This window comes from Actinomyces sp. oral taxon 849 str. F0330 (assembly GCF_000239715.1).
Classification (GTDB): Bacteria; Actinomycetota; Actinomycetes; order Actinomycetales; family Actinomycetaceae; genus Actinomyces; species Actinomyces johnsonii.
On sequence record NZ_JH470350.1, the window covers coordinates 2,448 to 60,118 of the forward strand.

47 protein-coding genes, 1 tRNA gene and 1 pseudogene (1 of these 49 only partly in view) are annotated in these 57,671 nt (G+C 66.2%); 36 read left to right on the top strand and 13 right to left on the bottom strand.

From position 1 onward, the window contains the following. Nucleotides 1–845: 845 nt before the first annotated feature. A complete protein-coding gene (locus HMPREF0975_RS17280; RefSeq protein ID WP_156808181.1) occupies nucleotides 846–1,232 on the bottom strand; it encodes a transposase in 387 nt (128 codons plus the stop codon). A gap of 386 nt (nucleotides 1,233–1,618) precedes the next feature. Next, a pseudogene (locus tag HMPREF0975_RS17285) lies at nucleotides 1,619–1,792 on the bottom strand (IS1634 family transposase); the annotation flags it as partial. 67 nt (nucleotides 1,793–1,859) lie between these two features. Here HMPREF0975_RS17285 and HMPREF0975_RS03965 point away from each other — a divergent pair. The 6 genes from HMPREF0975_RS03965 (at nucleotide 1,860) to HMPREF0975_RS03990 (ending at nucleotide 8,783) form a co-directional block, all read left to right on the top strand. Next, the gene (locus HMPREF0975_RS03965) at nucleotides 1,860–3,002 is read left to right on the top strand and encodes a bifunctional GNAT family N-acetyltransferase/nucleoside triphosphate pyrophosphohydrolase family protein (protein WP_049939426.1); all 1,143 of its coding nucleotides are present in this window, start codon (nucleotides 1,860–1,862) and stop codon (nucleotides 3,000–3,002) included. A 53-nt stretch (nucleotides 3,003–3,055) separates the two neighbouring features. Next, complete coding sequence (locus HMPREF0975_RS03970) at nucleotides 3,056–4,552, top strand: MFS transporter (RefSeq protein WP_156808182.1); 1,497 nt, start codon at nucleotides 3,056–3,058, stop codon at nucleotides 4,550–4,552. A 9-nt stretch (nucleotides 4,553–4,561) separates the two neighbouring features. Then, nucleotides 4,562–5,128, top strand: coding sequence for a TetR/AcrR family transcriptional regulator (locus tag HMPREF0975_RS03975; protein ID WP_009232851.1), 567 nt, complete (start codon nucleotides 4,562–4,564; stop codon nucleotides 5,126–5,128). A gap of 61 nt (nucleotides 5,129–5,189) precedes the next feature. Continuing rightward, nucleotides 5,190–7,241 (top strand): M3 family metallopeptidase, encoded by a 2,052-nt coding sequence (locus HMPREF0975_RS03980; protein ID WP_009232852.1) that lies wholly within the window; start codon nucleotides 5,190–5,192, stop codon nucleotides 7,239–7,241. Nucleotides 7,242–7,287: 46 nt separating this feature from the next. Further along, entirely contained in the window at nucleotides 7,288–8,388 is a 1,101-nt protein-coding gene (locus tag HMPREF0975_RS03985) for an NAD(P)/FAD-dependent oxidoreductase (protein WP_009232853.1), read from the top strand. 74 nt (nucleotides 8,389–8,462) lie between these two features. Continuing rightward, nucleotides 8,463–8,783: a hypothetical protein gene (locus HMPREF0975_RS03990; protein ID WP_009232854.1), complete on the top strand. Its 321-nt coding sequence runs from the start codon at nucleotides 8,463–8,465 to the stop codon at nucleotides 8,781–8,783. 156 nt (nucleotides 8,784–8,939) lie between these two features. Here HMPREF0975_RS03990 and HMPREF0975_RS03995 read toward each other — a convergent pair whose 3' ends face one another. The 5 genes from HMPREF0975_RS03995 to HMPREF0975_RS04010 form a co-directional block, all read right to left on the bottom strand. Beyond that, entirely contained in the window at nucleotides 8,940–9,920 is a 981-nt protein-coding gene (locus tag HMPREF0975_RS03995; RefSeq protein WP_009232855.1) for an aldo/keto reductase, read from the bottom strand. Between the two features lie 23 nt (nucleotides 9,921–9,943). Then, on the bottom strand, nucleotides 9,944–10,165 hold the full coding sequence (locus HMPREF0975_RS04000) for a sulfurtransferase TusA family protein (protein ID WP_009232856.1): 222 nt from the start codon (nucleotides 10,163–10,165) through the stop codon (nucleotides 9,944–9,946). A 59-nt stretch (nucleotides 10,166–10,224) separates the two neighbouring features. Further along, nucleotides 10,225–11,310, bottom strand: a complete 1,086-nt coding sequence (locus HMPREF0975_RS04005; RefSeq protein WP_009232857.1) for a YeeE/YedE family protein — start codon at nucleotides 11,308–11,310, stop codon at nucleotides 10,225–10,227. A 207-nt stretch (nucleotides 11,311–11,517) separates the two neighbouring features. Continuing rightward, complete coding sequence (locus HMPREF0975_RS17085) at nucleotides 11,518–11,640, bottom strand: hypothetical protein (RefSeq protein ID WP_021606165.1); 123 nt, start codon at nucleotides 11,638–11,640, stop codon at nucleotides 11,518–11,520. Nucleotides 11,641–11,698: 58 nt separating this feature from the next. Next, nucleotides 11,699–12,775 (bottom strand): RecB family exonuclease, encoded by a 1,077-nt coding sequence (locus HMPREF0975_RS04010; RefSeq protein WP_009232858.1) that lies wholly within the window; start codon nucleotides 12,773–12,775, stop codon nucleotides 11,699–11,701. Between HMPREF0975_RS04010 and HMPREF0975_RS04015 the strand changes: the two genes are divergently transcribed. The 17 genes from HMPREF0975_RS04015 (at nucleotide 12,774) to pyk (ending at nucleotide 30,091) form a co-directional block, all read left to right on the top strand. Then, on the top strand, nucleotides 12,774–13,904 hold the full coding sequence (locus HMPREF0975_RS04015; protein WP_049939479.1) for a peptidase M50: 1,131 nt from the start codon (nucleotides 12,774–12,776) through the stop codon (nucleotides 13,902–13,904). The two genes, HMPREF0975_RS04010 and HMPREF0975_RS04015, sit on opposite strands and share 2 nt — an antisense overlap. Nucleotides 13,905–14,052: 148 nt before the next feature. Beyond that, complete coding sequence (locus HMPREF0975_RS04020) at nucleotides 14,053–15,192, top strand: Dyp-type peroxidase (protein WP_009232860.1); 1,140 nt, start codon at nucleotides 14,053–14,055, stop codon at nucleotides 15,190–15,192. Further along, nucleotides 15,189–15,983, top strand: a complete 795-nt coding sequence (locus tag HMPREF0975_RS04025; RefSeq protein WP_009232861.1) for a family 1 encapsulin nanocompartment shell protein — start codon at nucleotides 15,189–15,191, stop codon at nucleotides 15,981–15,983. The genes HMPREF0975_RS04020 and HMPREF0975_RS04025 overlap by 4 nt, the downstream gene beginning before the upstream one ends. Before the next feature lie 30 nt (nucleotides 15,984–16,013). Then, nucleotides 16,014–17,111: a tRNA (adenine-N1)-methyltransferase gene (locus tag HMPREF0975_RS04030; protein ID WP_009232862.1), complete on the top strand. Its 1,098-nt coding sequence runs from the start codon at nucleotides 16,014–16,016 to the stop codon at nucleotides 17,109–17,111. Then, on the top strand, nucleotides 17,104–18,813 hold the full coding sequence (arc, locus tag HMPREF0975_RS04035) for a proteasome ATPase (protein WP_009232863.1): 1,710 nt from the start codon (nucleotides 17,104–17,106) through the stop codon (nucleotides 18,811–18,813). Before HMPREF0975_RS04030 ends, arc begins: the two co-directional genes overlap by 8 nt. Next, on the top strand, nucleotides 18,810–20,465 hold the full coding sequence (locus HMPREF0975_RS04040; protein ID WP_009232864.1) for a proteasome accessory factor PafA2 family protein: 1,656 nt from the start codon (nucleotides 18,810–18,812) through the stop codon (nucleotides 20,463–20,465). Before arc ends, HMPREF0975_RS04040 begins: the two co-directional genes overlap by 4 nt. A gap of 57 nt (nucleotides 20,466–20,522) precedes the next feature. After that, entirely contained in the window at nucleotides 20,523–20,756 is a 234-nt protein-coding gene (locus HMPREF0975_RS04045) for a ubiquitin-like protein Pup (RefSeq protein WP_009232865.1), read from the top strand. Between the two features lie 2 nt (nucleotides 20,757–20,758). After that, nucleotides 20,759–22,210, top strand: a complete 1,452-nt coding sequence (pafA, locus tag HMPREF0975_RS04050; protein ID WP_009232866.1) for a Pup--protein ligase — start codon at nucleotides 20,759–20,761, stop codon at nucleotides 22,208–22,210. A 47-nt stretch (nucleotides 22,211–22,257) separates the two neighbouring features. Then, nucleotides 22,258–23,676 (top strand): hypothetical protein, encoded by a 1,419-nt coding sequence (locus tag HMPREF0975_RS04055; protein WP_232212460.1) that lies wholly within the window; start codon nucleotides 22,258–22,260, stop codon nucleotides 23,674–23,676. A 66-nt stretch (nucleotides 23,677–23,742) separates the two neighbouring features. Next, nucleotides 23,743–24,513: an imidazole glycerol phosphate synthase subunit HisF gene (gene hisF / locus HMPREF0975_RS04060; protein ID WP_009232868.1), complete on the top strand. Its 771-nt coding sequence runs from the start codon at nucleotides 23,743–23,745 to the stop codon at nucleotides 24,511–24,513. 102 nt (nucleotides 24,514–24,615) lie between these two features. Beyond that, on the top strand, nucleotides 24,616–24,960 hold the full coding sequence (locus HMPREF0975_RS04065) for a DUF4190 domain-containing protein (RefSeq protein ID WP_009232869.1): 345 nt from the start codon (nucleotides 24,616–24,618) through the stop codon (nucleotides 24,958–24,960). A 177-nt stretch (nucleotides 24,961–25,137) separates the two neighbouring features. Further along, nucleotides 25,138–25,719 carry a DUF4190 domain-containing protein gene (locus HMPREF0975_RS16610; RefSeq protein WP_009232870.1) on the top strand — a complete coding sequence of 194 codons (582 nt, stop codon included), beginning with the start codon at nucleotides 25,138–25,140 and terminating at the stop codon, nucleotides 25,717–25,719. 92 nt (nucleotides 25,720–25,811) lie between these two features. Next, a complete protein-coding gene (locus HMPREF0975_RS04075) occupies nucleotides 25,812–26,201 on the top strand; it encodes a DUF2752 domain-containing protein (RefSeq protein WP_049939481.1) in 390 nt (129 codons plus the stop codon). A gap of 27 nt (nucleotides 26,202–26,228) precedes the next feature. After that, complete coding sequence (hisI, locus tag HMPREF0975_RS04080; protein ID WP_009232872.1) at nucleotides 26,229–26,591, top strand: phosphoribosyl-AMP cyclohydrolase; 363 nt, start codon at nucleotides 26,229–26,231, stop codon at nucleotides 26,589–26,591. Between the two features lie 115 nt (nucleotides 26,592–26,706). Beyond that, on the top strand, nucleotides 26,707–27,531 hold the full coding sequence (locus tag HMPREF0975_RS04085) for an indole-3-glycerol phosphate synthase TrpC (RefSeq protein WP_009232873.1): 825 nt from the start codon (nucleotides 26,707–26,709) through the stop codon (nucleotides 27,529–27,531). 36 nt (nucleotides 27,532–27,567) lie between these two features. Beyond that, nucleotides 27,568–28,536 (top strand): prolipoprotein diacylglyceryl transferase, encoded by a 969-nt coding sequence (gene lgt / locus HMPREF0975_RS04090; protein WP_232212461.1) that lies wholly within the window; start codon nucleotides 27,568–27,570, stop codon nucleotides 28,534–28,536. 124 nt (nucleotides 28,537–28,660) lie between these two features. Continuing rightward, nucleotides 28,661–30,091 (top strand): pyruvate kinase, encoded by a 1,431-nt coding sequence (gene pyk, locus HMPREF0975_RS04095; RefSeq protein WP_009232875.1) that lies wholly within the window; start codon nucleotides 28,661–28,663, stop codon nucleotides 30,089–30,091. A 148-nt stretch (nucleotides 30,092–30,239) separates the two neighbouring features. On the opposite strand, the gene HMPREF0975_RS04100 is transcribed toward pyk, so the two are convergent. Further along, nucleotides 30,240–30,641 (bottom strand): cytidine deaminase family protein, encoded by a 402-nt coding sequence (locus HMPREF0975_RS04100; protein ID WP_009232876.1) that lies wholly within the window; start codon nucleotides 30,639–30,641, stop codon nucleotides 30,240–30,242. 56 nt (nucleotides 30,642–30,697) lie between these two features. Continuing rightward, a tRNA-Leu gene (locus HMPREF0975_RS04105) sits at nucleotides 30,698–30,774 on the bottom strand. Between the two features lie 54 nt (nucleotides 30,775–30,828). Here HMPREF0975_RS04105 and HMPREF0975_RS04110 point away from each other — a divergent pair. Further along, nucleotides 30,829–31,437 carry an ANTAR domain-containing response regulator gene (locus HMPREF0975_RS04110; RefSeq protein ID WP_009232877.1) on the top strand — a complete coding sequence of 203 codons (609 nt, stop codon included), beginning with the start codon at nucleotides 30,829–30,831 and terminating at the stop codon, nucleotides 31,435–31,437. A 29-nt stretch (nucleotides 31,438–31,466) separates the two neighbouring features. Here the strand turns inward: HMPREF0975_RS04110 and HMPREF0975_RS04115 are convergent, their stop codons facing one another. Next, nucleotides 31,467–32,084 carry a PaaI family thioesterase gene (locus tag HMPREF0975_RS04115; RefSeq protein ID WP_442852327.1) on the bottom strand — a complete coding sequence of 206 codons (618 nt, stop codon included), beginning with the start codon at nucleotides 32,082–32,084 and terminating at the stop codon, nucleotides 31,467–31,469. Between the two features lie 143 nt (nucleotides 32,085–32,227). Here HMPREF0975_RS04115 and polA point away from each other — a divergent pair, with 143 nt between their 5' ends. The 10 genes from polA (at nucleotide 32,228) to HMPREF0975_RS04165 (ending at nucleotide 49,710) form a co-directional block, all read left to right on the top strand. Continuing rightward, the gene (polA, locus tag HMPREF0975_RS04120; protein WP_049939431.1) at nucleotides 32,228–35,059 is read left to right on the top strand and encodes a DNA polymerase I; all 2,832 of its coding nucleotides are present in this window, start codon (nucleotides 32,228–32,230) and stop codon (nucleotides 35,057–35,059) included. 308 nt (nucleotides 35,060–35,367) lie between these two features. After that, complete coding sequence (gene rpsA / locus HMPREF0975_RS04125; protein ID WP_009232880.1) at nucleotides 35,368–36,822, top strand: 30S ribosomal protein S1; 1,455 nt, start codon at nucleotides 35,368–35,370, stop codon at nucleotides 36,820–36,822. 192 nt (nucleotides 36,823–37,014) lie between these two features. Next, nucleotides 37,015–38,760, top strand: coding sequence for a hypothetical protein (locus tag HMPREF0975_RS04130; protein WP_009232881.1), 1,746 nt, complete (start codon nucleotides 37,015–37,017; stop codon nucleotides 38,758–38,760). A 78-nt stretch (nucleotides 38,761–38,838) separates the two neighbouring features. Continuing rightward, on the top strand, nucleotides 38,839–39,489 hold the full coding sequence (gene coaE, locus HMPREF0975_RS04135; RefSeq protein ID WP_009232882.1) for a dephospho-CoA kinase: 651 nt from the start codon (nucleotides 38,839–38,841) through the stop codon (nucleotides 39,487–39,489). A 118-nt stretch (nucleotides 39,490–39,607) separates the two neighbouring features. Continuing rightward, nucleotides 39,608–40,339 (top strand): hypothetical protein, encoded by a 732-nt coding sequence (locus tag HMPREF0975_RS04140; protein WP_009232883.1) that lies wholly within the window; start codon nucleotides 39,608–39,610, stop codon nucleotides 40,337–40,339. Between the two features lie 347 nt (nucleotides 40,340–40,686). Continuing rightward, the gene (uvrB, locus tag HMPREF0975_RS04145; RefSeq protein ID WP_009232884.1) at nucleotides 40,687–42,783 is read left to right on the top strand and encodes an excinuclease ABC subunit UvrB; all 2,097 of its coding nucleotides are present in this window, start codon (nucleotides 40,687–40,689) and stop codon (nucleotides 42,781–42,783) included. Nucleotides 42,784–43,045: 262 nt separating this feature from the next. Beyond that, entirely contained in the window at nucleotides 43,046–44,500 is a 1,455-nt protein-coding gene (arcD, locus tag HMPREF0975_RS04150; protein ID WP_009232885.1) for an arginine-ornithine antiporter, read from the top strand. Between the two features lie 88 nt (nucleotides 44,501–44,588). Continuing rightward, the gene (locus HMPREF0975_RS04155; protein ID WP_009232886.1) at nucleotides 44,589–45,830 is read left to right on the top strand and encodes an arginine deiminase; all 1,242 of its coding nucleotides are present in this window, start codon (nucleotides 44,589–44,591) and stop codon (nucleotides 45,828–45,830) included. Between the two features lie 327 nt (nucleotides 45,831–46,157). Further along, nucleotides 46,158–47,162, top strand: coding sequence for a TerC family protein (locus HMPREF0975_RS04160; RefSeq protein ID WP_009232887.1), 1,005 nt, complete (start codon nucleotides 46,158–46,160; stop codon nucleotides 47,160–47,162). A gap of 55 nt (nucleotides 47,163–47,217) precedes the next feature. Continuing rightward, a complete protein-coding gene (locus HMPREF0975_RS04165; protein ID WP_009232888.1) occupies nucleotides 47,218–49,710 on the top strand; it encodes an HAD-IC family P-type ATPase in 2,493 nt (830 codons plus the stop codon). A gap of 7 nt (nucleotides 49,711–49,717) precedes the next feature. Here the strand turns inward: HMPREF0975_RS04165 and HMPREF0975_RS04170 are convergent, their stop codons facing one another. Both HMPREF0975_RS04170 and HMPREF0975_RS04175 read right to left on the bottom strand, forming a co-directional pair. Next, nucleotides 49,718–50,353, bottom strand: a complete 636-nt coding sequence (locus HMPREF0975_RS04170; RefSeq protein WP_009232889.1) for a class I SAM-dependent methyltransferase — start codon at nucleotides 50,351–50,353, stop codon at nucleotides 49,718–49,720. Between the two features lie 106 nt (nucleotides 50,354–50,459). Further along, nucleotides 50,460–50,744 (bottom strand): YciI family protein, encoded by a 285-nt coding sequence (locus HMPREF0975_RS04175; RefSeq protein ID WP_049939487.1) that lies wholly within the window; start codon nucleotides 50,742–50,744, stop codon nucleotides 50,460–50,462. Between the two features lie 143 nt (nucleotides 50,745–50,887). Here HMPREF0975_RS04175 and uvrA point away from each other — a divergent pair, with 143 nt between their 5' ends. Next, nucleotides 50,888–53,734 (top strand): excinuclease ABC subunit UvrA, encoded by a 2,847-nt coding sequence (gene uvrA, locus HMPREF0975_RS04180; RefSeq protein ID WP_009232891.1) that lies wholly within the window; start codon nucleotides 50,888–50,890, stop codon nucleotides 53,732–53,734. 53 nt (nucleotides 53,735–53,787) lie between these two features. Here uvrA and HMPREF0975_RS04185 read toward each other — a convergent pair whose 3' ends face one another. Then, complete coding sequence (locus tag HMPREF0975_RS04185) at nucleotides 53,788–56,484, bottom strand: DUF2339 domain-containing protein (RefSeq protein ID WP_009232892.1); 2,697 nt, start codon at nucleotides 56,482–56,484, stop codon at nucleotides 53,788–53,790. Between the two features lie 213 nt (nucleotides 56,485–56,697). Between HMPREF0975_RS04185 and HMPREF0975_RS04190 the strand changes: the two genes are divergently transcribed. Next, nucleotides 56,698–57,671, top strand: the 5' portion of a protein-coding gene (locus HMPREF0975_RS04190; protein ID WP_009232893.1) for a UTP--glucose-1-phosphate uridylyltransferase. It continues 403 nt past the right edge of the window; 974 of the gene's 1,377 nt are visible here — the first part of the coding sequence; it begins with the start codon at nucleotides 56,698–56,700; its stop codon lies beyond the right edge, outside the window.

A 57,671-nucleotide genomic window follows, 5' to 3' on the forward strand; every position in this document is an offset into this window, starting at 1 on the left:
GAGGCCGTCCAGACGGCGCTGGCCCTTGGCGCTACCCGGGCGCGGGGTGAAGGTCCCGGCCCGGTCCCGGGGCACCCCGATCTCGAAGGGCCCCATCCTGACGAGTCCACCGTCTTGGACGTGGTTCCGTTTCTGGCGTTACCACGAGCCTGGGAGGTTGGCTCGCCCCTGTCGTAACCCAGGTGCTCGCTCAAGCCAAGCGGCCAGGCCCCTCTCCAAGGCCTCCCTTGGTGCAGTGCCGGCAGCAGACCATCAGTCCCGGTCATGCTCACCTGCCCGGCACCAGCTCTGCTCAAACAAGCCATCCAGAGCCCCAGCCGAGCGCAGCTGGCCGACCACATCCCGACCACCAGCAGAAGCCCTGTTGTCATCATCAGTAGCAGTCATCAGTGTCAGTCCTTCCACAAGGGCTTACACAAACCATTGAACAGGCTCCTCCTGTGCGGGAGGTGCCCCCTTCTACGATCAGTCACGTCCTTGACGCCCCTGTTGGCCAGCTCGGCGCAGACGAGCCGCCCTTCAAGGAGACTCCTTCCCCGGGCCCAGATACTTAAGCCACGTGCTTGACTCCCGTCCATGCCCCGCCCCGACCGCGATGTGGGCTGAGCGGGAGGCGACCCGGTGAACAGGCGCGGACCATCGGCCCGGATCGCGCCCGTGGTAGACCACCGGAAAGAGGACTCCTCCAGCGGACGCGTGCTGCCACACGCGCGACAGCCTCAGCAGGCCGCGTCGGCGGGTCCTCGAAATGATCCCCACGCCGAGCACCCGCGCTGAGCGTGGAGGCCAGGTGGTGCTGGATATCCCTTACGCCTCAATTCCACCGGCGCATCAGGCCTGGTGATTCACACGCATCCAGCCCGCCCCGGTCGGCACTGGCCCGTGGCGCTACCCGGGCGCGGGGTGAAGGTCCCGACCCGGTCCCGGGGCACCACAGGTCTCAAAGGGCCCCATCCTGACGAGTCCACCGTCTTGGACGTGGGCCCGTTCCTGGCGTTACCACGCGCCTGGGTGGTCGGCTCGCCCTTGTCGTAGCCCAGGTGCTCGCTCAAGCCAAGCAGCCAGCCCCCTCTCCAGGGCCTCCCTTGGTGCAGGGCCGGCAGCAGACCATCAACCCCAGTCATGTTCACCTGCCCGGCACCAGCTCTGCTCAAACAAGCCATCCACAGCCCCAGCCAAGCGCAACCGGTCGACCACATCCCAACCACCAGCAGAAGCCCTGTTGTCATCATCAGTAGCAGTAACCAATACCAGTCCTTCCACAAGAGCTCACACAAACCATTGAACAGGCTCGCCCTCCCCGGCTCAGGGCCGTGGCCCAGTGCTCTCTCCTTGCCGACGCCCGGTACTGATGAAGACCTCGATGTCCTCGATATCCATCTCTCCTGCCGCCTCTCGGTCAAGCCGATACGGGGCCAGCCGGTGGACGACCGGTCCCGCACCCACGCCTGCGAAAGACCTCACACACAGCGGGCCGTTCCCCTTATCAGCGGTCACCAGCGCCCGGCTGCCGCAGGTGACTTTCGCCCCCCGGATCATTAGAAGACAGGGGCAAGACATCATGCCCACAGCAGCTGGCCCAGCCCCGGACCACCCGGGACCACCAACAAGGTAACGGGGTGATAAACCGCGTGGCCTTGGGATGTCTCTGGCCGGCAATGACGGCCAGGGTCCGGTTGGCCTGAGCCGTGAGGGTCTGGTTGTCTCGGGTCGCGCGGCGCTTGGAGTAGGCCCACACGGCTCTCCATGAGCCCGGATGTTCGGCCGGTTCCCACACCGGCTCATGACGCTTGTGCACGTCCTGCTCCTTGGGGCTTGACAAATAGTCACTAACGACGCGAGACGCTAGCATTACCCCCATGGATCCCTTTGAGATGACCGTGGCCGCGGACGTTGGTCTGCCCGCACTCATCCTGTCGACTCCGACCGGGGAGGACATCGACCGCATCGCGGAGATCTGCCGGGAGACCGACATCCAGGAGTGGATCGTCATTCCCCGCGGCTACCAGCGCAGTGACGCGCAGTTCTTTGTCGAGCAGGTCGTTGCCGATGGCTGGAGCGAGGGCCGCGAGCTCACCTGGGCGGTGCGTGAAGTCGGCGACGACGACGCATCGTCGACCCTGGTGGGCATGCTCGGTGTGTCTCTGAGCGGTCCGGAAGACGCTCGGACGGGAGAGATCGGCTACTGGCTCACTGCGGCTGCGCAAGGGCGCGGCACTATGACCCGCGCCGTCGCCGCCTTCATCGATACTGCCTTCGCTCTGGACGGTCCTCTGAACCTGTCTGCACTGCGGTGGCGTTGCGCCATCCATGACTCAGACCGTGGCCTGGTGCCCAACTGGGCCTCCTGGAAGGTCGCCTGGTCGCTCGGCTTCCAACGGGAGGGGCGAGTGCGTCGTCTTCTGCTCAATGATGGAGCGCTCCGTGACGGCTGGATCGCCACCCTGCTGCCCGATGATCCACGTAGGCCGCAAGCCCCCTGGGATGGTCCTGTCGACGCCGATGGTGTTGTTCCCCTCGTGGCGCACGACGGCGTCGGAGAGCGTGAGGGGGACGATCCCGAGGCGCTTGTGCGCCGTTTCCACCACATCTACGGACTTCCCGTCCAGACCGACGGCGCCAGCCTCGAGCGCGAGAGCCTGAGCATGCGTATGAGCCTCATCGCCGAGGAGTTCGCCGAGCTCGTCGGCGCCGTCTACGGGCAAGCGGCCCGCACCGAGGTCGAATCGGGCTACCGCCGCGCTGTGGTCGCCGACGATGGCGCTCGTGACACCGTCGAGGCCGCCGACGCCCTGGCTGACCTCATCTACGTCATCTACGGCATGGCCCTGGAGACAGGAATTGATCTGGCAGCCGTGCTCGCCGAGGTGCAGCGCTCCAACATGTCCAAGCTGGGCGCCGACGGAAAGCCGATCTACCGCGAGGACGGCAAGGTCCTTAAAGGTCCGGGCTACTTCGCGCCGGACGTGGCTGAGGTGCTGCGTCGCCGGAGCCTGCGCTGAAGAAGGTGATCGTCGCAACCGTAACTGCACTATATGTATAGTAAGTTATGGTCATGGCTCGTGCTTCTGGACTTCGTGCCTGGGCGGCCCTGGCCGTCCTGACCCTTACTGTGACCCTGCTGGCTATCGACTCCACGGTGATGGCGATCCCCTCACTGAGCGTGGACCTGAGCCCAACAGCTAGCCGGTTGCTGTGGATCGGCGACATCTATTCCTTCACCCTGGCCGGTCTCCTGGTCACCATGGGCAATGTCGCCGACCGCATCGGTCGACGGCGTCTCCTGCTCCTCGGGACTCTCGGCTTCGGCGCGGCCAGCATCATGGCGGCTTTCGCGCCCAGCGCAGGAGCCCTCATCGCCGCACGAGCCCTGCTGGGCGTCGGCGGCGCCACGATCATGCCCTCCACCCTCTCCCTGATCCGCAACATCTTCCTCGACGCCCGCCACCGCACCACTGCGATCGCGATCTGGTCGGCTGGCAGCTCCGGCGGCATGGTGCTGGGCCCGCTGGTCGGTGGGATTCTGCTCGAGCACTTCTGGTGGGGCAGCGTCTTCCTCATCAATGTTCCCGTCATGACTATTGTCATCATCGCCGGTCTGTGGCTCCTGCCGGAGTCCAAGAACGACCATAGCGCCCCGGTGGACCTGGTCTCCGCAATCCTGTCGGTCCTGGCCATCGTGCCGATCACCTACGCCGTCAAGTCCTTCGCCCACGACGGCCTTACCGTCATCGCGGTAGCAGCACTGGTGGGCGGCCTCGTCGGCGGATGGCTGTTCCTCAGGCGTCAACGTACGCTGGCCACGCCGCTGATCGACGTCGAGCTCTTCAGACGACCCGCATTCACCTGGGCGATTGCGGCCACTGTCCTGGCGATCTTCGCGCTGTCCGGCCTCCTCTACTTCTTCTCCCAGTACCTCCAGCTCGTTCGGGGCTACTCCACGCTCCGAGCGGGACTGACCGAGCTGCCCGCATCGCTGGCCTCCATCGTCGTTGTCGCAGTCGTGGCTGCGGTGGTGCGCCGACTTGGCAACGGTCGGGCGCTCGGAAGTGGCCTGCTCATGGCCGCGGTGGGACTGATTGTGGTTGCTCTGGGGGAGTCCTACGGTGGAATCGTTGTGATCTGCGTCGGCCTGCTCATCATCGGCGCCGGTATCGGCATGGCCTTCACGGTCTCCACCGGGGCGGTCCTGGGATCGGTGCCGGCGGATCGGGCCGGAGCGGCCTCCGCCATCTCCGAAACCGGACTCGAACTCGGCGTCGCTCTGGGGATCGCGGTGCTCGGTACGATCCAGGACGTCGGCTACCGGTGTCTGCTTGGGCAGGCCCCTTCCGGTCTTCCAGTCCGGGTGGTCGATGCCGCCGAGCAGTCCCTGGCCACTCTGTCGGGCGTCATCGACCGGACCGATCCCGGGCAGGCTCGGCTGCTGGCCCAGACCCAGACGGCCTTCACCTACGCCATGCAGGCCACCGCCGTCATCGCCGCCGTGATCCTCCTGGTCGCGGGCGTCATGGCCGCGCGTCATGTTCCGGTCACCAGTGATGACGAGTGAGGAGACCCCATGAGAACCTCGAACCGGGACCGCATCATCACCGGGGCACTCGAGCTCGTACACTGTGACGGGTTCGACACGCTCACCTTCGACGCTCTGGCCGAGCACGTCGGATTGACTCGTGGCGGCATCATCTACCACTTCCATACCAAGGCCGAGCTCCTGGAGGGAATTGCGAGCGCCTTCCAGGAGCGATGGCGGGCCGAGGCACTGGAGGCACTGGGCAAGCCGCTGGACGAGGCGAGCCGCGCCGAACGCATCGATGCCCTGACGCGCTCCGTCGTCGACGGCGAGATCCTCCCCGGCGAGGTCAGCTTCGTGCTCTCGGCCACGCCGGAGGCGGAGATGCTCAAGGACGCCTGGAACGCGCTGCGCCGTGAGTGGGTGGGGGAGATTTCCGAGCTGACCTCGATGCAACGCGTGGCGCTGCTGGCGGTGGATGGATGGTGGGCCAACCGCGCCGTTGACAGTGACAGCCAGGACCCTGACGATCCCGAGATCGCCGAGCTCATTGTGTCCCTGGCGGCAGGAAACGTGCCTGACCAGGTACGTGATAGATCTTTCGGTAAGGACTAATGACCCACAAACCCCTGCTTGTTGTACTTGAGAAGCCTCCGGCTCATGGCACGATGGGCCCATGAGCGAGACCACCGACGGCACCGACCTCCCGGAGTCGAACGTCTTCGCCAAGCCATGGCCGCTCGACCTTGGCCTGCCCGGCTTCACGGCCGTGGACCACGCCGACATCGAACCGGCCATCCGTGCCGGGATGGCTGCGGAGCGCCAGGAGTGGGAGGCGATCGCCACCAACGAGGCCGAACCCACGATCGCCAACACCGTCGATGCCCTGGAGCGATCCGGGGAACTGCTGGAGCGAGCGCTGACGGTGTTGGACGCCTTGACCTCCGCCACCGACTGCCCGGACCTCGATGAGCTCGAGGAGGCGCTCGCTCCCGAGCTGGCGGAGCACTCCGACGCCTACCACCTCGACTCGCGTCTCTATCGGCGTTTCAAGACCCTTGACGACCTCGTCGCGGCCGCACCCGACGGCGAGGACGCACGTGACACCGACAACGCCGTCATCGACGCCGAGACCGCCCGTCTCATCCGTCTGACCGTCGAGGAGTTCGAGCGCAACGGCGTCGGCCTGGACGAGTCCGACACAGATGCCCTCAAGGCGATCAACGCCCGCGTCAACGCGCTCAAGATGCGTTTCTCCGTCCTGGCCACCGAGGCCATGCATGCCGCTGAGGTTGCCAACGTCACGGTCCCGCCCTCCCTGGCCACCACCCGCCCCCACAGCGCCAGACGCGCCTTTCTGGAAAGGTCCATGAGTCGAGGGTTGGGTAAGCAGGACGACGCCGGCGACACCCGGGGAATCGTCCTGGAGCTCGCGGCGCTGCGTGCCGAACGGGCCGCCCTCCTGGGCTACCCGCACCACGCCGCCCTTGTGGCCGCGGAGTCGGCCGCACGAACCACTGAGGCGGTGTCCGAGATGCTGGCCCGCCTCACCCCGCCCGCCATGGCCAATGCCCGACGCGACGCCCAGGTCTACGCCGCCCGCATGGACAGTGACCCCCAGACCCAGGCGGGGGAGACCTTCGGCCCCGCCGACTGGCCCCTCTACGAAACCGCAGAGCGCAAGGACCGCTTCGGTGTCGACGACGAAATTCTGGCCCCCTACCTGGAGCTGTGGAGTGTCGTCACCGAGGGCGTCTTCTACGCCGCCAACCGTCTCTACGGCATCACCTTCCACGAGCGCGAGGACCTGGCCGAGCACATGTACGCCCCAGGCGTACGAGTCTGGGAGGTGCGCGACGGTGAGGAATCGGAGGCGCCGGTTATAGGGCTCTTCGTCGGTGACTACTACGCCCGAGCCGGTAAGTCCGGGGGCGCCTGGATGGACAGCCTCGTCACCGGCTCGGCGCTCGCCGGCCGCAGGCCAGTGGTCATCAACTGCTGCAATATCGAGCAGCCCACCTCCGGCCCGGCCCTGCTGACCTGGGACGAGGTCATCACCTGTTTCCACGAGTTCGGACATGCCCTGCACGCCCTGCTCTCCGAGGCCCGCTACCCCTCGGCCTTCGGGACCGCCGTGCCTCGGGACGTCGTCGAGTTCCCCAGCCAGCTCAACGAGAAATGGGCCCTTCACCCCGAGGTGCTGTCCAGCTACGCACGCCACGTGGACACCGGCGAGCCCCTGCCGGCCGAGCTGGCCGAACAGCTGCGCGGCCAAGGCACCTTCGGGCAGGGTTACGCCACCACGGAGTACCTGGGAGCAGCCCTGCTCGACCAGGCCTGGCACACACTGGCCCCCGCCGAGGTGCCACACGATGTTGCCGAGGTGGAGGGGTTCGAGAACCACGCCCTGGCCGAGGCCGGGATCAACGACGCGCTCGTGCCCCCGCGTTACCGCACCACCTACTTCTCCCACATTTTCGCCGGCGGCTACAGCGCGGCCTACTACGCCTACATCTGGAGCGAGGTCATGGATGCCGACGCCATCGAGTGGTTCACCACCGATGGTGCGATCAACGGCGACCTCGGCCTGAACCGCCAGGCCGGGGAGTCCTTCCGCCGTGAGTTCCTCGCCCGTGGCGACTCCCGAGACCCGCTGGTCTCCTACCGCGCCTTCACCGGGCGCGAACCCAGCATCCTGCCCCTTCTCAAACGCCGCGGACTCACCTGACGGGCGCGGTCCGCCTCCTCACTCTCATCACCGGAAGGAACACAATATGGCTCGCGTCACCATCGTCGGCGGTGGATACGGCGGTATCACCGTCGCCAAGGCCCTCGACGACGTCGCCGAGGTCACCCTCGTGGAGCAGAAGGACACCTTCGTCAGCCATGCCGCAGCGCTGCGGGCGGCGGTCGACCGGGACTGGGCGGAGAAGATCTTCCTGCCCTACGACCGGCTCCTAACCAACGGGCGCGTCGTCCACGGAACGGCGCTGGCCGTGCGCGGAACCACCGTCGAGGTCTCCGGGCACGGGCCGATCGAGGCCGACTACCTTGTACTGGCCACCGGGACCGCCTACCCCTTCCCGGCCAAGCACATGGAGTCCTCATCCATCATCGCCAAGGCCCGCATCGAACGGGTTCACGCCAACCTCGAGCAGTCCTCGCGGGTGCTCATCGTGGGAGCCGGGGCAGTCGGCATCGAGCTGGCCGGGGAGATCACCTCGGCGTTCCCGGGCATCAAGGTGACGATGCTGGAGGCCGCCGAGAGGATCCTGCCCGCCGGCGACTACAAGCCTGAGATCCGCGAGGCCATCTCCGACCAACTGGTCCAGCGCGGGGTGGAGATCATCACCGGCGATTCCCTCAGCTTCCTGCCCCCGATCGACGTCGGTGTGCTCTCGCCCTTCCGAGTCACCACCCAGGGAGGACGCCTTCTGGAGGCGGACATGTGGTTCCGCGCCTACGGCTCGGCGGCCGCCACCGGATTCCTCAGTGAGGACTATGACGAGGTCCGCCACTACGACGGAACGATACGCGTCGACGAGTACCTGCGCGTGATGGACCACCCCGGGGTCTGGGCAATCGGCGACATCACCGACGTGCGCGAGTCCAAGCGAGCCGACGCCGCTCGGGCGCATGCCCGAGTCGTCGCCAGTAACATCGCCGACCTCATCGCGGGTCGGGAGCCCAGCACGACCTACACGCCCGGAACTGAGCGGATCATCCTGCCCCTCGGCCCCCACGGCGGCGCCTCCCAGATTCTGCGTGACGGCGTGCGCATCGTCGTCGGGCCCGAGGAGACCAGTAGGATCAAGGGGGAGGATCTCTTCCTGGGCTTCATTTGCCAGGAGCTGGGAGTCGACCAGGACTCATGACGGCGGTGCGACGCGAGCCGCCATAGTGGCTCGCTTGTGCACCGGGCGGAGAGAGAGCCGGTAGTGTGTCCCACATGACGAACGACCCGCGGTCCGCGCTCAACCGACTCATCGCCGCCTTCGAGGCGCACCTGGATGCTGCCGCGACCGGCGACGAGCTCTCCCCGGCCGTGGTCGCGGCCGAGAACGCTCTTCAGGACGCCTTCTTCACCTACGATGACTCGTTGTTCACCGCCTACGGCATCGAGCTTCCCTTCGAGGCCTTCGACTCCGACGGTGATGATGACGATGATGACGAGGACTATGACGACGACGGCGAGTACGACGACGATGATGATGACGATGATGATGAGGACTATGACGACGACGGCGAGTACGACGATGACGACGACTGACTGAGGTTTCTCGGCAGCCCATCGTTCAGTAGTGGGGCCCGCGCCAGGTGCGCGGGCCCCACTATTCTCTGTGAGGTCCTCGGCATGGACGCGCCCACGAGGTCGGCGAGCAATGGAGCTCACCCTCGTGAGGGGCTGAGTGCTGGCCGGGGTGGCTCAGAATCGCTCGGGGTAACCGAGCTGCAACGAGGTGACCTCGTCCAGGGCGTGGCGGATCTGAACCGGAAGCTCCAGGTCGTCGGCTGAGAGCACGCCCTGGAGCTGAGCCGGTGTACGCGCCCCCACGATGGTGGAGGCGATCCCGGTGGCGTCACGGGCCCAGGCCAGGGCCACTTCGGCCGGCTTGCGGTCCAGGCCCGAGGCAGCGGTGGCCACGGCCTCGACGACACCCCGGTGCGGATCTCCCAGATAGGGGGATACGTAGGAGCGCAGGTGCGGTGAGGCGGCCCGCGAGTCAGGAGGAATCGTCGCCCGGTACTTGCCCGTGAGGACCCCCCGCCCCAGGGGCGCATAGCCCAGGATGCCGAAACCCAGGGCCTGGGAGGCGGGCATGAGCTCGCGTTCGATACCCCGGGAGAGCAGCGAATGCTCCACCTCGACAGCGGCCAGTCCCGGCCCCCGACCGTTCTCGCTGAGCAGATCGTGCATGCGCACCGACGCCCAGGCCGGGTGGTTGGCGATCCCCACGTAGCGAGTGCGGCCGGAGGAGACGGCCAGGCTCAGGGCATGGGCCGTCTCCTCCAGGGAGGTGGTGGGGTCGGGCACCTGAACCAGCAGCAGGTCGAGGTGGTCGGTGCCCAGTCGGGCCAGACTGGTGTCCAGCGTGTCCAGCAGTGAGCCGCGGGACGCGTCGGCCACCGAGGACCGCTCCCCGGTGCGCCAGGTGCGCACTCCGGCCTTGGAGACCAGGACGAGGTCCTGACGATCCACGTGCTCGCGCAGGAGCGCTCCGATGACCTCCTCGCTGACGCCTTCGCCGTAGGAGGCGGCTGTGTCCACGAGGGTGCCTCCGGCGTCGAGGAAGATGTCGAGCTGCTCCTTGGCCTCGAGCTCATCGGTGTCCCGGCCCCAGGTCATTGTGCCCAGACCCACGGAGGACACTCTCAGGCCGGTCCGGCCCAGTCTCCTGTGCTCCATAGGTCCAACCGTAGCGTTTCGGTCTACTTGCGCACGGTGATGGTCCAGGCCGCGTCGCCGGTGCGCTCGAACTCGGTGACGGTATAACCGTTGTCGGCAGCCCAGGCGGGAAGAGACTGAGTACCCTGGGTGCAGTCGAAGCCGATGACGAGCTCGTCGCCGATATCGAGGTCCTCCATGGCCTCCTCCGCCTCGATGACTGGGAAGGGGCAGACTTGGCCGGTGGTCTCCAGAACAGTGCGCATGAGTATCTCCTTGGTTGTAGTGCGTTGCCGTGACGTCGTCGGTGGACTGCCGGTGAGTGTCAGACGGTGGCGGGGGTACGGACGGCGGTGCGTTCGGCGCGACGCCGCTGCCGGGGACGGATGAGAAGGAACCAGGCGGCAGCCCCGACCCCCAGGACTTGGAAGACGAGGGCGGCCCAGCCCTGCCATGACAGGAGCGAGGTCTGCACCAGGGCGTTACCGATCGAGCAGCCCCCGGCCCAGGCGGCGCCGATTCCCATGAGAATGCCGCCAATGATGGAGCGCTGGATAACCTGGGCACTGGGCACGCGGACGCGGAACTCTCCGGAGGCCTTGGCCGCGATGTAGGAACCGAACAGGATTCCTACGACCAGGAGCACGCCCCAGTCGAGTCGCTTGGGGTCACCGGTGATGATGAGGCTCGCCAGGTTCGATGACGGCGTCGTGATTCCGAGCCCATCCGGGCGTCCTGAGGCCCAGGACGTGGGCCAGGCGACGATGGCGACGATCCCGACGAGGAGTCCCGTCACCAGCGGGTTCCACTGCTTCTCCAGCAGTAGGTGAGCCAGGCCCGTGCGCTGTGCGGGCAGCTGGACCTGGGCGGGGCGGCTGCGTCCCAGGATGATGAAGCGGTGCACGACCACGCCGGTGACTCCGGCCAGGATGACGACGCCGACCCAATCTGGCACGCCGATGGAGGCGGGGATGGTGGTGAGGTTGGTGACCCATAGTCCCTTGATCCAGGTGGTCACTCCCGACAGGATTCCGGTCTTCGATGCGGCCGCAGCGGTGGCGTATGCCACGAGCGCGAACCAGGAGCCGACCAGGCCCTCGCCGGCGCGGTAGTAGGTACCGGTGGCGCAGCCTCCGGCCAGGACGATCCCGACTCCGAAGAGGAAGGAACCGACAACGGTGGCAACCACTGACAATTTGGGGATCTCAGGTGTGATGGAGCCTGCGCCGGTGAGTACTGCGACTCCGACCGCCTGAACGGCGATGGCCAGCAGGAAGGCTGTGAACCAGCGCCAGGAGCGGGAGACCCACAGGTCGCGGAAGGCCCCGGTGATGCAGAAACGGCCCCGTTGAAGGATGAAACCGAGGACGGCTCCAATGACGAGTCCAGTAAGGATGGTGGGTGATGGCACGGTGTGGTCCTTGTCCGGCTGCTACTTTTTGGCACAAGCAGCCTGCATGGGGACCGGTGACGCAGCATAGGCGAAGAAAGAACAAAGAACAGAGACAGGCCACGTCATCCGGTGGGGGAGTGAAGTGGAGGCCTGGCTGGACGCGGCTGATGAGGCGCTGTTTCAGAGGCGCCGGGAGCCGGAGAGAACGATCTGTCTGAGACCGCCTCAGAACGCCCGAACCAGGCAGCGCATACACATGCCGGCTCCGCGCAGGGCGGTGCGGGCGGTGCGAGCCTGGGCGACGTTCATGTGCTTCTCCGTTGGGAAGTGGTTGGCGACGGTTGTCAACCGCCACGGACTGTACCGATGGTTTCTCGCCGCCGCAATTGCTGAACGGTGGCTGAGATCAGGCGACAGTACGGCGGGCACTCAGGAGGCGGGTGACTCCGTCGTGGGGTATCTGCGGCGTGGTACCGCCGAAGAGCGGGCATTGTTCCTGGAACGCGCACCAGTCGCACAGCCGGGAACGGCGTGGACGGAACTCCCCGGAGCGGGCGCAGTCTTCGACCTCGTCCCACAGGTGGGCCAGGCGGGTCTCGGTTCGCTCCAGCTCCGCCAGGCGAGGATCGTGGGTCAGAACGCGTCCATCCTTGAGGTAGACCAGCTGGAGCCGGGCCGGCGCCCGCCCGCGCAGGCGCCACAGGACCAGGGCGTAGAAACGCATCTGGAACAGCGCCTCCTCCATGAAGCGCGTGCCCGGGCTGCGACCGGTCTTGTAGTCGACCACGCGCATGGCGCCATCGGGGGCCACGTCCAGGCGGTCGACGAAGCCCCTCAGGAGCAGGCCATCACCGGTCTCGGTCTGGACGAAGAGCTCTCGCTCGGCGGGCTCCAGGCGCTGAGGGTTCTCCAAGGTGAAGTAGGTGCGGATGAGCCCACGAGCCTCATCCAACCAGCTCTCCACCCCGGCGGAGTCCTCGAACAACTCCATGACCTCCGGGTTCTTCTCCCGATGGGACTCCCACTGGCTGGGCAGTAGATCAAGAGCCGTCTCGGGGCGGCGATCGGAGGCCGGCAGGTCGTAGAGACGCTCCAGCACGCCGTGGACAACCGTCCCCTTGTGCGTGGCCAGGGAACCGGGCTCGGGGAGACGGTCGACTGTGCGCAGTCGGAACATGAGCGGGCACTGCATGAAGTCTTTCGCCCGGGAAGGGGACAGCGCCGCGCGGCGCCGCTCTATGGAACCGCGCCCCAGGCTGCCGACGGAACCCGGGCCGGTGGGCCTGACATGGGCCTGGGCGGGCGAGGTGGTGACGGTGTGCGGCTCGCTGGACATGGGGGTGACGCTACCGCGAGGAGGTGACAGGACGCCGGAGATGAAGGCGGCTGCTCCACAGCGCGCGCCGCGGTCGGTACGGGAATCGGCTGTGGCCTCCGAGCCGATGCGGCGAGCCGTCCCCGACGGCGTTAGGCTCGCGCCCATGCCTGCCTCCTCATCGACCGGCGAATGGGTGATCGCCCGTATCGGTGGCGCTCCCGTCGTCATCGCGCCGACCTCCCTCCTGCTCGGACTGCTCATTGCCGGAAGCTGGTACCCGTTGGTCTCCTCCGCCCTCGGGGTATTCGGAACCACGACCGTGCTGGCCGTCGTGGTCGCCACGGTCCTGGGTGTCGCCGGCTCGGTCCTCCTGCACGAGCTGGCCCACGGGCTGACCGGCACCCTCATGGGACGGCGCCCCACCCGCTACGAGCTCTACCTGTGGGGAGGCCGTACCTCGTTCGGGCCGGCACGCGAGTGGACCGCGTGGAAGGATCTGGCCACCTCCCTGTCCGGCCCTGCCACCAACCTGCTCATCTGGCTCATCGGGACGCTGGTGCAGGACTCCGTGCGCCTCTCGGTTCCCGTGGCCTTCACCGTGTGGGCAGTGACGCTGGTCAACCTGGCCCTGGCCATTTTCAACGCTCTGCCGGGGCTTCCCCTCGATGGCGGCTACGCCCTGGCCGCGCTCGTCGTCCAGATGACCGGTAATCGCCGGCTCGGCCTCAAAGCGGCCGGCTGGGGAGGACTCGTCGTGGTCGGCGCCGTCGTGTGGTGGTGGATTCTGCGCCCGCTTCTGTTGCAGGGCCGCCAGCCCGACGCCTTCAATCTCATCCTGGTCGTCATGGTGGGATGGTCGATCGTGGCTTCCAGCTGGCAGGTCCTCGAGCTCGGAGGAGGTGCCCGGGCCGCTTCTAAGCTGGACCTTCGCGAGCTGGCCCGGCCCGTGCGCGTCGTCGGACCCGATACGCCCCTGTCTCAGGTACGCGAGGCGCTCGCAGGCGGGACCGCCCTCGTCTTGGTGATAGACGGGACCGAGCTCGTGGGTGCGATCGACGCGGCCTGTCTCGACGAGGTCGGGCTGGGCGGCGCGGCAGATACGACGGATTCCCCTTCCGTCGCCGGCGTGACCGCGGGCCAGGTCTGCACGGTGCTGCCAGCAGCGGCGGTGACGACTGAGCTGACCGGCCAGGCGGCCGCCGACGCCATGAAACGAGCCCGAGAGGTGTCGCGCTGGCTGGTGCTCGTGGACTCAGGGACCCTGAGCGGAGCCGTTCCCACCGGCGCGCGCTGAGGGGCAGCGGCGACTGAAGCGACCAGCCGCCCGACCATGCGACAAGATCGTTAAGCTCATCGGGACCGAACGTACTGTGAATGATAACCTTCAGTTCGGATCAAATGCTTCCGGGTATCCGTGTTAGCGTCATCTTCTAAGGTGAACCATGAGCGACATCCACTCTCAGGACCTCTCTCAGGCGATCCTGGCTTCGCCGGCCAAGGCATCGATCTTCCTCACCGTGACCGTACGGAGCGGGGGCGAGGCCCAAGTCATCGATCTGCTGACCGATGTGTCCGGGTTGACCCAGGCCGTTGGTTTTCGCTACCCCGAGACGATGCTCAGCTGTGTCGTCGGCATTGGGGCAGGCATGTGGGACCGTCTCTTTGATGTGCCGCGACCTGAGTATCTGCATGATTTCACGGCACTTCAGGGAGGAAAGCACAGTGCTCCGTCGACGCCAGGAGACCTGTTCTTCCACCTGCGCGCCTCAACGCTCGACATGTGCTTCGAGCTGGTTCGCCAGATCATGCGCCGACTGGGCTCCGTGGTTGACACCTCCGATGAGGTCCACGCCTTCCGCTACCTCGATGATCGAGACCCTCTGGGCTTCGTCGACGGTACCGAGAGTCCGCGGGGGCAGGCGGCCGTCGCAGCGGCGCTCATCGACGAAGGTGCTTGGGCGGGCGGCAGCTACATCATTGAGCAGAAGTACATCCACAACCTCACCGCCTGGGACTCGTTGAGCGTCGAGGAACAGGAACGCGTCATCGGTCGCACCAAGCTCGATGACATCCAGCTTCCCGATGATGAGCAGCCCACCAACAGCCACGTCACTATGAACACCATTGAGGACGCCGACGGCAATGAGCTCCAGATCGTGCGTGACAATCTCACCTTCGGTGAGGCCTCCGGGGACCAGGGCACGTTCTTCATGAGCTACGCCGCAGACCCACGCGTCACCGAGCTCATGCTCAGGCGTATGTTCCTGGGGGAGCCCGAGGGCAACTACGACCGCATTCTCGACTTCTCCACGCCCCTGACAGGATGTCTCTTCTTTGCTCCGCCAGCCGCTTTCCTCGACGACGCCGACCAGTACGCGCACGCTGCCGTCCGACCTGAGGCCGGGCCGGAGGACCCAACCCAGCCCGCCACTGAGCTGAGCGCCGCCAGGGGCCTTGGGTTCAATGCGTCTTCTGAAGCGTCGCGTGACCAGACACCAGATGATCACAGCAACAGTGCGGACTCCGCTGCCGCGCCGTCCGACGGATCCCTTGGGATCGGAAACCTGAAAGGCCGAGTATGAACAATCTGCATCGACAGCTCGCCCCCATCTCCGAGGCTGCCTGGGGTGAGATCGACCAAGAGGCGCGGCGCACCTTCATCCGCTGGATCGCCGGACGTCGTGTCGTCGACGTGGTTGGACCCGACGGAGAGGATTTGGCGGCAGTACGCACCGGTCACCAGGTATGCGTGGACACCCCTTTCGCAGGTGTCCAGGCACACCAGCGTCAGGTCCGGCAGATCGTCGAGCTGCGGGTTCCCTTCCGGGTTAGCCGCGAGGCCGTCGATGCCGTCGACCGGGGAGCTCAGGACTCCGACTGGCAACCCGTCAAGGACGCTGTTGCACAGATCGCCAGAGCTGAGGACGGCATTGTCTTCGCCGGGCTGGCGAGCGCGGGCATTGAGGGGTTGGTTCCCTCAAGTTCTAACCCTGTCATATCGCTCCCACAGCCGAAGGATCTTCCTGACGCCGTTGCTGCTGCCCTCAAGGAGCTCCGCCTCGCCGGAGTCGAAGGTCCATACGCCCTCCTGCTTTCCGCCGAACTGTGGACCGCCGTCGCCGAGACCACTGATGACGGATACCCGATCCGCAAGCACATCGATCGCCTCCTGGATGGAGAGGTCCTATGGGCTCCCGCCATTCATGGCGCCGTTCTGCTGAGTACGCGGGGTGGCGACTATGAGCTGCACCTTGGCCAGGACCTGTCCATCGGATATCTCTCACACGATGCCGAGACGATTAAGCTCTATCTCCAAGAAACGCTCACCTTCCTTCCTTACACCTCCGAGGCGAGTGTCGTGCTGACGCACTGAGGCCGCGCACCGGTCATACACTCGCTTCTGATGAGCGAGCAGACTGAGCACACCGAGCACACGGCGACCTCACTCGAGAAGCCGTACCAGCGTCCGGCTCCCCAAGAGATCCTGGGACAGGCTGGCCGTCGTGGGCCCTTCCGCTACGGCGAGCGCATCCAAGTCACCGACACCAAGGGCCGTAAGAACACCTTCCTGCTCGACCCCCACGGCTACTTCCAGTCCGTGCGCGGCTCTTTCCATCATCGAGACGTCGTCGGCATGGACGAGGGCAGTGTCATCGAGACCGATACGGGCCACGAGCTGCTCCTGCTGCGCCCGCTCCTGGCCGACTACGTGCTGTCCATGCCCCGTGGTGCACAGGTGGTCTACCCCAAGGACTCCGGACAGGTCATCGCTATGGGCGACATCTTCCCCGGCGCCCGTGTCCTGGAGGCCGGGGTTGGCTCGGGCGCGCTGACCATGAACCTGCTCTCTGCCATCGGGGAGAGCGGCCACCTGCTGTCCATCGAGCGCCGCGAGGATTTCGCCCAGATCGCCGCCTCCAACGTGGATGCCTGGTTCGGCCGCCACCACCCAGCCTGGGAGCTGCGCACCGGAGACTTTGCCGACGTCGTCGCCGCCCGGGTGGAATCGGGCAGCATCGACCGAGTGGTCCTAGACATGCTCGCCCCCTGGGAGAACGTCGAGGCCGCCTCCTCGGCCCTGGCCCCGGGCGGGCTCTTCCTGGCCTACGTCGCCACCGTCACCCAGCTCTCGCGCACCGTGGAGGCCTTGCGCCACAGCGGGCTGTTCACCGAGCCCGAGTCCTGGGAGTCCATGGTCCGCACCTGGAACGTCGATGGGCTGGCCGTGCGCCCAGACCACCGCATGGTGGCGCACACCGGCTTCCTCCTGACCGCCCGGCGCCTGGCCACCGGTTCCCAGCCCCTGACCCGCAAGCGCCCGCCCGCCCGCGGCGCCTACGACGAGGGCGGCTACTGGCTGCCCGACGACGTCAAGGAACGCACCAGCACCGACAAGAAGGTTCGTCGCGTCCTGCGCGACTGCCGGGCCAAGCAGCCCGCCGACGCCACCGTCGTCCGCCGCGGGACCGCCGACTACTCCCAGGACGGCGATCATGCCTGATCCGTCTGCAACCGGCGCCGACACGGTGCAGCCGCTGGGCATGCCCGCCAAGGACTTCACCAGCCATCAGCTGCGCGAGGCCCGTGCCCAGGCCGTCAGCCTGGCCTCCAAGAACGAGCGCCTCGTCGCCGCCCTGGGCACCGCCCGCGAGCGCATCACCGAGCTGGGCCAGCAGCTCGACGCCGTCACCCGGCCCCCGGTGACCTTGGGCCTGCTCACCGGCCTTCCCAGTACAAGGGATCCCGGGGACTCCGGACAGGCGGGGGACGGGACCTCCCAAGAGCGCGAGGTTGCCGTGAACCTCTCCGGCCGCCAGATGCTTCTACACGTCCATCCCGGCGTGGACGATGCCGACCTCCAGGTCGGACGGCTCGTGGCCGTCAACGACCAGATGCTCGTCGTCGCCACCCTCCCCGAGCCCCAGACCGGTGAAGCCGTCACCCTCGAGGAAACTCTCGACGACGCCCGTGTCCTGGTGACCACCGGTGGGGGAGGCACAAGGATCCTCACCCTGTCCTCCTCACTGCGCCGCGTCGCCGGGACCGGAGAGGGGCTCAAGCCCGGCGACACGCTTGCCGCCGACCTGCGCGCCGATATCGCCACGGCCCTCATCGAGCGCACCAGCGTCGAGCAGCTCGTCGTTGCCGAGACCCCCGACGTCTCCTGGGCGGATATCGGGGGACTGGGGCCGCAGATCGAGCAGATCCGCGACGCTCTCGAGCTTCCCTTCACCCACCCGGACCTCTTCCAGGCCTACGGGCTGCGCGCCCCCAAGGGACTGCTGCTCTACGGTCCACCGGGCTGCGGCAAGACCCTCATCGCCAAGGCCGTCGCCACTTCACTGGCCGGCTCCGGAAGTGGTTCCGCTACGAGGAGCCGCTCGGCCGCGTTCCTCAATATCAAGGGCCCTGAGCTGCTGAGCAAGTTCGTCGGCGAGACCGAGCGCCAGATCCGCGCCATCTTCGATCAGGCCCGCAAGGCCGCTGCCGAGGACCGACCGGTGGTCATCTTCTTCGATGAGATGGAGGCGCTCTTCCGCACCCGCGGCACCGGTGTGTCCTCCGACGTCGAGACCATGATCGTGCCGCAGGTCCTGGCGGAGATCGACGGTGTGGAGTCCCTGCGCAACGTCGTCATCATCGGCGCCTCCAACCGTGAGGACATGATCGACCCCGCCATCCTGCGTTCCGGGCGCCTGGATCTGAAGATCCGTATCAACCGGCCCGATGCGTCCGGGGCTGAGGAGATTCTCGCCCGGCATCTCACCGCCGACCTGCCTCTGGCTCCTGCTGAGCTCGCGGCTCATGGGGGAGACCGTGGGGCCACGGCCGCGTTTCTGCGCCGAGTCGTCGTCGAGGCGCTCTACGTCCGCAACGAGACCACCGCCGTTCTGGAGATCACCGAGGCGCGCGCGGCCGCGAACGCCACCGTCAGGCGCACTCTCCACCTGGCTGATCTGGTTAGCGGCGCCATGCTGGCCGCTATCGTCTCCCGCGCCAAGACCGCCTCCATCAAGGACGAGCTCGCCGGGGGAGAGGGGGGACTGAGCGCGGACAGGCTCAGCTCCGCCGTCGAGACCGAGGCCCGGCAGAACGAGGAGATCACCGGTGCCACGACACCCGAGGGATGGGCTCGGCTCATCGGCGCCCGTACCTCGGAGATCCGCAGCGTGCGCAGACTCGGGAAGGAGGAGAGCGCATGAACGACATCGGCTTTCAACCGGGGCCGGTAACGCGTCCCGTCGGCCTGGAGACCGAGTTCGGGGTGCTGCGTCCGGGCGACCCGTACGCCAATCCCGTCATCCTCTCCAGCCAGGTCGTGGAGGCCTACTGCGCTTGCGCCGACGTTCCCGGCGTGCGCTGGGACTATGAGGGCGAGGACCCCCTGGCCGACCTGCGCGGCGGTAGGCTCCAGCGCTCCGTCGCCCACCCCAGCCAGCTCACCGACGATCCCACGCGCCTGGCGCCGTCAGGGGGTGAAGCGGACCCGCCGCCCGCCCCTTGGGGCTCACGCGCCCGCCCCAGCGCCGCCGAGGCGGCGCTTCCCCGTGCGACGACGGCGGTTCTCGTCAACGGTGCCAGGCTCTATGTGGACCACGCCCACCCCGAGTACTCCTCACCGGAGGTCCTCACCCCGCGCGACGCCCTGGTCTGGGATCGGGCCGGGGAAGTGGTTGCCCGGCGCGCTATGACGGCTCTGAGTGACGGTGGTGGCAGCGCCGGCGCACCAGAGGGGATCGTCCTGTACAAGAACAATGTCGACGGCAAGGGGGCGTCCTACGGATCTCACGAGAACTACCTCGTGCGGCGCGATGTGCCCTTCGAGGAGCTGGCCGCGGTCCTTACCCCCTTCCTGGTTACCCGCCCCGTCCTGGCCGGGGCCGGGAGGGTCGGCATCGGACAGCACAGCCAGCGGCCCGGTTTCCAGATCAGTCAGCGAGCCGACTACGTCGAGTCTGAGATTGGCCTGCAGACCACCTTCAACCGCCCCATCATCAATACCCGCGACGAACCGCACGCCAACGGCGCGCGCTGGCGCCGCCTGCACGTCATCAACGGCGACGCCAACCGCTTCGACGTCCCCATCTACCTCAAGGTCGCTACCACCGACCTGCTCCTGTGGTTCCTGGAACAGGCGCACCACGATGGCACCGGCGCGCTCAGGGACGCCCTGACAGACCTCAACCGGTTGGCGATCACCGGCGACCCCGTCGAGGCTCACTGGGCCGTCTCGCACGATCCCACCCTCGCCTACGAGCTGCCCACACGGAGCGGGCCCATGAGCGCCCTGGCCGTTCAACGCACCTACCTCGACGCTGTCGCCCCGGCCGTGAGACGCAGTGCCGACCCCGAGGCGCAGCGCGCTCTGAGCCTGTGGCAACAGAGCCTCGGCGCCCTGGAGCAGTGGAGTCGCGATGGATCGGGGCCGGCGGCCCACCTGGTGGAGTGGGTCGCCAAGTACGAACTGTGCGAGGGGCTGCGTCGCCGGTCGGGCACCGGATGGGATGATCCTCGCCTGGCTGCTCTCGACATCCAGTGGGCCGATCTGCGCCCGGGGAGCTCCGTCGTCGACAAGCTCGACGCTGCCGGCCGGATCCACCGACTCGTCACTGAGTCCGAAGTCCAGCGCGCCGCCGATGCGCCTCCGGAGGGCACGCGCGCCGCCATCCGCGGAACTGCCATCAACCGTTTCCCGCAGATCGTGGGCGCCTCCTGGACCTGCCTCGTTCTCGATGTCCCCGGCCACCCCGAGCTGCTGCGCCTGCGTCTGCCCGACGATGTCGCCGTCGGCGCGGATGAGACAGTGACTATCCTGGAGGAAATTGGTCGTCGGGCGGCACCTGAGAGAGACTGAGCCCCACAGCGCCCACCGGCGACGCGTTGTCCGAGAGGACGAGTGAAGGAGCACCACATGACGCCGCAATACGCCGATCAGTCCCACGGGCAGGTTCGTCGCGCCGGCGTCGAGTCCGCCGCTGAGGACGCTGAGGAACAGACCGGTACCGGAGTCCCGATGGCGTCGGTCCGGAGCATCTCAGACGCCCAAACCGCAGACGTCGACAGCATCCTGGACGAGATCGACTCGGTTATCGAGACCAATGCCGCAGCCTTCGTCCAGGGCTTCGTCCAGAAGGGCGGCCAGTGAGCATGAGTGGCCTACGGCCCCCGGCACGCCGCATCATCGGGGTGGAGACCGAGTACGGCATCACCTGCGCCCCCGCCGGAGACGGCCCACCTCCCCTGGACGCCGACCACGCCGCCCGCAAGCTCTTCGAACCGGTGGTTCAGCGCTCACGCTCCTCGAACGTCTTCACCCGCGGCGGTGCTCGCCTCTACCTGGATGTGGGCTCCCATCCGGAGTTCGCCACCGCCGAGTGCGATCGTCTTGAGGACCTGCTCGCCCAGGACCGCGCCGGTGAGCTGGTCATGGCCGACCTGGCCCAGCAGGCCAACGTCCGGCTCGCCGCCGTAGGTGTTCCCGGGCGAATCCACCTGTTGAAGAACAACCGCGACGCCCAGGGCAATGGCTTCGGCTGCCACGAGAACTACCTCGTGCGCCGTCGCGGCGACTTCTGGAACGATGCACGCACCCTCGTACCACACCTGGTGACGCGGCAGATCCTCGTCGGCGCCGGTCACATCACGGGAGACGGCGGGCTCCAGCCCGCGGCCCGTTCCACGGGCCCCAGTCGCTCGGGGTATGTCTTCTCCCAACGGGCGGACCAGATGTGGGACGCCGTCTCCTCTGCGACGACCCGTGCCAGACCGCTGATCAATACTCGTGACGAACCGCATGCCGACGCCGAGCGCTACCGGCGCATGCACGTCATCGTCGGGGACTCCAACATCGCCCAGGGATCCACTCTGCTCAAGGTGGCGGCCATGGACCTTCTCCTGGACTATTTGGAAAGCGGGGGAGACCTGAGCGACCTGGCTCTGGCCGACCCCATGAGGGCCATCCGGGACACCTGCAGTGACCTGAGTGCCGGAGTGCTCCTGGATCGCGTCGACGGCCGTACCATCACGCCGCTGGAAATGCAGGGCGAACACCTCGAACGGCTGCGCAACCACATCACAGGCGGGATCGAGGTGACTGAGCTGCATGCCGCCGCACTGGACCTATGGGAGCGGGGACTGGAGGCCGTCCGTCTCCAGGAGCCCCAGCGCGTGGCGACCGAGCTTGACTGGGCGGCCAAGCTCCAGCTGGTGACCCGTTACTGCCACAAGCACGACACCGACCTGACCGACCCGAGAGTGGCCCGGCTGGCCCTGGCCTACCATGACGTCTCATCCGATCAGGGACTGCGCCAACGTCTGGAGAACACTGGCATGCTGCGTCGCTTCGTCGGCGACGAGGCCTGTCGATGCGCGATGAACACCCCGCCCGCCACAACGCGTGCGCACCTGCGTGGCGCGGTCGTCGCCAGGGCTGAGGACCTGCGCCGCGACCTGACTGTTGACTGGGTGGGCATTCGACTCGACGATGGCGCCTCGTCCACTGTTACCCTGAGTGATCCCTTCTGCGCTGCAGATGAGCACATAGACGCGCTGCTGGAGAGCATGGAGCACTCGGCAACCGAACTCCCCGCCGGGGTGTGAGCGGCAACGTTCACGGTATCGGTGAGGCGACCGACGGAAGACGCAATATGAGTACTACCTCCACACCAGATTCCGGCGCGGACGCGCCTCTGACCCGGCGTCAGCGCCGGGCACTCGAGCGCGCTCAGGAGATGGCTCAGCAGGAGCGGCAGGACGCGTACACCGAGGATTTGCCGGCGATCTCCCAACCACCGGAAGAGCCCCGATCCTCCAGCGCACCATCCGCCGGCGCACCGGCGCTGTCGACCGTCGAGTCAGAGGCTCGGCCCGAGACCCGGGGGCGTTCCGCCGTCCCCTCACAGGACAGCTCTCGGCCCTGGCGACCTGTTGAAGACGGATCGGCATCCATGAGGCCGACCGCCGATGGCCAAGGTGATGATCACCGCGCCGCCCTCCCGGGAGAGCTTCGAGACGACCAGGATGACGATCTGGAGCATCCGGGTGGAGGCCTGCTCGACGAGAGGAACGCTCCGGAGACGACGCCGCCGCGGCGTACCCTGCGCGGTCCGCTGGGCAGCATGCCCAGGGGGCCCCTGGCCGTCGCTCTGATCGGTATTGTCATCCTCGCGATGATTCTGGTACCTCTGGCCGTCGACAAGTTCGTCACCGGCAGGTACGGCCCGGATGCCAGCCCCGTTGCCCAACAGACCGTGCTGGACGGGAACGCCCCCTTGAATCAGCTACTGACGATCAGCGGACGACTCGGCTCGGGCTCGGCCCCCTCCATCGCACTGGCCAACGAGGCCTCCCTGTCTGCTCCCAGCTCTGTCCTGACCGACGTCGTCGAGACTGGTCATGGGCGTGTGGTCTCGGAGGGCTCGCCGGTGATTCTTCAGGTCTCCCAGTTCTCCGGCCTCGATGGGCGCAATACGACCGGCAACGCCGACGGCTACAAGCTGTGGCGGAACATGCTGAGCCCCGCTGCGGGGGACTACATCAACGCAGCGGTTTCAGGCCAGCGCGAGGGGACTCGCGTCGTTCTTCGCGCTCCCGCCGAGGACTCGAGTACGGCTGAGATCACCATTGTCGACATCCTGCCCACCACAGCGACCGGGGAGACGAAGGAGCCCGCCCCCGGCACGCCCGCCGTTACAGAGGGGGAGGACGGCTCCATCACCGTCAGCAGTGCCGGCCTACCGGTGCCCACCCGCGCCGCCACAGCGATCCTCATCAAGGGCACCGGGCCTCAGATAGGTTCCCAGGACAAGGTTATCGTCCGCCGCACAATGGTCAGCTGGGCCACTGGCCAGGCCTTGGGGGAATCGACCTTCGGCTACCAGAATCTGCCCAAGCGCATCGATATGAGTGATGCATTGGTGGGCGTCTCCCAGAACCTGGTCGACATCACGGTCGGCTCGCGAGTGGTGCTCTCCCTGCCGGCGGAGCAGGCGAAGGGGACTGAACCCGTCGTCGTGGTCATTGACGTCCTAGCCATTGACAATGACTCCGAATCATCTGCGGGATAATCGAGTGGTGCGCAAACCGTCGCCCCAGTCCTCAGCATCTCCTCGCCCCACCACCCAGGATCATTCATGAGCGTTGCCATCCGTATTATTCCCTGTTTGGACGTCAAGGACGGTCGCGTCGTCAAAGGCGTGAACTTCCAAGGCCTCAAGGATGCCGGAGATCCGGTGGAGCTGGCCGCGCGCTACGACGCCCAGGGAGCCGACGAAATCACCTTCCTGGACGTGTCGGCATCGCATGAAGGACGCTCCACCATGCTGGACGTGGTGTCCCGCACCGCGGAGCAGGTGTTCGTCCCGCTGACCGTCGGTGGGGGAGTGCGTTCTGTCGGAGACGTGGACCAGCTTCTGCGGGCGGGCGCGGACAAGGTCGGCATCAACACCGCCGCCATCACTCGTCCCGAGCTGCTGGCGGAGGTGGCGCAGCGCTTCGGCAACCAGGTGGTCGTCCTATCGGTGGATGCGCGGCGGTGCCCGCCCGGTGTCACGACCGCCTCAGGTTATGAGGTCACCACCCACGGAGGACGCACCTCAACCGGTATCGACGCCGTGGACTGGGCGGTCCGGGGAGCGCAGCTCGGGGCCGGAGAGATCCTTCTGAACTCCATGGACGCCGACGGCGTCACGGGGGGTTTCGACACCGAGATGATCGACGCCGTCCGCGAGCAGGTCCGAGTCCCGCTCATCGCCTCCGGTGGCGCCGGGCGCCCCGAGGACTTCGCGATCGCGGCCGGTCACGGCGCCGACGCCGTTCTGGCCGCCTCGGTCTTCCATTACGGAACGATGACCATCGCTGAGGCGAAAGAAGCCCTACGAAACGCAGGCCACCCGGTGCGTTGAATACATGGAGGACGAGAAGAAGAGCCTTCCTAGCAGAACGATGAACCTGGATATACGTTCAACACCTATGTTCATCAATCACTACCAGTATGGAGAATAATCATGAGCTACATGGGCGCCTACCCCAGCGACCCGTACAACCAGCAACCCGGTGGTTACGGCCCCGGAGGCGGGTTCGGCCACCGGCCCAACGAGAAGAATGCGTTTGGCGGCTGGGCTCTTGGCCTGGGTATGGTCAGCGTCTTCTGCGGTATTGGCCCTCTCGCTGCCATCCCTGCGATCATTGTGGGGTTCCTCGGGGTGCTGGCGGCGAACGAGGGGCGTGCTACCAACAAGGGAATGTCCATCATCGGCATCGTCATGGGTGTGCTCGCGATCATGCTGACGATCATCGTCTTCTCCTCCGGTTTGTACCAGAACATTGAGGATATATTCGAGTCCTACTGAACATAGTGAGCTGTTCCATGCGCCTTGCCGTATGAGCCTCGGGCTGGTTATGCAGTGGGATGCTGCTCGGATGAGGTCGATGGGGCGTGGTCCCCATGGGGATGGGACGCCCTCCTTGCGACTTGATGCGCTCGGTCATGTAGTCTGCCTGGTGTACTTCGCTCTTTGGGAGGAATAATGAGCGACATGATCCCTTATCAAGCGGATCCTTATCGGCAGGGAAGTGCTGGCGGCCAGGATTATCTGTCTGCTCAAGGGTATCCTCTCCCTGATGGAACAGGCTTGCCCGGTGGTCAGGCCGGATATTACAGCGCCGATTACTCAAGTGGTTGGTCCGACCCGTACCTGGCATCGCCCGGGAGCCAGGGTATTCCCTACCCGGGAGCGGCTCCGCAGATGTACGGTCAGCCCTACAGCCAGCAGCACCCTTACCCGCAGGCTCCTTATGGGCCTTACACGCCCTATGGTCCGGGCTCGTACTGGTGCGGGGCCTACGATCCGCGCCGCTATGAGGCCAATGCGCTGGGCGGGTGGGCGCTCGGGCTCGGTATCGCCAGTATATTTCTGTTCTGCTATTTTGGCGCGCTACTTGGAATCCCTGCGATCATCGTAGGTTTCAAGGGAATGCGTGCCGCCGATGAAGGGCGTTCCACTAATAGAGGAATGTCAATAGCTGGGATGATTCTGGGAAGCATAGGAACGGCGATCAGCGTCATCTACATAATAAGTTTCCTCATTTTGTACCTCAGTACAGTGTAGATCTGGAGACTGGTCGACAGAACATGGCTAAGAGCATCTATCGGGGCGGTGCACGTACCGCTCTGGGCAGTCGGGTCGGGCTGGGACTTCTCATGGCCCTCTCCTCGGTGCCGGGCGGCCTCATCTTCCTGCGGGCGCTGACGCTGCCTCGCGGTTCCCCGGGGTTTCCAGACCTCTGCCCCCTCCATCGGCTCACCGGGTTGTGGTGTCCCTTGTGCGGTGGCACGAGGGCGACTCGGGAGCTCATCCGGGGCGACTTGTGGGGAGCGCTGGGCTACAACCCCTTCGCTCTCGTCGTGGAGACGGTGGCGGTCTTCCTGGTGGTGCGCTGGCTGCTCGCCTCGTCTCGAGGCCGGCGCCGGCAGTTCATCACGGGCAGAGAAGGCATCCTTCTTGGCGCGGGCTGTGCTGCCTTCGCCGTAGTGCGCAATCTGCCCGGAATGTGGGTCTACCTCGGGCCGCTGCTCGGACCTCCGGGGTGATGGGGGCCTGATGTGCATAATGCAGTCGTGACTCTCGATTCAGGCATCTCCGCACGTCTCAAGCGCAACGCCGATGGTCTGGTGTGCGCCGTCGTCCAGCAGTACGACTCGCGTGAGGTTCTCATGGTGGGCTGGATGGACGACGAGGCGCTCCGACGTACCTTGACCGAGGGGCGCGTGACCTTCTGGTCGCGATCTCGGCGTGAGTATTGGCGCAAGGGAGACACCTCCGGGCACGCGCAGTACGTCAGGGCTGTCCACTTGGACTGCGACGGAGACGCCCTTCTGGTGGAGGTTGATCAGGTCGGAGCCGCCTGCCACACCGGCGAGCGCAGCTGCTTCCTGGCCGGGGGCGACCTGGGGGCGCGGCCAGGCGAGCGGCCCGACTGAACTCTCCGCGGTGAACGCCGCTCAACGATTTGCAACAGACGGCCTCAGGCCGTCACGATGGATACGGACAGGCGCCCTCCAGGAGCGCCCGCGGGTGAGATCGAGGAGGTGCGTGATGACCTCGTTCGAGGCGATGGCGGCCGACGCCAGGGCGGCTGCTGACCGCCGGGCTTCGCGCGTCCCATTGGCTCGCCTGCGAGAGTCCTCGCGCCTGGTCCCCGGAGCCATCAGCGCCCTGCCAAGCCTGCGTACCGACGACCGGGCGGTTACGGTCATCGCGGAGGTCAAGCGATCCACCGCCACTTTCGCGGACCTCAGCGGCGTCGGCGATCCCGGAATGCTGGCCTGCTTCTACGCCGCAGGTGGCGCCGCCAGCGTCTCGGTGGTGACCGGTCCGAGCAGCACCCGCGGTTCCCTGAAGGATCTGGATGCCGTCAGGGCCGCCGTGGATCTTCCCGTCCTCGCCAATGATCTCGTGGTCACCCCCTACCAGGTGCACGAGGCCCGGGCTCACGGCGCCGACCTGCTCATGCTCGATGCCCGCCTTGAGGCCCTGGTGCTCGAAGGTCTCATTGAACGAGTCCACTCCCTGGGGATGAGCGCCGTTGTGAGGGCCCGCACTCGACGCGACGCCCTGATCGCAGTCGAGGCCGGCGCCCGCATCATCGCCATCGACACGCGGGACCCCGATACCCTGGCCGTCGACTGCGGTCTGTTCGATCAAGTCACCGACGTCCTGCCGGCTCAGGTCGTCCGTATCGCCGCCGGGGGAGTGCGGGGTCCCCATGACGTCATGAGTTTCGCCCGATGCGGAGCCGATGTCGTCCTCGTCGGCGAGGCCATCATCCGTTCCACCGATCCTCAGCAGTTCGTTGCTGAGCTGGTTGCCGCCGGTGCCCACCCGGCACTGATTCCCTCCGCCCACCGAGAGGTCCTCTGAGTGCCCGTCACTACGCTTTCCACCATGGTGTCCGCGATGTCAGAGACGTTTGCCGGTCTGCCGAGCCCTTCGTCAGGTGTCTGGCACATCGGTCCCATCCCGATCCGGGCCTACGCGCTGTGCATTCTTACCGGCGTTTTCGTGGCCGTGTGGTGGTCCGACCGGCGATACCGGGCCAGAGGGGGCCGGCCGGAGATCGTCCTCGATATCGCTATCGTGGCGGTTCCGTCCGGAATCGTGGGTGCCCGGCTCTACCACGTCCTGTCCTCGCCCGACGACTACTTCGGTCCGAACGGAGACCTGTCCCGCATCCCGCAGACCTGGTTGGGGGGACTGGGTATCTGGGGCGGCGTCGCGGGCGGTGTTCTGGCCAGCGTGCTTGTCATGCGCCATCGCGGTCTGCGCGTCGCTCCACTGGCCGACGCCGTGGCCCCGGCGCTGCTGGTGGCCCAGGCGATCGGCCGGCTGGGCAACTGGTTCAACCAGGAGCTCTACGGCGCCCCGACGACCCTGCCCTGGGGACTGCGGATCGACGACGCTCACCTGCCGCCCGGATCCAGCTATCCGCCCGGAACCCTGTTCCACCCGACCTTCCTCTATGAGGCCCTGTGGAACCTTGCCGGGGCGGCCCTTCTGGTGTGGATCGGAAGAAGGATGCTGGCCCGCCACGATGCCACCGGAGGCAGGCTCATGTGGCTCTACCTCATGATCTACACGGCCGGTCGAGGATGGATCGAGATGCTGCGCATCGATGAAGCCGAGACGATTCTCGGCCTGCGGCTGAATGTGTGGACCTCTATCGTCGTCTTCCTCGTCGGTGCTGTCGGACTGGCCATCACCTCGCGGCGTCCTCTCAGCGATGCCATCGAGAGATCGGGGGAGGGGCCGGAGGAGGGCTCCTCGGAAGAGGACTCATCCGAAGAGGCCTCGGCTGATCAGCCCTCCGAGGATGCTTCACCGCCCGAGACCGACGCCGAAATGAGGGCCTCCCACACAGGTGCCTGAGCCTGCCGTTCAGGTGCTCGGCGCCCGCTGAACTCGAGGTCAATGCGGGTGAGGATCGTCGCAACCTGACAAGCGCCGGGATTCGTCCTCGTGCGCGAGGCCCAGTGTCCCGTATCCTAAGCCCATGCGTAGAGCCAAGATCGTATGTACCCTCGGACCCGCCACCGATTCCCCCGAGCAGGTGCAAGCGCTGGTGGACGCCGGCATGAACGTCGCGCGCATCAACCGCTCCCACGGCCGCGCCGAGGATCAGGAGGAGGTCATCGCCCGAATCCGTGAGGCCGCAGCCGCCTCCGGTCGAGCCGTCGCCATCCTGGTCGACCTTCAGGGCCCCAAGATCCGCCTGGGCCGTTTCGTCGACGACCAGAAGGTTATGCTCAACAAGGGCGACGAGTTCACGATCACTATCGACGACGTACTCGGTACCGTCAAGCGCGCCTCCACCACCTTTAAGGGACTGCCCGGCGACTGCCGCCCCGGCGACCGGCTCCTCATCGACGACGGGAACGTCGCCGTGCGCGTCGTGGCCGTTACGGACACCGACGTCGTCACCAAGGTCGAGGTTCCCGGATACGTGTCCAATAACAAGGGCATCAACCTGCCCGGTGTCGCCGTCTCCGTTCCGGCCCTCAGCGAGAAGGACCGTGAGGACCTGCGCTGGGCGCTCAAGATCGGGGCGGATCTCATCGCCCTATCCTTCGTGCGCGACGCCGACGACATCAAGGACGTCCACGAGATCATGGACGAGGTGGGCGTGCGCATCCCGGTTATCGCCAAGATCGAGAAGCCCCAGGCGGTGGAGAACCTCTTCGACATCGTCTCCACCTTCGACGGCATCATGGTGGCCCGCGGTGACCTCGGTGTGGAGATGCCGCTCGAGGCCGTCCCCCTGGTGCAGAAGCGCGCCATCGAGCTGGCCCGGCGTCAAGCCAAGCCGGTCATCGTGGCCACCCAGGTGCTGGAGTCCATGATCCAGAACCCGCGCCCCACCCGCGCTGAGGCGTCGGACTGCGCCAACGCGATTCTCGACGGCGCCGATGCCGTCATGCTCTCCGGAGAGACCTCCGTGGGCGCCTACCCCATCGAGGCCGTGCGTACCATGGCCAGCATCATCGAGAACGTCGAGGAGCACGGTGGCGAGCGTATTCCCGGCCTGGGTTCCTACCCGCAGACGCGCGGCGGGGCCCTGACCCGTGCCGCTGCCGAGATGGGGGAGCATCTGGACGTTACCTACCTGGTGACTTTCACCCAGTCCGGTGACACGGCCAGGCGACTGTCGCGCCTGCGCTCGCCCTTGCCCCTGCTGGCCTTCACGCCGCTGCATGAGACGCGCAATCAGCTCGCAGTCTCCTGGGGCGTGCAATGCTACGAGGTCCCCGAGGTTCAGCACACCGATGAGATGGTGGCGCAAGTCGACGAGATCCTCCAGGACAAACATCTGGCGCAGCCGGGCGACACCGTCGTCATCGTGGCCGGTATGCCTCCGGGCACCCCGGGCTCCACCAACTCGATCCGTGTTCACACGGTCGGCGAGACGGTCGACTACAAGGCCTGAGCACCGGCTCCGATCCGTCGAGGGGTCTCCCGCTTATCACCGGGAGACCCCTCGCCCCGGTTCAGGACGACCCTGTTCCGGCACCTGCTTCCCATTGAGAAATCGGTGGGGCAAGGGATCCGCCAGGCGGAGTTTCCCGGTCACAGCTTCATCGCCGTAGCCACCACTGGGGAGTCAGGTCGGCAAGCGTCATCGTCTTCCCCGCGGCGTAGTCGATCATCACCTCGATAGCGCCGAACTTGCTTGGCATCAGCTGCGTCATCATTTCCCGACACGCTCCACAAGGCGGACCGGTACAGCCATCACGCATGATGGTCAGAACACGCCGAATCGTGTCCTCGCCGTTGGTGATCATGTTGAGTATCGCGTTGCGCTCGGCACAGATTCCCAGTGTGCAGGCCGTGTCCACGCAGACGCCCGTATAGATTCTTCCGGAGGACGACTCCACTGCAGCGGCGACACCGCCCGCCTCGATATATGAGGACACGTTACGAGGATGCTGAACAGCCTTGGCCGCTTCGTACAGTGAGACCCACGTCGTCGTGCTCAAAGGTGTTCTCCATCTGACCCGGTCTGTCCTGGGGCGGGATCGGGATAGGGGCTTGCTGGTACCTCCGGTGGGATTCGAACCCACAACACTCCGATTTTGAGTCGGATGCCTCTGCCAATTGGGCTACGGAGGCACGCCGCCCGCTCTGCGGGGGCGCCATCAGCGAGATCATACTAGGATCACAGCCGTGAGCAATGAGTCCAGCACCACCAGGTCCCGCCGGGTGCTCGTCGCTGAGGACGAGACCCTCATCCGACTCGACATCGTCGAGACCCTCACCGACGCAGGATATGAGATCGTCGCCGAGGCTGCAGATGGGGAGGAGGCCGTCCGCCTGGCGGATGAGCACGCCCCTGACCTGTGCGTTCTCGACGTTAAGATGCCGGTCACCGACGGCATCACGGCGGCGGAGAGGATTCTTGAGAAGCACAACTGCGCCGTCGTCATGCTGACGGCCTTCTCACAGACCGAGCTCGTGGAACGGGCCAGCGCCGCCGGCGCCATGGCCTACGTGGTCAAACCCTTCACTCCGGCGGACCTCATTCCAGCACTCGAGGTCGCCATGTCTCGACATGAGGAGATCCTCTCGCTGGAGAGTGAGATTTCCGACCTCACCGACCGCTTCGAGACCCGCAAACGCGTTGACCGGGCCAAGGGCCTGCTCATGGAGCGTATGGGATTGAGTGAGCCGGAGGCTTTCCGATGGTTGCAGAAGACCTCCATGAACCGGCGCCTGACCATGCGTGAGGTGGCTGACGCCGTTATCGAGCAGGTCGGTGCCGCCAAGAAGGACTGAATGCGTCCGTATGCGTCCGTCCCGGTGTGTCAGGTGAGCAGGCTGCGAAGCGTCCCCACAGCGATTGTCCGCTCGTCTTCGTCAGTCACCGTTACCTGGTAGACCACGGTACGACGTCCGCGGTGCAGGGGGGTGGCCGTGGCCTTCACCCAGCCTCGGGTCACGGATCGCAGATGGCTGACCGTTAGCTCCGCCCCGACCGGGATCGCGCCGTCGGCCGCCGCACGTGCTGCTACGGAGGCGGCCGTCTCGATGAGCGCAGCAGTGGCACCGCCGTGAAGTATCCCTACGACCTGGCGAGCTCCCTCGACGGGCATCCGAACCTCGGCCCTGCCCGCGTCACGGGTGACGACCTCCATCCCGAGCGTCTCCATGAGTGTCCCCTCCTCGCTGTCCTCCAGCACCGCGTGCAGTGCGGAGGAGGCGGAGACGGCCGAGCCGGCGGGACGAGGATCCGGGTACGGGCGCCGGGCCGGGTCCGGAAAGGCCACGGCCGCCGCACTCGCCCCGGAGTAGGAGGCCGCAGTGACACGGCCCACGGGCCCCAGCGGGCCCACGATCGCAGGCGAGTTGGAGGAGTCGGCGGACCCGACCGTTTCCGCCGGGGACTCGGCGGAAACGGAATCATCAGGCCTGCTGGACTTCAACGAACCGGAGGGGGCAAGAGGCGTGGAGGACGCGGGAGGGGCCGGGGAGCCGGGAAAAGCCTGGGAGTCGAAGGTCTCTCCTCCGGATGCGGCAGAGCGGGACGAGTCGGACTGTTGAGGGCTCATGGGCCTAGGCTGGCACGGTGAGCACCACCGCGACCAGCCCTGCGACGAGCCCAACACCTCAGAACCCCTCGGACCCAGTTCCCGGACGCCTCCTTCTTGTCGACGGTCACTCCATGGCCTTCCGCGCGTTCTACGCGCTACCGGTGGACAAGTTCACGACGTCCACCGGTCAGTCCACCAACGCCGTCCACGGCTTCGTCTCCATGTTCCTCTCGCTGATGGAGAACGAGCGACCCACGCACGTCGCGGTCGCCTTCGATCTGCCGGGCGGCACCTTCCGCTCCGAGGAGTACCCCGAATACAAAGGAACCCGTGACGAGGCTCCCCAGCCCTTCATCGGACAGGTCGAGCTCATCCAGGAGGTCCTGGACGCCATGGGGGTGAAGGTCTTGACGGCCCCGGGCTACGAGGCGGACGACATTCTGGCCACTGTGGCCGCCTCGGCGCAGGGCGAGGGAATGGAGGTCCTCATCTGCTCCGGAGACCGGGACTCCTTCCAGACCGTCACCGATCAGTGCACCGTGCTCTACCCTGTCAAGGGAGTCTCGAAGCTGCGTCGCACGACGCCAGAGAAGATCGAGGAACACTACGGGGTGACGCCCGAGCGCTATCCCGAGCTCGCCGCCCTGGTCGGCGAGAGCAGCGACAACCTTCCCGGGGTTCCGGGCGTGGGCCCCAAGACCGCGGCCAAGTGGCTGAACCTCTATGACGGCCTCGACGGAGTCATCGCCCACGTAGACCAGATCAAGGGCAAGGTCGGACAGTCCCTGCGAGACCATCTCGGCGACGTGCTGCGCAACCGCCGTCTCAATCGCCTACTCACCGACCTGGACCTGGGGGTCGCTCCCGGGATCGATCTACGCGTCTTGGGGGCCGACCGCGCCTGCCTGGCGCGCGTCTTCGAGGCTTTGGAGTTCCGCACTCTGCATCAGCGGGCACTGCGCATCCTGACCTTCACCGATACCTCCGATCACGCGGAAGCCGCTGCAGGGCAGGAGTCCGGGTCTCTGGGGGCGCTGGACGACTTGGAGATCGTCTCACTCGGTCACGATCTTTCAGCGGGGAATCTGTCCCAGTGGTTGGATGCCCGCCTGTCGACGTCCGGCGGGCACTGCCTGCTGGGAGTCGACGTCGTTGGAGTCCTCAAGCCTGTGGAGGGCGATGCCATGCTCGTCTCGCTGTCCGACGGCGCCCATGCGGTTGCGATCGATCTCGCCGAGATCCTGCCCGAAGACGAGGCGGCCCTGGCCAGGGTCCTGGCTGATGTCGACCGGCCCAAGCTGGTCGCCGACGCCAAGGGCAGCTGGCACGCTCTGACCGCCCGGGGACTGAGGCTGGACGGCGTTGTCGCAGACCCGTCACTGGCAGGATATCTGTGCCGGCCCGAGCAGCGCAGCTACGACGTCGACACTCTCGCCCAGCGCTGGCTCGGAATCGACCTTGCAGCCATCGGCGAGGAGAAGACGGACACGCGCGAGGGCCGGAGCGAGTCCCAGAGCGCCTTCGACCTGGAGGCCCTCGCCTCTGACGCCGTGCCCGTCGCCCACCTGGCCAGTGCTCGCCGGGCCGCCGTCCTGCTCCCTCTGCAGTCCGTGCTCGACGAGCAGATGGCGGCCCGCGACGCCGTGGGGCTGTTCACCGATCTGGAGATGCCCGTGGCCGCGAGCCTCACCGTCATGGAGAACGCGGGTATCGCCGTCGACGACGCCGTACTCGCGGCTCGCGAGACCGAGCTCGATGCCCGCGTGACTCACGCCGCCGAGGGCGCCTACGCAGCCGCCGGGCGAGAGCTCAACCTCTCCAGCCCCAAGCAGCTCCAGGCCGTCCTGTTCGACGAGCTGAAGATGCCCAAGACCCGCAGGACCAAGACCGGCTACACCACGGACGCCGATGCCCTGGCTGGGCTCTACGCCAAGACCTCCCACCCCTTCCTGGAGCACCTTCTCGAGCACCGCGACGCCATCAAGCTGCGGCAGACGGTTGAGGGACTGCGCAAGGCGACCCAGGCCGACGGGCGCATCCACACCACCTTCCAGCAGACCATCGCCGCCACGGGGCGCCTGTCGTCCACCGATCCCAACCTGCAGAACATCCCGGCCCGCAACGAGGAGGGAATGCGCATCCGCGAGGCATTCACCGTCGGCGATGGCTACGAGTGCCTTATGACGGCGGACTACTCGCAGATCGAGATGCGCATCATGGCGCATCTGTCCGGCGATCGCGCGCTGATCGAGGCCTTCCGCAGCGGAGAAGACCTGCACCGCTACGTCGCCGCCCTCGTCCATGGCATCGAGGTCGACGAAGTCACCGCCCAGCAGCGCAGCCACGTCAAGGCCATGAGCTACGGACTGGCCTACGGCCTGTCCACCTTCGGACTCGCCCGTCAGCTCGGCATCGACAATGCCGAGGCCGCCGACCTGAGAAACGCCTACTTCGCCAGGTTCGGGCGGGTTCACGACTATCTGGAGTCCGTGGTGGAGCAGGCGCGTCGCGATGGCTACACCCAGACGATGTTCGGCCGTCGCCGCTACCTGCCCGACCTCACCAGCGACAACCGTCAGCGTCGTGAGATGGCCGAGCGGGCGGCCCTCAACGCCCCCATCCAGGGCAGCGCGGCCGACATCGTCAAAAAGGCCATGATCGACGTCGACCGTGTGCTCAATGAGCAGGGGCTCGCCAGCCGCATCCTCCTTCAGATCCACGACGAACTCCTGGTTGAGGTCGCGCCCGGGGAAACCGGATCCGTCGAAGCCCTCCTCGAGGATCAGATGGGCGGGGCGGCCGAGCTCTCGGTCCCCCTGGACGTCGCCGTCGGGCGGGGGCGCACCTGGCGCGAGGCCGCCCACTAGAACCTCCTCGGAGTCGTCGATCCGCCCTGAATAACTCGTTGATATGCGAACGAGATCGTCGCGTCACCCTTTCGATACGCAGTTGTCAGACGACGTGATCGATTGCACGTACTTACGGGATAATGCTTGAGGATCGTCTAGTTACGGATTCGTCACGTGCTGCTAAGGTTCACTCGTGCGCTCCTGGGCGTCTCCTATGAGAGTAATCCAACCAGGGTGATGAATTGGTCCGGGCCGGTTCGCCATCATGGGGAGCGCGCGGTTTCTATCAACCCGATCCAACTATCCGCATTCGGAGCATCCACTCAATGACAACCACTACGCCCAGCCCCGCCCCGGTCGCCGTCAACGACATCGGCTCGACCGAGGAGATCCTCGCCGCCGTTGACGAGACCATCAAGTACTTCGATGACGGCGACATCGTCGAGGGCACTGTTGTCAAGGTCGACCGCGATGAGGTCCTCCTCGACATCGGCTACAAGACCGAAGGCGTCATCCTCGCTCGCGAGCTGTCCATCAAGCATGACGTCGACCCCGACGAGATCGTCTCCGTGGGAGACGAGATCGAGGCTCTTGTCCTGCAGAAGGAGGACAAGGAGGGCCGTCTGCTCCTGAGCAAGAAGCGCGCGCAGTACGAGCGCGCCTGGGGCACCATCGAGCGCATCAAGGAGGAGGACGGCGTCGTCACCGGCTCCGTCATCGAGGTTGTCAAGGGTGGTCTCATCCTGGATATCGGCCTGCGTGGCTTCCTCCCGGCCTCCCTGGTGGAGATGCGTCGTGTACGCGATCTCCAGCCCTACGTCGGCCGCGAGCTCGAGGCGAAGATCATCGAGCTGGACAAGAACCGCAACAACGTAGTCCTCTCCCGCCGCGCTTGGCTCGAGCAGACCCAGTCCGAGGTCCGTACCAACTTCCTCCAGACCCTCCAGAAGGGTCAGGTCCGCTCCGGTGTCGTTTCCTCCATCGTCAACTTCGGTGCCTTCGTGGATCTGGGCGGCGTCGACGGCCTGGTCCACGTCTCCGAGCTGTCCTGGAAGCACATCGACCACCCCTCCGAGGTCGTCGAGGTTGGCAACGAGGTGACTGTCGAGGTCCTGGACGTCGACTTCGATCGCGAGCGTGTCTCCCTGTCGCTCAAGGCGACCCAGGAGGACCCGTGGCAGGCCTTCGCCCGCACCCACGCCATCGGTCAGGTCGTTCCCGGCAAGGTCACCAAGCTGGTTCCCTTCGGAGCCTTCGTTCGTGTCGAGGACGGCATCGAGGGCCTGGTCCACATCTCCGAGCTGGCTCAGCGTCACGTCGAGGTGCCCGAGCAGGTGGCCAAGGTCGGTGACGAGGTCTTCGTCAAGGTCATCGATATCGATCTGGAGCGTCGCCGTATCTCCCTGTCGCTGAAGCAGGCCAACGAGGGCGTCGACCCGGCCTCCGAGGACTTCGACCCCAGCCTCTACGGCATGGCGGCCGAGTACGACGAGCAGGGTAACTACAAGTACCCCGAGGGCTTCGACCCTGAGACCAACGAGTGGCTCGAGGGCTACGACGCTCAGCGCGAGGCCTGGGAGGCCGAGTACGCGGCGGCTCACGCCCGTTGGGAGGCCCACAAGGCTCAGGTCGCCAAGGCTCTGGAGGAGGAGCAGGAGTCCGGCGCGCCGGCGGCCCCCGCGGGCAACGCCTCCTACTCCTCGGCTCCGTCGGAGGCCTCCGGCACGTTGGCCTCCGATGAGGCCCTGGCCGCCCTGCGCGAGAAGCTCACCGGCAACTGAGCAACTGTATTGCGTCACTGATCAGTGGCATCCTTTGAGGGTCTCCGCCTGCACCGCAGGCGGAGACCCTCAGGTGCTGGTGCCTTCTCCCCATCGCCCGGATAATGCCGCCGTGCGAGGCTGGGAACGGGGCTGATGCTCCCTGCTCCCCGGAGCAGGACGATTCGTACGCGACGACCGATGGAGACGGATATGAGCTGTTGGGACGACATTGCCCGTGCTCTGGAGGATGTCGACCCCGTCTGCCCCAGTCGTGCTGGCACTGCGGCCCTGTGGAAGACGATCACGGCTGACGCCCCCGGGGGGCCAGATCCGAAAGGGGCGCCCGATCAGGTGGTGCGGGCACTGTCCGCTGTCGATCGGGCGTGGCTGGTCCAGCTGGGCCAGGACCCGGATACGAGCAAGGAACAGCTGGAACAGGCGATCTCCTTGTGCCAGAACCTCAGGGCGGCCCACGGCTACTCGACGCTCCCGCTGCGCTACGCGAGGGTGGAGCTCTCCGCTGTCCTCGGCCAAAGAGACGAGGCTCTCGAACAGCTCCGCGAGGCGAGACTGTTCTCCTTCGGTAAGACTGATACCGGTGCGGTGCTGGCAACCGCTCGTATGCACGACGACTACTCCGGCGTCATCAACACCACAACCGCAGCGCCGAACCGTGTCGACGTCGACCCGGTGGAGACCGCGCAGGGGCTGGGTGCGGTCCTGGTTCCCTATCTGGCTCACAAACGACTAGTGGAGGCCGAGGACGCATTCGCCTCCTTGAGCCAGCTTCACCTGCCCGATGCAGCCTTGCTTCTGTCCTTCGGCGACAGGCTCGAGTACCTCGGCCTGTCATCCCAGTGGCAGCGAGCCATCGCGCTCATGCGCCACACCAACTTGAAGGGCGCGTCCGAGGCGTCTGCCTGGCGACTGATGAACACCGCCGTCGGCCTGGCCCTCGTCATGAGGGAGGCGAACAGGGCCGACTACGGCAATCGTGCTCTAGGCACCTCGTTGACCTGGAAGACCCCTTGGGGGGATCTGGAGCTGACAGCTTGGGACACGGTCGCCCACGCCTACGACGTCATCACCAGCTTCGCTCGCGGCATTGCCGTTCGATTCGATACCCGTAACGGCAACAACGGTGTCTCGTACCGGATCGAGATGAGGATGGCTGCGGAGGCAGCGGGTCTGGCCAGCAGATCCTATGGGACGGTGACGAGTGCCGTCCCGGCCGACCGTTCCCGGCTGCGCAACCAGGGAGCTCTGCTCAAGGAGGTCCGCGAGCTGCTCACCCTGTCGCGCGGCTACGGCATGGAGTCGGTACGCCAACGAGCCATGTCGACGGCGGAGACCGTGAGCGCCTCGCTGTCCGATGTCGTGGACGACTCCGCCCTGGAGCTGGTCGTCGATCTCCGCCTCGCCTTCGGCCGGCTCCTGGCAGCACTGGGCGCCAACGAGCGGGCGGAGAAGGAGCACCTCGACACGGCGGAGCTGAGCCTGAGCCAGGGGTGGACGGAGACCTCCTGCGCTGCACTGGCCCTGGCGTCGCACGCCGCTCAGGCGCGCGGCGACAACGCCGCCAGCCGCCGCGCGTGGCAGCAGTGCCTGGAGGCGATGACCACCTGGCCGATGAACCGTCCAGGGGAGCGCTGCGGGATACTTGTCGACGCCGTCGGCGATCCTCTCATTGCGGTGCAGGTTCTCTCCGCACTGGCGGAGGTCCTGGTTGAGGGGGTCGAGGAGGACAACTCGCGAGCGCCGATCGTCCGAGAGATCATCTCGCGGGCATCGACCCAGGTCTCCCGTTGCGTGCGTCCCCCGCGCCGGGCGGCAGAGGCGCTGGCGCGGGTCGAGGAGCGCATCGCGCCCTACGGGCGGGGCCGAGGAGGGAGAAGGCGCCCGGGCTCTTCCACGACGATCAAGGCCGGTGACCAGGACATCTCGGCGCCCGTCTGAACGTCCCGGCCGCATTCGCCGCCACGGGCGCCGGGAATGAGCTGGCCCTCGTCAGGCGGGGCACGGCATGATGGGGTCATGCGCCACACACCTGCCGCCCAGACCACTCGCCATCCTGCGGACCGCGCTCTGCGTGTGGGGCTGACGGGGGGCATCGGGGCCGGTAAGTCCACTGTTGCCGCGCTATTGGAGGCACGCGGTGCAGTCGTGACCAGTGCTGACGAGGTCTCTCGCGATGTGGTCAGCCCCGGAAGCGATGGTCTTGCGGCGGTCGTGGCTGAATTCGGGGACGGCGTCCTCGCCTCCGATGGCTCGCTCGACCGCAGCGCCCTGGGGCGTCTGGTCTTCTCCGACGACCTGAGCCGCGCGCGCCTGGAGGAGATTCTTCTGCCCCTCATCGCGGCCGAGGCATGGGCCCGGATGGAGACGATTCCGGCTGGGCGGGTGGCGGTGTACGACGTCCCTCTGCTTGTCGAGGGGCAGATGCAGGACATGTTCGACCTCGTTGTCGTCGTCGAGGCGGACCTTGAGCTGCGTCTGAAGCGACTCGCGCAGCGCGGCATGGACCGGGAGCACGCCCTTGCCCGCGTCGCTTCGCAGGCGACGGATGAGGAACGACGGGCTGTGGCCGACGTCGTGCTGTCCAACTCCGGGTCGATTGATGAGCTGGAGGCGGATGTCGACAGGCTCTGGACCACCCGGATCATGGCGCCGGAAACCATTGCCTGACAACGGGGGAGGCCTTCCCATCGGCTGATATCGCGCAGACCCCTACAGTGGGTTGAGGAGCCGCGGCGTCCCGACCGCCGTCGGGTCGGACGCATTAGTCGTACGAAAAGGAACCGTCATGCCTCGATCACCGATGGCCGCCCCCACTCGTCGAAGCCTCCTGCTGCTCGGGAGCCTCACAGGGGTCGGGATGCTCGCGGGCTGTGTCGTCATCCAGCGGCCGAACCGGGAACCGAGCGAGAAATCGAGCCCAGAGCCGAGCAGGCCGTTGTCCAAGAAACCGGTCCTGTACCTCTACCCCTCAACGACGACGGATCTCTCGGTGAGTCTGGATTACAAAGGGACGCTGACATACACCTATCCGACGCCGCAGACTCAGGCGGATGGTCGCGTCACGTGGCAGGTGACGGCATCTCCCAACGGGGACATCACTGACGCCACGGGGCGGCACTACCCGTCACTGTTCTGGGAGGGGGAGGAGCCCACCGCCTTCGCTCAGGATGAGGGCTTTATTGTCGATGCGGATGCGGCCACCGGTTTCCTGGAGGAGAAGCTCTCCGTCCTGGGCCTCGACCAGCGTGAGGCGGCCGAGTTCATCACCTTCTGGGGGCCGCGGATAGCCGAGCGGGGCAGAGCCCTGGTCACCTTCGCCACTGACGAGTACGCTCGCCGCGCCGTCTACCGCTTCACAGACACCTCCTCCGGCGCCGAAATCGTCCCGGAGACGTTCATCCGGGTCTACGTCGTTATCGGAGAGGTGCCTCAGACGCCGGTTCCGGAACAGGAATTGGCGCCCGCGCCTGCTCGAACCGGATTCACCGCCGTCGAGTGGGGCGGAACCGAACGGTAGAGCCGGCGGGCGCACTCAGCCCAGTCGGCTGCTACGCCGGGAGGCTGCGCGAGCAGGGCCGAAGGCGCCGACGATGGACGCGGAAACAGCAACGATGAAGGCCATGAAAGCTCCTTGAATCGGGGCGGGCGGACAGGGAACGAACGGGGATTGAGACCCACGAAAGTGAGGCCAGGACACATTGGCGTCCTGCCCGCACCACCGTAATAGGTGGATCCGATTTAATGGTTCCTAAGCGGACACAAGGACGTATCAGCGTGATGACGGCATGATTCCAGGGAGGTGAAGGGGGCGGTCGAACCGTCGGAGCCCTCGGAGGCGCAGGCAGGGCCGCGTAGTCTGGAGGCATGCGTCCCGTCACCGAGCTCCAGCGCGCTGCCAAACCCTTCGAGGTCGTCAGTCCCTATTCGCCCAGTGGTGACCAGCCCACGGCGATCGCCGAGCTGACCGAGCGCCTCCAGGCGGGGGAGAAGGACATCGTCCTACTGGGCGCCACCGGAACCGGGAAGTCCGCGACGACCGCTTGGCTCGTCGAGCAGGTCCAGCGTCCCACCCTCATCCTGGAGCCGAACAAGACGCTGGCCGCTCAGATGGCCGCGGAGTTCCGCGAGCTGCTGCCGAACAACGCGGTGGAGTACTTCGTCTCCTACTACGACTACTACCAGCCCGAGGCCTACGTCCCTCAGACGGACACCTTCATCGAAAAGGACTCCTCCATCAACGACGAGGTCGAGCGTCTGCGGCACAGCGCCACCAATTCCCTGCTCACCCGCCGTGACGTCGTCGTCGTATCCTCCGTGTCCTGCATCTACGGACTGGGTACCCCTCAGGAGTACGTGGACCGGATGACTCCCCTGGAGGTGGGGCAGCAGATCGACCGGGACGAGCTTCTGCGACGCTTCGTGACGATGCAGTACACCCGCAATGACATCGACTTCACCCGCGGTACCTTCCGGGTACGGGGGGACACGGTGGAGATCATCCCGATGTATGAGGAGCTCGCCATCCGCATCGAGTTCTTCGGCGACGAGATCGAGGCCCTGGCCACGCTCCACCCCGTGACCGGAGACGTCATCGACACCGCCGAGCAGGTCTTCGTCTTCCCCGCCTCCCACTATGTGGCAGGCCCCGAGCGCATGCAGAGGGCCATCGAGGGCATCGAGTCCGAGCTCGCCGAGCGCCTGGCCCAGCTCGAGCGCGACGGCAAACTCCTGGAGGCCCAGCGCCTGCGCATGCGCACCACCTACGACCTGGAGATGCTCCAGCAGATCGGCATGTGCTCAGGGATCGAGAACTACTCCCTGCACATCGACGGCCGGGAGACCGGCACCCCGCCCAACACCCTCCTGGACTACTTCCCCGAGGACTTCCTCCTGGTCATCGACGAGTCGCACGTGACCGTCCCCCAGATCGGCGCCATGCACGAGGGGGACGCCTCCCGCAAGCGCACCCTGGTCGACCACGGGTTCCGCCTGCCCTCTGCCCTGGACAACCGGCCCCTGACCTTCGCCGAGTTCGAGGACCGCATCGGACAGACCGTCTACCTGTCGGCCACCCCCGGGGACTACGAGACCCAGAGATCCGACGGCGTCGTCGAGCAGATCATCCGGCCTACCGGGCTGGTGGACCCCAAGGTGGTCGTCAAGCCCACCGAGGGGCAGATCGACGACCTGCTCGAGGAGGTGCGCACCCGTGTCGAGCGCCAGGAGCGCATCCTCGTGACCACCCTGACCAAGCGCATGGCAGAGGACCTGACCACATATCTCGCCGAACGGGGTGTGCGCGTGGAGTACCTCCACTCCGACGTCGACACCCTGCGGCGCGTCGAGCTCCTGCGCGAGCTGCGGTTGGGGCGCTTCGACGTGCTGGTCGGTATCAACCTGCTGCGCGAGGGCCTGGACCTTCCGGAGGTCTCGCTGGTGTCCATCCTGGACGCGGACAAGGAGGGCTTCCTGCGCTCGACCCGCTCCCTCATCCAGACCATCGGGCGCGCCGCCCGCAATGTCTCCGGCGAGGTCCACATGTACGCCGACACCATCACCCCGGCCATGGCCGAGGCCATCGAGGAGACCGAGCGGCGACGCATCAAGCAGCTGGCCTACAACACCGAGCACGGCATCGACCCCCAACCGCTGCGCAAGAAGATCGCCGACGTCACCGATATGCTCGCCCGTGAGGACGTCGACACCGCCGACCTCCTGGCCGGCGGCTACCGGGGCCATGAGGACCCCTCGGTGCGGGCCCGGCGCAAGCAGACGGCCGAGGCCACGGTGCGCGAGAAGCTCGCCGGGGCAGCGCAGGGCGACCTCGTCGAGCTCATCAACGAGCTCACCCAGCAGATGCACGCCGCGGCCGAGGAGCTCCACTTCGAGCTCGCCGCCCGGCTGCGTGACGAGATCCAGGACCTCAAGAAGGAGCTGCGCGCTATGCGCGCCGCCCAGTGAAAAAACACTGCAGCTTACCTCACGCCGTCTTTTAGGACTTTGGTCTTGGAGTGGGGAAGGAAGGCTCGCGACTCTCTTGAGGGAATATCCAATATTCACTCCATCTTGTTGTGTGTTGACGCGAGACTCTTGTAGATATGCAGCGTGTTATGCGTGTTGCAGATTATCTATTAATAGGTTGCCAAGTCTTGTCCTCTCCTTAACGTGACCATATAGTGATTGTGTGCCGCACCACTGTTGTTGCGAGGGAGTGTGAGTGGACATGGCTGAGCTCGACACCGATGTCGCTGACGGAGAGGGCGGGCGGGTTGCCTCCGGCAAGGTGTCGTTGGCCGCGCTGACCGCACTTGGCATCGGATCGATGATCGGGGGCGGGATCTTCGGTTTGCCACAGCAGATGGCCGACGCCGCAGCGCCCGGGCCGCTTATCATAGGATGGCTCATTACGGGTGCCGGCATGCTCATGCTTGCCTTCGTCTACCAGCGGCTGGCCATCAACCTGCCCGAGATCAATGCCGGTGTCTACGGTTATGCTCGTGCCGGCTTCGGCAATCTCGTCGGATTTTCATCCGCGTGGGGGTACTGGTTATCAGCCTGGATCGGCAATGTTGGCTATCTTGTGCTGCTCATGGCCTCATTGGGCGTCTTCCTGCCCGGATTCGGCAATGGTAATACTGCACTTGCCATCGGGATCGCCTCAGTCGTCATGTGGATGTACCACGCCCTGATCCTGCGCGGCATCCGAGAGGCCGCCATCATCAACGCCATTGTGACCGTCGGCAAGGTTCTACCGCTGATCGTCTTTGTCCTCATCGGTCTGTTTGCTTTCAAGCTCGATATTTTCACTCACGATTTCTGGGGAGCCGGTGTCGGCACGGGGTTTGGTGCGGTGGTTGCCCAGGTCAAGAACATGATGCTGGTGACGGTGTGGGTGTTCATTGGCGTTGAAGGGGCATCGGTGTTCTCCGAGCGGGCCAGAACGCGTGCCGATATCGGCAGGGCAACAATCCTGGGCTTCCTCTCTGTCCTGGCCCTTCTGCTCGCCGTCAACATTCTGTCCTACGGCATAGTTCCTCGTTCCGAGCTCGCCAAGCTGGGAGACCCCTCCCTGGCGGGGGTGCTTGAGGCGGCAGTCGGTCCATGGGGGGCGAAGTTCATCGCCCTGGGACTCATCGTCTCCCTGGTGGGGGCCCTGCTGTCCTGGTTCCTCATGCTGGCCGAGATCATGCGTGTTCCCGCTCAGGAGGGGCTCATGCCCTCGTTCCTGGGCCGCGAGAACGCTAAAGCCGTGCCCGTCAACGCCCTGTGGCTGACCATGGGGCTGGTCCAGCTCTTCCTCATCTGGACCTACTTCAACGCCTCGACCTACACGCGCCTCATCCACCTGGCCTCCGCTCTCATCCTGCTGCCCTATCTCCTGTCCGCCCTATTCCAGGTCCTCGTCGCCGTCAGAGACAGGTCTCGGGGCGGGCACTTCGATCTCGTCGTCGGCGTTCTGGGGTCGGCGTACGGTCTATGGCTGCTCTATGCCGCCGGTCTGGTGTACCTCCTGTACACGGCCATCTTCTACCTGCTGGGCCTGCCTTTCTACATCTGGGCGCGGCGTGAGCAGGAGGCCAAGGTCTTCAATACCGCCGAGTGGGGGCTCGTCGTGCTCTTCGCCGTCATGTCCGTCTACGCCGTCTACGGACTGGCAACCGGTGCGCTGAGCCTGTGACCGCCATTCTCAACCATCTCCCTGTCATCTATGACCCACCGTTTTCGGCAGCATTTAATCGCGTTGCCACGACTTGGAAAGAGGAACAATGACCGAACAGAAGCACGGAGTCTATTCCGAAGTCGGCACACTGCGACGTGTCATGGTGTGCCGGCCCGGTCGCGCACACGATCGTCTCACTCCGTCCAACTGCCACGATCTGCTCTTCGACGATGTCTTGGACGTCCCCAAGGCTCAGCGTGACCACGATTTCTTCGTCGAACTCATGCGCGAGCGTGACATCGATGTCCTCGAACTGCGTGATCTGCTCGCCGATGTCTTGGACATCCCCGAGGCGCGCTCGTTCATCCTGGGCCGACGCGTCAACCACGCCACCATGGGCGTGGGCGTCGCCGAGGACCTGCTGGCTTGGTTGGAGGAGATGCCCTCGGCCGAGCTCGGCGAGCTCCTTATCGGCGGACTCGTGTCCGACGAGGTGCCCACGGACGTGTTCGGCAGCTGCATCTCTCCTTTCCACGTTAACAGCGACGACCCCGAGATGCTCATCGCCCCCCTACCCAACACCCTGTTCACCCGTGACAACTCTGCCTGGATCTACGACGGTGTCGAGCTGTCCCGGATGTTCTGGGGCGCCCGTCGACGCGAGGTTCTCCTGCTGACCGCTATCTACCGCTACCACCCGATGTTTAAGTACGACTACAACGTCTGGCTGGACACGGTCGACAAGGACATGGGGCACACCTTCATCGAGGGCGGAGACATCATGCCGATCGGCAAGGGCATCGTCCTGGTCGGCATGGGTGAGCGCTCGACCTTCCAGGCCGTCAGCCAGATCGCCAAGTCGCTGTTCGACGCTGGCTCGGCTGAGCGGGTCATCGCCGCCCGCATGCCCAAGGAGCGCGCCGCGATGCACCTGGACACTGTGTTCACGGTGTGCTCCGAGGATGTCGTGAACGTCTATGAGCCGGTCGTCCGGGCCATGGATACCTTCTCCCTGCGTCCCGACGAGACCGAGCGCGGCGGCATCAAGGTCACCTACGACGAGGGCTACTTCGTCGACGTCGTCTCCGAGGCCCTGGGCGTCAAGCTCACCCCGGTCATGTCCACCGCAGGACGCTACGGGGCCGAGTGCGAGCAGTGGAACGACGGCAACAACGTCGTGGCCCTGTCCCCGGGAGTGGTCGTGGCCTACGACCGCAACTACTCGATCAACGCCAACCTGCGCGCTGCGGGCATCGAGGTTCTGGAGATCCCCTCCAGCGAGCTCGGCCGCGGTCGCGGCGGCGGACATTGCATGACCTGCCCGATCGATCGGGACCCGGTCTACTGACCGAGCCGGCTTCGGAGTACAGACGTTACGGTCATGATGGTGATGGCGTTGCCGCCTCCGGGGAACCCCAGTCGGGTGGCGACGTCATGCACCCCACACCTGCGCGACGGGCCACTCCATGTGCCCGTACCGGTTAGCACGTTAGACTCTCGGACGTTATACACGGAGGGGAGTACTCCCAACCAACGGCGACGTCGTCATCACGGTGGTGCGGGCACACGCGGTCCTGCGTTCCCGGCGTCGCGGCCAGAGCGGCACGAGCCTTGAGCGCCGGCGCCCGTGGCGGGAGGAGACCTCCGGTACCAGTTCCGTACCGGAGGAGAATACGTGGACGTCCACATTCTGGGGTGGATCGGCCTGGCGGCCATCATCCTGACCCTCATCGCGATCGACATCGTCGGTCACGTGCGCACGCCGCACGAGCCCACCATGAAGGAGGCCGCCATCTGGTCGGTGGCCTATATCGCCATGGCCCTCGTCTTCTCCGGCATCGTCTGGTTCGTGTGGGGCGGCGGATTCGCCCAGCAGTACCTGAGCGGCTACATCACCGAGAAGGCGCTGAGCATCGACAACCTCTTCGTCTTCGTCATCATGATGTCCTCTTTCAAGGTGCCCCGGAAGTACCAGCAGGAGGTGCTGCTCGCCGGCATCATCATCGCCCTCGTCCTCAGGCTCATCTTCATCCTCGCAGGCGCTGCGCTCATCAATAACTTCTCCTGGGTCTTCTACTTCTTCGGAGCCTGGCTCCTGTGGACCGCCTTCTCCCAGGCCCGAGAGGGCGTTGAGGAGCCCGACGACGAGGACGAGGAGTACAGGCCCAGCGGCTTCGTCAAGCTCGTCGCCCGCGTCATCCCCATGACCGACGGCTTCGTGGGCGGCAAGGTCATCCACCGCCACGCCGGCCGCACCATGATCACCCCCATGATGCTGTGCATCATCGCCATCGGCACCGCCGACGTCATGTTCGCCGTCGACTCCATCCCCGCGATCTACTCGCTGACTATAGAACCCTTCCTGGTCTTCTCCGCCAACGCCTTCTCCCTGCTGGGCCTGCGCCAGCTCTACTTCCTCATCGACGGACTGCTCGACCGGCTCGTCTACCTCCATTACGGCCTGGCGGTCATCCTCGGCTTCATCGGCTTCAAACTCATCGTCCATGCCCTGCACACCAATGAGCTCTGGTTCATCAACGGGGGTAAGAAATGGGAGACCATCCCGGAGGCCTCGGTCAAGGTCTCCCTGGCCGTCATCGTCACCACGATCACTGTCACCGTCATCGCTTCGGTCCTCAAGTCGCGAGCCGATGTCCGGCGGGCCGAGGTCGCCTCCTGATCTTTCAGCCGTTGGGAGGAGGACCGGTCTTCCATCACTCATTACCCTCTGAGCCGTGAGCGCCACGAACATCCCTCAGGCCCCGGTGACCGGGCTCAGCGCCGCACAGGTCGCCGAACGCGTCAGCGCCGGGCGGACCAACGAGTACCGCGAGCGGACCTCCCGCAGCGTCTCCCAGATCCTGCGGGCCAACGTCTTCACGGTTTTCAACGCCATTCTGGGCGCGGCACTGGCTGTCATCCTGGTGCTGGGGCGCTGGGGGGACGGGCTGTTCGGCGTGGTCCTCCTGCTCAACACCGCCACCGGTACAGTGGCGGAGATCCGAGCCAAGCGCGCCCTCGACCGCCTCGCGGTGCTGGAGACGCCCCGAGCCGTTGTCCTGAGGGACGGGGTCGAGCGGGAGGTCGCTGTTGGTGACGTTGTCCTTGACGACATCGTGCGCCTCAGCGCCGGTCAGCAGGTCCCGGCGGACGGAGAGGTCATCACCAGCGACGGCCTCGAGATCGACGAGTCGATCCTCACCGGAGAGTCCCGGCCCGTGCGCCCGGAACGCGGCGCCCGAGTCATGTCCGGGACCACGGTGACAGCCGGGACCGGCCTATTCCGCGCCTCAGCTGTCGGTGGAGATGCCTACGCCCACCGGTTGGCCCGGGAGGCTCGCAGGTACTCCCTCGTTGTCAGCGAGTTGCAGGCCGGAACCAACCGGGTGCTGCACTGGATCAGCTGGGTCATCATCCCCGTCGCCGTGGTCCTGGTGTGGTCCCAGCTGCGTCTGAGCGGGAGCATCGGCCAGGCCTGGAGCACCGGCGAGTGGAGGCAGGCGGTCGTCGTGGGCATCGCAGGCGTCGTCAGCATGGTGCCTCAGGGGCTGGTGCTCCTGACCTCCGTCAACTTCGCGACGGCGTCCCTGGCGCTGGCCAGACGCAACGTCCTGGTCCAGGAGCTGCCCGCCGTCGAGGTCCTGGCCCGGGTCGACACCCTGTGCCTGGACAAGACCGGCACTATCACGACCGGCCGTATTCGCCTGGGGGAGATCCAGGGACCCGACGGCGGCCAGGCGCCGCCCGAGGTACTTGCGGCCCTGGCCGTACTCACCGGAATGGGCGAATCCAACGCCACCGCGGATGCGATTGTGGAGGGGCTCAAGGAGCCCGAGCGACTCGGTGAGCAGGGTCTGAGGGAGGCTCTGGTCTCAGCCGGTGAGTGCGGGGTGGGCGGCGTGGAGTCGATCCCTTTCTCCTCGCGCCGGAAGTGGTCGGCGATCCGAGACGAGGCCTGCGGCATCACATGGGTTCTCGGAGCCCCCGAGATCGTCCTGGCCGCTCACGGTGGGCCCGTCCTGGAGCGTGCCCGCCAGATTGCCGCGCAGGGGGTGCGCGTCGTCGCCCTGGCCCGATCACACTCGCCTTGGACACAGCCCCAGGAGCAGGACGAGCCGCGGCTGCCCGGCGACCTTGAGGCCGCCGGGATCGTCGTCCTCACCGAGGAGATTCGTCCCGACGCCGCCGAGACCCTCGCCTACTTCCGCCAGCAGGGCGTTGATGCCAAGGTCATCTCCGGCGACAGCCCCGAGACAGTGGCCGCCGTCGCCCGCCAGGCAGGAGTCACCGCTGCCGACGGCGGCGAGCTCGTGGCCCTGGACGCGCGCACCCTGCCGGCCGGCGCGGGCAGTGGGAAGGAGACGGAGGAGGACCTGAACCGTCTGGCTGACGCGGTCGAGGGTGCCAGTGTCCTAGGGCGCGTCACCCCCGAGCAGAAGCGGGCGCTGGTTCGGGCACTGAAGTCGCGCGGTCACGTCGTCGCGATGACCGGGGACGGTGTCAACGACGCCCTGGCCCTCAAGGACGCCGATCTGGGGATCGCCATGGGCAATGGGGCGCCGGCCACGAAGGCGGTTGCGCGCCTGGTGCTCCTCAAGGGTGAGTTCTCTGCCCTGCCGGGGGTTGTGGCTCAGGGGCGCCGCGTCATGGCCAACACTGAACGCATCGCCTCCCTGTTCCTGGCCAAGACCATCTACGCCTCACTGATCGCCGTCGTCGTGGCCGTTACAGCGATCACCTATCCCTTCCTGCCCCGCCAGTTCACGGTCGTCTCCTCACTGACGATCGGGATCCCGGCCTTCGTCCTGGCCCTGGCTCGCAGTTCACAGCGCTACCGGGAAGGATTCTTGAGGAGGGTTCTCAGCCTGTGCGTGCCTGCGGGGCTCATGGCGGGAACCGTCACCCTGGCCACCTACCTCTGGCTGACGCTCACTCATGCCCCTCGCGCCCAAGTGACGACAGCAACGACCTTGGTTCTCATCACCTGCGGGTTGTGGCTGCTCACGTTGACCGCCAGACCTCTGACGAGCTGGCGATTGGGGCTCGTCGTACTCATGGGATCAATCGCGGTCCTGGGAGTCGTCTCCTCCCCGGTGCGCGCCTTCTTCGAACTGGCCTGGCCCAGCCCAGGGGTGTGGTGGGTCATCGCGCTCATGGCCGGACTGGCGATTGGCGGCATCGAGCTGGTTCACATAGTGCGGCGCAGAATCGTACGCAATCGGGGCTAAGAGCCTTCTACCTTGTGGCGACCAGGCGAAGCCACCTGTGTCGGGGGTGGATGCTGATATCGACCGTGAGGAACCCGGCCTCGCGGGTCAGGGCGGCAAGGCTCTGACCATCAGGCACATTCATATTCAGACGCTCCGCCCAGTGCCCCGCCGCTTCCCGATCGGTGACCTCGTTGGTGATCACGAGCCGACCCCCGGAACTCAGGACGCGGCGGATCTCGATGAGACCGGCCTGCAGGTCCGGCCAGAAGTACGTGGTCTCGAAGGCCGTCGCAACGTCGAAGAAGCCGTCGCGGAAGGGCAGATGGTCCACCGAACCCTCCAGGACCCGCAGGCGCCCGGAGGCAACGGCGGCGCGGTTGACGCGCCTGCTGGTCTCAACCGCATCGGGGGAGTGGTCGACGCCGGCCACCTCGCGACGAGTCTGCGCAAGAATCCGGGCAATGGCCTTGCCGCCCCCGCAGCCGACGTCGAGCACCCTGTCTCGGGGGCGGATCCCCGCCGCCTTCAGTCCCCACCGGTGCAGGCGGGCGTGACCGATGTTCATGCCGCGCAGAAGCACGCGCCCGGTCAGGCAGGAGGGGCGGGCGAACTGGGACTCGTCCGGGATGGCGGAGGACTTGGAGGACTGAGAGGAAACCACGAATCCATGTTCCCCGGCCTGGCCGGACGGGGGCAAGGGCCGTTGCGGAACGAGCCGGCTCTGTTCCAGCTTCAGTACTGGTTCAGTAGCAGCCTCCTGCTGCGGTTCAGGCCAGGACCCCGATGACCGGGTTCCACTCGCGTGCGATGCGCTCGTTGATGTAGCCGGCTCGGTGGAAGGGATCCTCCTCGAGCAGGGCCAGTGCACCGGCTTCGTCATCGGCCCGCACGACGATGAGGGCGTCATGTGTACCCACGTAGGGGCCCGCGGCCAGCAGCTTGCCCTCATCGGCCAGGCGGCCGTTGAAAGCGCGGTGCGAGGGACGCACGGTGGCCATCTCCTCGTCCTTGTCGGTGACGTAGCGGTACTCGACGGCGTAGATCTTGCTCATGGGCTCCAGCATAGAGCTGAGGGACTCCGGCCATGGCCTGAACACAGGGGGCCTGAGCATTCTTCCGGCATCCTCACGATGAGACGTGTCGAACACGTGTGCGATCGCACGACAGGTGCGGCGAACCCCTAGACTCGAATCCCGTGAACGACTCTCTCATCATCCGCGGGGCCTGCGAGCACAATCTCAAGGGCGTCGACCTGGACCTGCCCCGCGACACGATGATCGTCTTCACCGGACTGTCCGGCTCGGGCAAGTCCTCCCTCGCCTTCGACACGATCTTCGCCGAGGGGCAACGCCGTTACGTGGAGTCCCTGTCCTCCTACGCCCGCCAGTTCCTGGGTCAGATGGACAAGCCCGACGTCGAGCTCATCGAGGGCCTGAGCCCCGCGGTGTCCATCGACCAGAAGTCCACCTCGCGCAACCCCCGCTCCACGGTGGGCACAGTGACCGAGGTCTACGACTACCTGCGTCTGCTGTACTCGCGGGCAGGCGTCCAGCACTGCCCGGTCTGCGACGCGGTCATCTCCTCCCAGACCCCCCAGCAGATCGTCGACCAGGTCCGCTCCCTGCCTGAGGGCACCCGCTTCCAGGTGCTCGCCCCCGTCGTGCGCGGACGCAAGGGCGAGTACTCCGAGCTCTTCGGCGAGTTGCGCGGACGCGGCTTCAACCGGGTGCGCGTCGACGGCGCCGTCGAGCGCCTTGACAACCCGCCGACTCTCAACAAGCGCCTCAAACACGATATCGAGGTCATCGTCGATCGTCTCGTCGTCCGCGACGGCATCCGCCAGCGGCTGACCGACTCAGTCGAGACGGCCCTCGGGCTGGCCGAGGGCCTGATCATTATCGAGCAGGTCGACCTGCCCGACGACGACCCCGACCGGGAGCGCCGCTACTCCGAGAAACGCGCCTGCCCCAACGAGCACCCCCTGGCCCTGGACGAGATGGAGCCGCGCACCTTCTCCTTCAACGCCCCCTACGGCGCCTGTCCGGCCTGCACGGGCATCGGGACCCGGCTCGAAGTCGACCCCGAGCTCGTCGTCCCCGACGAGGAGCTCACCCTGGCTGAGGGCGCCGTCGCCCCCTGGTCAAGCCACCAGAAGTACTTCACCCGCCAACTTGAGGCCCTGGGCAAGGAACTGTCCTTCGACGTCGACACCCCTTGGCGCGCGCTGCCGGCGCGTGCCAAGGAGGCGATCCTGCGCGGCAAGGACTACGAGGTTAAGGTCACCTATCGCAACCGCTGGGGACGCGAGCGCATCTATTCCACCGGATTCGAGGGCGTCCTCGACTACGTCATGCGCAAGCACGACGAAACCGAGTCCGATTGGTCCCGCGAGCGATACCAGGCCTACATGCGGGAGATCCCTTGCCCCGTGTGCGACGGCGCCCGGCTCAAACCGGAGGTGCTGGCCGTGCGTGTGGGCGGGCTCTCCATCGCCCAGCTGTGCGAGCTGCCCATCAGCGAGGCCCGGGACTTCCTGGCCGGCCTCAGCCTGACCGGCCAGGCCGCTCAGATCGCGGGCAGCGTCCTGACCGAGATCAACGCGCGCCTGGGCTTCCTGGTGGATGTGGGGCTGGACTACCTCAGTCTGGCCCGCGGCGCGGCCACCCTCTCCGGGGGCGAGGCGCAGCGCATCCGTCTGGCCACCCAGATCGGCTCAGGCCTGGTCGGGGTCCTCTACGTCCTGGACGAGCCCAGCATCGGCCTGCACCAGCGGGACAACACCCGCCTCATTGAGACCCTCCAACGGCTGCGGGACTTGGGCAACACGCTCATCGTCGTCGAGCATGATGAGGACACCATCCGCTCGGCCGACTGGATCGTCGACATCGGCCCCGGAGCGGGTGAGCTGGGCGGTGAGGTCGTTTACTCCGGTGACATCGCGGGCCTGGTTGGAGCCGAGGGCTCGGTCACCGGCGATTACCTGGCCAGGCGGCGGCGGATCGAGATTCCTGACAAGCGACGCGAGCGCGACAAGAACCGTGAGGTCACCGTCGTCGGCGCCCGTGAGAACAACCTCAAGGACGTCACCGTGTCCTTCCCGCTCGGCGTGCTCACCGCCGTCACCGGCGTCTCCGGATCGGGCAAGTCCTCCCTGGTCAACTCCATCCTCTACCAGGTGCTCGCCAACCGGCTCAACCGTTCCCGCGGCGTGCCCGGCAGGCACAAGACCGTCAGGGGAGTCGACCACCTCGACAAGGTCGTCCACGTCGACCAGTCGCCGATCGGACGCACACCCCGGTCCAACCCGGCCACCTACACCGGGGTATGGGACCACATCCGCAAGATCTTCGCGGCCGTGCCGGAGTCGAAGGTCCGTGGCTACGGACCTGGGCGCTTCTCCTTCAACGTCAAGGGCGGCCGCTGCGAGTCCTGCAGGGGAGACGGCACGCTCAAGATCGAGATGAACTTCCTGCCGGACGTCTACGTGCCCTGCGAGGTCTGCCATGGCGCCCGCTACAACCGGGAGACCCTGGAAATTCGCTACAAGGACAAGACGGTCGCCGACGTCCTGGACATGACCATCCACCAGGCCGCCGAGTTCTTCTCCGCTTCCTCGGTTATTGCCCGCCATCTCAACACCCTGGTCGAGGTGGGACTGGGCTATGTGCGCCTGGGCCAGTCGGCCACTACGCTCTCCGGCGGTGAGGCTCAGCGCGTCAAGCTCGCCACCGAGCTCCAGCGGCGCTCCACCGGTCGCACCATCTACGTCCTAGACGAACCGACCACCGGACTGCATTTCGAGGATATCCGCAAACTGCTCGGGGTGCTCCAGGGCCTGGTGGACAAGGGCAACTCCGTGGTGGTGATCGAGCACAACCTCGACGTCATCGCCAACGCGGACTGGGTCATCGATATGGGACCCGAGGGCGGCAAGGGCGGAGGAACCGTCGTCGTGACCGGCACTCCGGAGAAGGTCGCGGCCACGGAGTCGTCCTACACCGGCCAGTTCCTGGCTCCGATGCTTCGGACCGCCCGCGGCTGAACCGCAGCAGACGTGTCGCCGATTCTGCTCCAAGGCGAGTGAACGGTTCCGTCTCAGGGGCGGTTGTGATCGTCAGCGCCTACCATCTGCGTGCGGCGCTGTTCCTGGGCGTAGCGGTTGTAGAGCAGTGAGAGCACGAAGCAGACGATGCCCGCGGCGGCCAGCGAGACGACCCGAATGATCGAGTTCTGCGAGGCCGTGTCGACGGCGGCGAGTTTGAGGACGGACAGGAGCACCAGGGTCAGGCCATAGTGTCGCAGGACCGTCAGGCGCACCTTGAACCCGAAGACGATGCAGGCCCCGCCGGTCGTCAGCACCAGCACAGACATGAGAACCGAGCTCGGTCCGATGTCGGTGACCACGATGACCGAGAACCACATGAGCAGGGAGTCTCCGATCGCGAGGCTCAGACACACCTCTGCGCGCCGCCTCCACGGAAGCAGCAGCCACGTGGCGCTCGCTCCCAGCCCCAGGGCGACAACCACCAGCGCCATCGTCCATACCGATGAGGTCAGCTCCTGCGTCCATGACAACGTCAGTGCGGCTATGGCGGCCACAAGTCCCGACACGATACACGACGCCGCCGGGGCCCCTGCCAATGAGCTTCGCGGGTCGGGCAACGCCTCGCCGTGAGGGCCCACCTGGTAGCGGGCTCCCCGGCACCGACCGCCGAGCACCCGCAGGGGAGTGGCCCTGCTGGAGAAGGCGCCCAGGAGGATGAATGCGATGGCGACAAGCCCCGGGACCATGTGCAGGGCTGCCCAAGCGCTCTGGGATCTGCCCACGAGGCCACCTGCGAGCATCGGAGCGAGGACGGCGAGATTGAAGACGATCGCGGCCAGTGCCAGCCGCAAGGCCACAATCCGCGGTCGGATGCCCGACGGCGCAGTGCTCGTCTCGGGGGTCGGCGTGCCGCCCACAGCTCGATCTCCGAGTCCCTCGGTCACAACCACCAGGAGCCCAGAGACCGCAACAGAGGCGATGAGCGACATAAGAGCGGCCTGAGAATACGCGGTTTCGGGGAGTGTGAGGATCGGTGCGGTGCCGAGGAAAGCCAGGATCGGGGCCGGCTCCACCCGTCCGTCCACGATGGCGGGCAGGAAGCAGAGCATCGCGGTCATAACGACGAAGGGATAGACCCGGGGGTCGTTGATGATCGCCAGACCGACCAGTGCAACGGGGAGAATCGATGCCTCATGGCCGATGGCCATGGCGCTGCGCCACTGGTCGGGGCTGCGGGGCGCGAACACCGCGAGTGCTGCCCCGGCCAGCAGAAGAAGCCCGAGGATGAAGACAGCGACGACGGTGGAGTGCGCCAACTCGAGGTTCACCTGCTCGATCAGCAGGTTCCTGTAGGCCACCATGAGGACTGCGACGGCCAGTCCCCAGTCCCAGCCCGCCGTCTTGACGCCGATGCTCCACAGACGCCTGCTGGCGTGCAGCGTCTGGCAGACGAGTAGCAGGCACAGAGCCATGGCGATACTGATGCCGCCGGTGGTGGAGATGCGCAGCATCGGCCTGATCGGGGCGAAGACGAGCGCGACCGCCGTCGCCGCCATCGACGTCACCGGATACCAGGCGGCATGCCGCATCCGCTCCGTATTTCGTGACAGCATCCCGCAGGTGAGGGCCAGGACAGCGACGTAGACGCCGATCATTAGCCATGTGATGATCGCCGTCCTCGGCTGCTGAACCACATGGTTGACCGCGAAGCCGATGGTCACCAGGGCGCCGATGGTGGAGACGACCGCGGTGAACAGCACCCGGGTCAGATGGGATACAACCAGAAGCACGAGCCCCCAGCAGGCCATGAGAACCAGAGCGGGTTCCGGGCTGAGCATCCCGTCCAGAAGGACGGCACCTACGATGGAGACGAAGCCGAGACCGCCACCGGTTCCCGTGATCGTCGCCGCGGCGACGCGATAACGGGGCCGGCTGTTCCCCAGATGAGCGCCCGCAGCCGTCATCGTCACCGCGATCAGCGCCAGAGCCAGGATCTTGACCGGATCGGGAATGAAGTCCCACACCAGGGCGAGCAGACTGACTCCTGCTGACAGAACGAGCACTGCGGCGGCACCGGAGAGCAGATAACGCCCGAGGTTTCCCTCCCGCATCGCCCGCCGTGCCCAGCCGGGAAGCTCATCGGCCTCGGCGGTACCCATGCGGCCTGTCGCAGTCGGCTTCTCCTGGTGTGGGTCCCTCGTGCGGGCGCCGTTGGGTGGGACGGGTGCCCGACCCGTGAAGCCGGGGCTCGTCCAGGAGGACTGCTCGGGAGTTGTGCGGCCGGGCTCCTCGTGGTGCTGAACCATAGGCGCTACTGCCACGGTGCCACTGGGAGAGTCGAGGCCCTGGGCCTGGACGGACACGGTGGCCTCCTCGTCTCGCGAGGTCTCGCCGTCGACGGCCTGCGCAAGAGGCGTGTCGCGAACCTGATCGGAAGTCTCTGCGCCAGGGCCCGCTGCAGGGGTGCTCTCGGGCGGCATCGTCTCAGTCGCGGGCGAGCCGGTGGCGGGCAAGGGCGCCGCTACATGATCATCGACGACTCTGACGGGCTCAGCGGCCTTCGAGGCGGGAACCCGCAGAGTGCCTTCCTCTGTCGTGGGCTGATCATCTTGCCCCCGTGCCGGGGCGCCATCGGCGTAGGTCAGTGAGGCAACGCGCCCGGCGATCCAGTCGATCTTCTTCTCGATGAGGTCCAATTTCTGCATGAGCAGAACGACATTCGGACCCGCATTGGGCGGCATGGGCATGACGGTTCTCCTAGTTACTCGGTGCTTGACGATAAGTGGCTCGTCACACAACCGGATTAAAAGAGAATAGGGGGAGAGCCCGACGTCGGGAAGAGGAAAGGCTCCCCTGTGGATAACCCGCTGAGCCCGAGAAGCTGCCGGTCGGCCTCTTACAAACGAACAGAGTCGAACAAACTGCCCCAAGAACGGTCAGTGTGGGTTAGGCTACGCGTCATGAGCGAGAACGGACTCACTGCTGCCCAGCACAAGATGCGCGACGCGGGCGTCGCCGAGCAGGCCATTACGGTCTTCACGCACTACTACCGGTCCCTGGAGGCGGGAGCCACGGGGCTCATTCCCGAGGAGACCATTGAGCCACTTACGCGGATCGACTCTCTCGCCGACGTCGAGGTCAGCGAGGAAGCGGCGCGGGAAGCGCTGAGCAGGACGGTCCTCATCCGCCTCAACGGGGGCCTGGGGACTTCAATGGGTCTGGATCGTGCCAAGTCCCTCCTCCCGGTGCGCGACGGCAAGACCTTCCTCGACCTGCTGGTCGACCAGGTCGCGGCGGCCCGTCGGCGCTACGACGTGAGTCTGCCGCTGATCCTTATGAACTCCTTCCGCACCCGCGAGGACTCCCTCGAGGTGCTGGCCGGGCGCCCTGAGATCCAGGTCGACGGCCTTCCACTGGACTTCCTGCAGAATCGTGAGCCCAAGCTGCGTGCGGACGATCTGACTCCCGTGGAGTGGGCGGCCGATCCCGAGCTCGAGTGGTGCCCGCCGGGGCACGGTGACATCTACACCGCCCTGCTCGCCTCCGGACTGCTGGATACGCTGCTGGACAAGGGCTACCGGTATGCCATGACTGCCAACTCCGACAACCTCGGTGCGGCGCCATCGGCCAGGATCGCCGGCTGGTTCGCGGCCTCCGGCGCCCCTTACGCCCCGGAGATGTGCCGCCGCACGCCGGCCGACGTCAAGGGCGGTCACCTGGCTGTGCGCAAGAGCGATGGGCGCATCATCCTGCGCGACACGGCGCAGACGCCCGAAGACCAGATGCACTACTTCACCGACCAGTTCCGCCACCCCTTCTTCCACACGAACAATCTCTGGTTCGATCTGAAGGTTCTGCGCGACACTCTTGTCGAGCGCGGAGGGATCCTCGGACTGCCGCTCATCAAGAACAGCAAGACGGTCGACCCCGCGGA

Bases quoted from the DNA above. Each gene is read 5' to 3' on its own strand.
- HMPREF0975_RS04015 (WP_049939479.1), top strand. From the start codon at position 12,774: ATGCCTGCCTCCTCATCGACCGGCGAATGGGTGATCGCCCGTATCGGT.
- HMPREF0975_RS03985 (WP_009232853.1), top strand. From the start codon at position 7,288: ATGGCTCGCGTCACCATCGTCGGCGGTGGATACGGCGGTATCACCGTC.
- HMPREF0975_RS16610 (WP_009232870.1), top strand. From the start codon at position 25,138: ATGAGCGACATGATCCCTTATCAAGCGGATCCTTATCGGCAGGGAAGT.
- uvrB (WP_009232884.1), top strand. From the start codon at position 40,687: ATGCGTCCCGTCACCGAGCTCCAGCGCGCTGCCAAACCCTTCGAGGTC.
- arcD (WP_009232885.1), top strand. From the start codon at position 43,046: ATGGCTGAGCTCGACACCGATGTCGCTGACGGAGAGGGCGGGCGGGTT.
- pyk (WP_009232875.1), top strand. From the start codon at position 28,661: ATGCGTAGAGCCAAGATCGTATGTACCCTCGGACCCGCCACCGATTCC.
- HMPREF0975_RS04040 (WP_009232864.1), top strand. From the start codon at position 18,810: ATGAACGACATCGGCTTTCAACCGGGGCCGGTAACGCGTCCCGTCGGC.
- HMPREF0975_RS04020 (WP_009232860.1), top strand. From the start codon at position 14,053: ATGAGCGACATCCACTCTCAGGACCTCTCTCAGGCGATCCTGGCTTCG.
- HMPREF0975_RS04075 (WP_049939481.1), top strand. From the start codon at position 25,812: ATGGCCCTCTCCTCGGTGCCGGGCGGCCTCATCTTCCTGCGGGCGCTG.
- HMPREF0975_RS04140 (WP_009232883.1), top strand. From the start codon at position 39,608: ATGCCTCGATCACCGATGGCCGCCCCCACTCGTCGAAGCCTCCTGCTG.
- HMPREF0975_RS04000 (WP_009232856.1), bottom strand. From the start codon at position 10,165: ATGCGCACTGTTCTGGAGACCACCGGCCAAGTCTGCCCCTTCCCAGTC.
- HMPREF0975_RS04085 (WP_009232873.1), top strand. From the start codon at position 26,707: ATGACCTCGTTCGAGGCGATGGCGGCCGACGCCAGGGCGGCTGCTGAC.
- HMPREF0975_RS03975 (WP_009232851.1), top strand. From the start codon at position 4,562: ATGAGAACCTCGAACCGGGACCGCATCATCACCGGGGCACTCGAGCTC.
- HMPREF0975_RS17280 (WP_156808181.1), bottom strand. From the start codon at position 1,232: ATGATGACAACAGGGCTTCTGCTGGTGGTTGGGATGTGGTCGACCGGT.
- rpsA (WP_009232880.1), top strand. From the start codon at position 35,368: ATGACAACCACTACGCCCAGCCCCGCCCCGGTCGCCGTCAACGACATC.
- HMPREF0975_RS04025 (WP_009232861.1), top strand. From the start codon at position 15,189: ATGAACAATCTGCATCGACAGCTCGCCCCCATCTCCGAGGCTGCCTGG.
- HMPREF0975_RS04045 (WP_009232865.1), top strand. From the start codon at position 20,523: ATGACGCCGCAATACGCCGATCAGTCCCACGGGCAGGTTCGTCGCGCC.
- HMPREF0975_RS04130 (WP_009232881.1), top strand. From the start codon at position 37,015: ATGAGCTGTTGGGACGACATTGCCCGTGCTCTGGAGGATGTCGACCCC.
- HMPREF0975_RS03995 (WP_009232855.1), bottom strand. From the start codon at position 9,920: ATGGAGCACAGGAGACTGGGCCGGACCGGCCTGAGAGTGTCCTCCGTG.
- HMPREF0975_RS04010 (WP_009232858.1), bottom strand. From the start codon at position 12,775: ATGGGCGCGAGCCTAACGCCGTCGGGGACGGCTCGCCGCATCGGCTCG.
- HMPREF0975_RS04030 (WP_009232862.1), top strand. From the start codon at position 16,014: ATGAGCGAGCAGACTGAGCACACCGAGCACACGGCGACCTCACTCGAG.
- HMPREF0975_RS03980 (WP_009232852.1), top strand. From the start codon at position 5,190: ATGAGCGAGACCACCGACGGCACCGACCTCCCGGAGTCGAACGTCTTC.
- HMPREF0975_RS04175 (WP_049939487.1), bottom strand. From the start codon at position 50,744: ATGAGCAAGATCTACGCCGTCGAGTACCGCTACGTCACCGACAAGGAC.
- pafA (WP_009232866.1), top strand. From the start codon at position 20,759: ATGAGTGGCCTACGGCCCCCGGCACGCCGCATCATCGGGGTGGAGACC.
- HMPREF0975_RS04185 (WP_009232892.1), bottom strand. From the start codon at position 56,484: ATGCCCATGCCGCCCAATGCGGGTCCGAATGTCGTTCTGCTCATGCAG.
- HMPREF0975_RS03965 (WP_049939426.1), top strand. From the start codon at position 1,860: ATGGATCCCTTTGAGATGACCGTGGCCGCGGACGTTGGTCTGCCCGCA.
- coaE (WP_009232882.1), top strand. From the start codon at position 38,839: ATGCGCCACACACCTGCCGCCCAGACCACTCGCCATCCTGCGGACCGC.
- HMPREF0975_RS04155 (WP_009232886.1), top strand. From the start codon at position 44,589: ATGACCGAACAGAAGCACGGAGTCTATTCCGAAGTCGGCACACTGCGA.
- lgt (WP_232212461.1), top strand. From the start codon at position 27,568: ATGTCAGAGACGTTTGCCGGTCTGCCGAGCCCTTCGTCAGGTGTCTGG.
- hisF (WP_009232868.1), top strand. From the start codon at position 23,743: ATGAGCGTTGCCATCCGTATTATTCCCTGTTTGGACGTCAAGGACGGT.
- HMPREF0975_RS04065 (WP_009232869.1), top strand. From the start codon at position 24,616: ATGAGCTACATGGGCGCCTACCCCAGCGACCCGTACAACCAGCAACCC.
- HMPREF0975_RS04055 (WP_232212460.1), top strand. From the start codon at position 22,258: ATGAGTACTACCTCCACACCAGATTCCGGCGCGGACGCGCCTCTGACC.
- arc (WP_009232863.1), top strand. From the start codon at position 17,104: ATGCCTGATCCGTCTGCAACCGGCGCCGACACGGTGCAGCCGCTGGGC.
- HMPREF0975_RS03990 (WP_009232854.1), top strand. From the start codon at position 8,463: ATGACGAACGACCCGCGGTCCGCGCTCAACCGACTCATCGCCGCCTTC.
- HMPREF0975_RS03970 (WP_156808182.1), top strand. From the start codon at position 3,056: ATGGCTCGTGCTTCTGGACTTCGTGCCTGGGCGGCCCTGGCCGTCCTG.